Below are 55,267 nucleotides of genomic sequence, written 5' to 3' on the forward strand. Positions count from 1 at the left end.
GAGACGGATTCTTTTTATTTAATGTGCTGATGTTTTTCCAGAGAATTCCAAATTCCAAAAAAAGCTTTGTTTCCTTCCTTGTCAGAAAAATTGGTGTTGAAGATCATAATTCTGCCTAAACTGGTTTTAGGGTCAAAGAACATTATCGACATTATTCCCGGGTCGCCGCCGGTATGTCCGATGTAACCTGTATAACCAAATCCCATAAAAATCCCTGCGTTGTAAGATTCGTTATAAGGATTTTTGGTATTTCTCTCCGTGAAATTGGATTCGATAAGCTGCGGTTTGAAATATTCCTTATAGCTTTCTTTTGAAAGAATCGTCCCTTTGCCATTATAACCTTTGATAAGTTCTGAAAGATATTTGCTGAGATCTGTAACGTTAGTTATGAAACCACCGTCCGGATATGTAATCAGTTCGTAATAGGGAAGTGGCGTTGTTGGATTTTCGTAAAGCCTGGAATATTTCTTTACATCAACATCCTTTGTTTTCCAGCCTGAATCTTTCATTTCCAATGGTTCCATAATGTATTTTCCTGTGAATTGATTGAAGGATTCTCCTGTCGCCTGTTCCACGATAAAAGCTGCAAGCGCAGTTCCTACATTGGAATATTCATAAATGGTTCCGGGCTTGTGAGATGTAAAACTGTCTTTATTCCATTTTCCTTTTGCGCTAAGAACATTTTCCAGATAAGATTGCAGAGAAATTATGGAATCAGCAGGATTAAAAGATTGCTCATCTTCAAAGGTCAGTTTAAGACCATTAAGTTTCTGATTCGGTTTTAAAATTTTTTGAGGAATAATATTCATTATCAGTAATCGATGAAGTATGGCTCGCCAATTGTCGAATCGTGAATTTATCTTTTGGAAAATTAGGGTTACAGACTTTGAATGGCAAATATTTATTAATAGAATCATCAAGATTTAGTTTTCCTAATTCCTGAGCTTTCAGCAATGCGATACCAACAAATGTCTTGGAAACTGAACCGATATTCTGAATGGTTTCCGTTGTGTATTTTTTATTGTTTTCGACATCGGAAAATCCAAATCCGTGTTTATATAAAATTCCATCCTCATCAACAATTGAAACCGTAAATCCATTGAATTTTTTCTGTTGATAAATAGTATTGATTTCATTGGTCAATGCCAATTGGTTATTCTTAGTTTCTGTGGAAACAGAACAAGACATTAGAGCAAGAGATAGTACAATGAAAGAATATATTTTTTTCATTAGCTTTTTAATTAAAACAATCGGATGAGTAAATTCATTACGTTTTGCTAAAATAAAAAAACTCCCAAATTCTGGGAGTTTAATTTTATGCAGTTGTTTCCTCTTTCGGAAGTTTAAATTTCTTAGAATAAATCATAATCAGAAAACCTGAGATCATAAACGGAATGCTGAGAACCTGACCCGTATTAAGCCCTGCAAATTGGATGAATTCATCGCCTTGTGGCTCTTTCAGAAATTCTACAAAGAATCTTACCGCCCATAGAATAATAAAGAACAATCCGAATAACCAGCCCTGCTGATATTTTTTGTCAGTTTTTCTGTAAAGAAACCATAAAAGGACGAACAAACAAAAGTAACCCACCGCCTCGAAAAGCTGGCTAGGGTAACGCGGAATAGTTACACCATATTCCGAACTCTGCTGTGGGAAAAGAATCGCAAATGGTGAACTTGGATCAACTGGTTTGCCAATGATTTCCGAATTGAAAAAATTACCTATTCTCACAAATGCACCGCCCAAAGCCACTACAATCCCGATTCTGTCATAGACCCAAAAAGGATTTTTCTTAATGATTTTAAAACTGTAATAGAGTGTTGTAAAAATCAATGCAATTGTGGCACCGTGGCTAGCCAGACCGGAAAATCCTGTAAAATGCAATCCGCCTCTTGTACTGATTGGCAGAAATACGCTCAGGAAATCTTCTCTGAACAGTTCTGGCTGATAAAAAATAACGTGACCCAACCTTGCGCCAAGAATTGTCCCGATTAAAGTCCACGTGAATAGAGGTTCAAGAAATTTCTCATCCACGTTATCAATTTTAAAAATTTTTGCCATTATCACATAGCCCAATCCAAATGCAAAAATGAACATCAAACTATAAAAATGCAACATCACAGGACCAAGAGAAATACCTTTCTTGGGATTCCAGATTTTGAATTCTGTTTCCAGTTCAGTATTATCAGTTGGTTTCAGAACTTTATCAGACTTCAGTAAATATTTGAAATTTTCTATGTTTTTCTGCTCGAAAACAGGTTCCTGCGGTTTGAAATTTTTATCCAGAAACTGGAATTTATTAACCTTAAAAGTTTCTAAAATATCCTGAATGCTAGCCAAATGTTCCGCAGATTCCGGTTTTATATTATCTTCGTTCAAGATAATTAATTCGTTTGAAATGTTTTTAAAAGCTTGATTAGCAAGTTCATCTGTTCTCTGGGATGCAAAGATTTTAACAGGTATGCTTTCACTGTTATTAACCTTTAACGTTCCCGCAGATAAATCGTTTGCACTGATTTGCGAAGAAAAAAGCTGAAAAACTCCAGCAAAAAGAATTAGAAAAAATCTAAGAAAGATATTGTTCATTGATAATTGATTTTAGTGTTTTTTAGGTGGTACAGGATCATAACCTTCACCACCCCAAGGATGGCAGCTGCCAATTCTTTTAAGGGCGAGCCAGCTTCCCTTGAAAAGGCCGTGAACTTTTAGTGCCTCCAAAGTATAATGTGAGCAGGTTGGTTCGTATCTGCAGTTTTTCCCCAGCCAAGGCGAGATGAAAAATTGATAGAACTTTATCAGTACCACAAATGGATAAGTCAGAATCCTGTTCAGCATTTTTAGATTTACTGATACAAAAATAGCAGAAAAATCAAATACCAAATCAACTTTAACCAACAATAACATTTAACTTATGTTTTGAACACCTTATCCGTCCTATGTATGCTGAGCTTGTAGCAGCGATTCCACTTTTTTTCAGATGAGGAAGCTAACGTGCGCAATACTCTAAAACTTTTAAGATTTGCGCTCTGGAAAAAGAGCTCCACTCAGCCTGCGATGTGTGGAATTCATTTTTTTTGAAATGTAATGTTAATTGAATTTAAACAAAAGTTTAATTTAGTCTTACCTTAAAGCCAGAAATTTGAATTTCTAAGTGAAAATCAGGAATTTTGCAAAATGGATAGGAGGATTTTTCCGCTGGCTTTGGGCGCGTTAGGTATTGGAACTACGGAATTTGTGATAATGGGATTATTGCCAGATGTTGCAAAATCACTGAATATATCAATTCCACAAGCCGGACATTTGATATCATCCTATGCTTTCGGCGTTGTTGTTGGAGCACCGATTTTAATTGCCTTTGCTGCGAAATATCCGCCGAAGAAAATTCTGTCTTACCTAATGATTGCCTTTGTGATTTTCAACGGATTATCCGCATTGGTCAATGATTATTACACAATGATGATTGTCAGATTTCTTTCGGGACTGCCGCATGGTGCATTTTTCGGCGTAGGGACTGTAGTGGCAACTAGACTGGCAAAACCAGGAAAACAGGCACAAAGTATCGCAATGATGTTTACCGGACTTACACTAGCCAATCTCGCAATGGTTCCATTTGTCACCTGGTTGGGGCATCAGATGAGCTGGCGTTATGCATTTGGCGTCGTTTCTGTTTTAGGACTATTGACGCTGATTAGTCTGAAATTCCTTTTACCTTATATGGACAGCCTTAGAACTACCACACTGAAGGACGAACTGGAATTTTTTAAATCTGCAAAAGCGTGGCATATCATCGCCATTACCGGAATTGGTTTTGGAGGTTTATTTGCGTGGTTCAGTTATATCACACCATTGATGACCACTGTTTCCAGATTCGATAAAGATTTTATTGCGTACATTATGGTTTTAGCTGGTGCTGGGATGGTAATCGGAAATTTCCTTGGAGGTGTAATGGCTGACAAAATGCGACCGGCATTGGCTGCGGCAATTTTGCTCACTGCAATGATTCTGGCCTTGATTGGTGTTTTCTTCTTTTCTGAAAACCAGTCCGTGTCACTAGTTCTGACTTTTGTCTGTGGTGCTTTGTCTATGGCTGTGGGAACGCCGGTCAATATTATGATGTTGCGTTCTGCCAAAAACTCGGAAATGATGGCTGCTGCTTTTATGCAGGCGGCATTCAACATCGGGAATTCGCTTGGAGCCTTTTTTGGAGGTTTGCCTTTGGAATTTGGTTTGTCTTATAGTTATCCTTCTTTGGTTGGTGCAGGTTTGGCAGGGATTGGATTATTTCTATGTCTGGCTTTTATGAAAAAATATAAACCGGTTATTTAGATTTATCAATTGTGCGAAAAGTCAGACTAATTCTTGGTTTGATGATTTTTGTGGTAGTTGGTAATCTGTGAAGCCAGAATTTTTGAGTGACATCTTTCATCATCAGCAGGCTTCCGTTTTCAAGAATCAGTGAAACCAATTCCTTCGTAGTTTTATGTTTGAAATTAAATTTTCGTTCCGCACCAAAACTCAACGAACTGATGGCACCATTATCTTTCAGATCCTTTTCGCCATCGCTGTGATATGCCATTCCTTCGGAACCATTGTGATAAAGATTTAATAAGCAAGAATTAAATGTTTCGCCGCTGATACTTTCAATTTTTCCTTTGATTTCCAATAGTGTTTTGTTCCACGGCAAAGCAGTTTTTGTTCTTCCGGAATAGGTATAGCTGAAAGATTCACTTCCGTACCAGGCTACTTTCCGTTTGGTTTCAATCAGTTTTCCAAAGATGACCGCTTCATCACTTTTCCATTCAACTTCGGTCATTAATTTGTCAAAATAACCGTTCGCTTCCTCTTCAGAAAAGATTTTTCCGTAGTAGGAAGTCACGCCATCGTAAGGCAGAATATTTTCAATGATATCGAAATGGTCGTCAAAAAGGCTCATAATATCTTTTTGTCTAATTATTTATGGTTCTAAAATACAACTAAGTTCATAAATAGTAATCATCACAATAGTTTTTAGTCTTAGGATCCTTATTTCTTATCGTTTAATTCTTATTTTTGCAATCGATTTATTATTCAATCACCAATTATCGTTTTACATAATGAAGCCGAGCTTAGCAAAAGGAACAAGAGATTTTACATCGAAAGAAGTTTCGAGAAGAAAATATATCATCAATACTTTACAAAAGAATTTTGAATTATTTGGTTTCCAGCCGTTGGAAACACCTAGTTTTGAAAATCTTTCAACTTTGACTGGAAAATACGGCGAAGAAGGTGATCGGTTGATTTTTAAAATTCTCAATTCAGGCGATTACGCTTCAAAAACTAATGAAGATGACTGGACTAATAAAAATTCTCAAAAACTGATTTCCCAAATTTCCGAAAAAGCACTTCGATACGATTTGACTGTTCCATTTGCTCGCTTTGTCGCAATGAATCACGGACAATTGGCTTTTCCTTTTAAGCGCTACCAGATTCAGCCAGTTTGGAGAGCAGACAGACCTCAGAAAGGAAGGTTCCGAGAGTTTTACCAATGTGATGCAGATGTGGTGGGAAGTACAAGCCTTTGGCAAGAGGTGGAATTGTTACAGTTATATTTTAAATCATTTCAGGACTTAAAATTATCGGTTTCGATTCACATCAACAACAGAAAAATTCTTTCGGGATTAGCCGAATATGCAGGAATTGCAAACCAATTGATTGATTTTACCGTTGCTCTTGATAAATTAGATAAAATCGGAAAAGATGGAGTCACCAAAGAAATGCTGGAAAAAGGTATTTCTGAGGAAGCGATCTCCAAATTGGATTTTCTTTTCAGTCAATCAGACGACGCATTGGAAAACCTTCTTAATCTAAAAGAAAAATTCGTAGGCAACGAAATCGGCTTGAAAGGTGTAGAAGAACTGGAATTCGTGATTAGCAATGCTCTGAATCTCGGAATTGACGCTCAAAACTTAGTTTTTGATATCACTTTAGCTAGAGGTCTAGATTATTACACAGGTGCTATTTTTGAGGTTAAGGCTGATGAAGTTGCTATGGGTTCCATTGGTGGTGGTGGCCGTTATGATAATCTGACGGAAGTTTTCGGCGTTAAGGATATTCCTGGAATCGGGATTTCTTTCGGACTGGACAGGATTTATCTTGTTATGGAAGAGTTAGGCATTTTTCCAGAAGATTCTGAAAAGAATGTCAAATATCTTTTTGCCAACTATGGCGAGGCAGAATCCATAGAAGCTTTGAAGCTGATTTCTAAACTGAGACAGAGGAATATCGCTGCAGAATTATATCCAGAATCTTCCAAACTAAAAAAGCAATTTAGTTATGCCGAGAAAAAAGGCATCGAAAATCTAGTTTTTATGGGGTTGGAAGAGATTAACAATCAAAGTGTGACGGTGAAAAATCTTTTATCAGGCGAACAAAAAACAATGAAGATTGAGGCGTTTCTGGATTAATAACTAGAAAACGGTTTAGTTTGCTGATAGCACTTTATCTTATCAATTTCGAGCAAGTTGATACGTCCTACTCTAACTTATAAGTCGTAATAACTTTTTCATTTTAATAAATTTCTGATAGGATGTTTTTTTGAGTATTTTGATTTTTTTTCCTGGAAATTTCCGGTTTTTTGAGATGTTTTTCTTTTAAGTAACCACAAAATATTCTGTAGAAATTACTTTGTAGCATCGTTCTTCAAAAGAATCTTTAGAAATAGCAATTTTAAAAAAAAATTAAATTTTATATCTAGATTTTTTAGTTATGTTTTAGAAAAGGATTTTAGCAATAGAATCTTCCATAAAAAATTCAATTACCAAAAAAGTTTATCTACTTTTGCAGGAAATAAAACTGTATGAAGCCAGGACAAACTCAGAGACTCAAAATATCAGAAAAAATCTCTTCAGGATTCATTTTAAAAGATGAACAGGGCGAAAAAGCTTTTATTCAGAAAATTTTTGCAGATGACTCCTGGGATATAGACCGAGAAGTGGATGTTTTTGTATATCAGGAAGAAGGAAACCTGAAAGCTACCACAGAAAAAGCCAATGCAGAGATTGGCGAATTCGCTGTAATGACATGTGTCCAAAGTCTTCCTAGCGGTGCTTTTATGGATTGGGGAATTATAAAAGATCTATTTATCCCATACAAACAGCAAAAGTCTAAAATTGTAGAAGGTAAACGATATCTTGTCTATGTGTATATAGATGAAGCAAGCGGACTTATTACAGGAACTACAAAATTTAAAAGGAATCCGCAGTACGATCATTTACCTTTCCAAAAAGGTGATAAAGTTGATCTTATTATGATGAATGAATCCGAGTTAGGGTGGAATGTTGTTATTGATAAAAAATACATCGGACTGATCTACACATCAGATATTTTTAAAAAACTTTATCCACTTTCCGAAGAGTACGGATACATCAAAGCTATTCGGGAAGATGGTAAAATAGATGTCACCTTGCAGCCGGAAGGCTTTGAAAATGTAGATGAGTTCAAACAAAAAATCATTGATAAGCTTAATGACAGTTACGGTTTACTTTATCTTTCCGATAAATCTTCTCCAGATGAGATAAAGGATGAATTGCAGATGAGTAAAAAGAATTTCAAAAAAGCTATCGGAAGTCTTTATAAAGATAAAGCGATAGAAATTCTGGAAGACAGAATCAGATTGCTATAATATCTATGCAAAATATCACCTTTTCTGATGTCGTGTTGGAATCGTTTTTGAATTTGAAAAATGAAATCAGAATCGATGAAAAAAATTCTTATCAGTGGTGCAACCGGACTCGTTGGAAAAAAACTGTCACAAAAACTGTATGAACGTGGCTATAATGTAGAGATCTTAGTACGGTCTAAAAAGGAAAATACTAATTTTAAATCCTATCTCTGGGACTATAAAAATAATTTTCTGGAGGAGGGTGCTTTGGAACAAACATATATTTTTATTCATCTAGCTGGTGCTTCCATTAGCAACAGATGGACAGATTCCTATAAAAAAGAGATCTATGCCAGCAGAATAGATTCTGCTCAATTTATCTTTGATCAGATGAAGGCAAAAAATATTCATCCAGAGGCTGTCATTTCATCATCTGCAGTCGGATTTTACGGACAAATTACATCAGACCATATTTTTTCTGAAAATGATATCCCCGGTGAAGATTTTCTAGGCAATGTTTGTAGAGACTGGGAAATGAAAGCAATTCAGTTTCAAAATCTCGGTAGCAGAGTAGTTCAGGTTCGTACGGCCACTGTACTTTCGGAAAAAGGTGGCGCTTTAGAAGTTCTAAGAAAACCGGTGGATTATAACATAGGAGCAGTATTAGGAAATGGCAAACAGTATTTTCCCTGGATTCATATTGATGACCTTGTGAATATGTACCTAAAAGCTGTAGAAGATGCTTCTATGACTGGCGCTTATAACGCTTCTGCACCGGAATTTGTAAACAATGAAATCTTTACAAAAAAACTAGCTTCACACCTCGGGAAAAAAATAATTTTACCCAATGTTCCAAAATTTATCATAAGAACTATGCTTGGTGAGATGTCCGTGATTGCTTTGGAAGGTAGCCGTATTTCAGCTGATAAAATACAAAATTCAGGTTTCAAGTTTGCGTACAAAACACTGGAAGAAGCTCTTTCGGACGTCTTATAAATTTACGGATTGTTCATTTTTTCATTGACAGATTTTCTGAAATCAATATCATCTAAAACCCATTTAAGAATTTTATCTTCGGAAGATCTGATGTTAGCAAAGTCAGGATCAACATAAAAATTAGGTATTACACCCAATCCTTTATTTTCAAATTGAATATTGGGACGTATAAGAAATAGCCCGATTGGTAATGTTAATTTTGAGTTAGGCAAAGTTACGGTATTATTCACACCTGAGACTGTACCATCATTGGCACCGCCGGTTTCTTCGCCCACTATTGTGGCTCTTTTCTCGTATTTTAACTTTGCCGAAATGATGGATGATGCAGAAAAGCTGGCACCATTTACCAACACATAGATTTTTCCTTGGAAAGCATTTGTTTTTGGTCTTGTTGGTCTTGATACAAACTCTCTGAAATAATAATGATGCTCTTTTTTAGATGACATAAGATAATTCCCAGCCAGAAAAAACGGGTAGCCAATTGCCGTAAAGATGGATGAAAAAACAGTTTGTCCCCGGAAATAATTCTGATGCATTCCAGATGTTTTGGAAGTCATCTCAGGAACTTTTATCAAGGTGAATTTTTTATCTGAGAGGTATGAATACAGTGTGTTGATTTCGGAAAGCGACCCTCCAAGATTATCCCGAATATCCAGAATTAGATATGCCGAACCTGCTTTTTTGATCTTTGAAAATGACTCTGAATAAAATGCTTTGGAAAGTGTTGCAGAAAATGTTTTTATTTTGATATAGGCAATACTGCTGTCACTTGATAGGAATTTCAGACTTCTGTTATAGCTTTTGGAGTCAAAATCATAATCCTGTATTTTCTGAAAAGAGGTTACCTTGGGTTGTACTTTTTCCTTTGTAAGTTCCTGCTCCGTTTTTTTCTGCCTCCTTATAATAATCTCAGATACTTTATTATCCAATTTGGTAAGAAGTTTTGCACTGTCTAGAAACCCGTTTTCCAGCGTATAATAATTGAAAAATGTTAGATTTATAAAATATTTCTGAAAGGTTTTGTTGTAACCGTCCGAGCTAAAAAGTCTTCTGTAGCGTTCCGTAAGATCAGAAATATTTTCGTTGTTGATTGTAAGGATTTCGGTGCCAGGTTTTATATTTCCAAAATTCTGTTTGTTATCAGTCACAAACATTCTGTTGTCAATAATTTTATAGTCCATCATTGCGAAAAGAGGTTTTTTTGTCTTCAGTTCTTTTTGCTCAGACTTTGAATATTGTCTTGGCACAGGTCTCAGCTGGAGATGTCCTTCCTTAATGCTTGCAATTGCAGGAGATAATTTTAGGTAAAATTGATTAGGAGTCAGTGGTTCGGTTATGATTTGTTTCAGGCTGTCAAATTTTTTGTCCAGCTGTGGCTTGGAAATGTACCAATAAAGATTAGGGTGAAATCTCTTAAGCTTTTTGTACGTAAAGTCTACATCTTCTCTTAGTTCGGAAGCTGGTATTTTCTTTTGTAAAAACAAATTATTTTGCCTTACAGAATTGCAGGAGAGTACAAACAACAATAAAAAAAACAATAAAACAGATTTCATACTTTCAAAAAATTAGCTTTTTTCGGAAAGTTAAGTATCCTATAATGCCGTATTAAAAAGAATATAATATTTACAGCTGATCAATATTAATTATAAAATCATCTACGATTTGATCCGGCGTTGCCCAGGATGTAATGATTCGAATAGCAGAACGCTCTTCATTTACTTTTTTCCAGATGTAAAAATCAAAATTTTCAGCTAACTTTTCGATTTGGGAGTTGCTGAGAATCGGGAAAATCTGATTGGTAAATGTTTCTGACAAGAATTGAAAACCTTTTTTCTGAAATGCAGATTTGATTTTCATTGCCTGAACGTTGGAATGTTTTGCTAGGTCAAAATACAGTTCATTCTTCATCAGTTCCGAAAACTGAATGCCCAGCAGTCTTCCTTTTGCCAGCATTGCGCCTTTCTGCTTGATATGAAATCCAAATTCTTCTTTGAGTTTTTTATTGGTAATGATAATCGCTTCGCCCAAAAGTGCTCCATTCTTTGTGCCTCCGAGGTAAAAAACGTCCGTCAAGTTGGCGATATCTTCCAAAGTCAAATCATTGATTTCTGAAGTCAGAGCTTGTCCTAATCTCGCACCGTCCATAAAAAGATACAAATCATTGGTTTTGCAAAATTCAGACAGTTCTTGTAATTCTTTCTTTTTGTAAATGGTTCCTATTTCGGTAGAATTGGAGATGTAAACCAATTTTTGTTTGACTTGATGTGGTTTATTGGTATGCAAGTCCAAAACGGACTGGATATGTTCTGGTTTTAGTTTTCCATCCGAAGTTGCCAATCCGTGAACTTTATGTCCTGTAGCTTCGATAGCGCCGGTTTCATTGGTGAAAATATGACCTGTTTCCGCAGAAATAACACTTTCGTGTGGTCTGAGAATAGAAGAAATAACAAGCAAGTTGGCTTGAGTTCCTCCGCTTACAAAATGAATATCGGCATCGTAATGATTCATTTTTTTTTGGATTAATTCTCTGGCCTCTTCTGAATATTCATCGTAACCATAGCCGTTTTGCTGACTAAGATTTGTTTTGATTAATGCTTCTAAAATATTAAGATGACAACCTTCCGAATAATCGTTTTTGAAAGAATATTTCTTCATTATTTCTGCTTTTTTAATCGTAATGAAACCTGCACTTGGCAATTTGGATTTCATTATCTTCATATTTATAAATCAGTCGATGTTCGTCATCAATTCTTCTTGACCAAAAACCCGAATATTTATGTTTTAAAGGTTCAGGTTTTCCCGTGCCATCAAAAGGATTTCTGGCGATATCTTTCAGCAATTCATTAATTTTTCTGAGTTTTTTCTTATCTGTATTTTGCCAATAGAGATAATCTTCCCAAGATTCATCCACAAAAACATATTTCATTATCCTTCAATTAAATCTTTAGAAAATGTGTTGCCTGCCTTCAGCTTATCAATCGCTGAATCTAATCTGGTTTCATTTTTCCTAGAGGATAATTCGTGGTTAGTAGCCATCAAAGAATTGTATTCTTCCAAAGATATTACAACAATACCGTTGTCTTTCCCACGATTAATAATTAATGTTTCGAAGTTTTTGGAAACTTTGTCAAGATAAGTTTTAATGTCTTTTCGGAAATCTGATATGTTGGCAATAAGCATAATTTTGTATTTTAACTTGTACAAATATAAGTACAATATGTCAAAATTTTATAATAAATTTTGTTAGTTCAAAATTGAATTCTGTCTAACTTTTACCTATCTTTGAACTATGAATTCCCTCACCGAAGAAAATTATCTGAAAGCGCTTTATCATCTTATTAATGATAATGATGAAGTTTCTGTAAATGACCTGAGCCGACAACTTAACATCAAAATGCCGTCTGTGAATAGTATGATAAAAAAATTTGCAGATAAAAAATGGGTAAAATATGAATCTTATAAACCTATCAAACTAACTGAATCCGGAAAGAAAGAAGCGTCGCTCATCGTAAGAAAACACCGATTGACAGAGATGTTTCTGGTAGAAAAGATGGGTTTTGGTTGGGAAAATGTCCACGAAATTGCAGAACAGTTAGAACACATTCATTCCGAAGTGTTTTTTGATAAAATGGACGAAATCCTCAATTACCCGAAAGTGGATCCGCACGGTGAACCTATTCCGGACAAAGATGGTAATGTAATCCAGCCCGATTTTAAAAAACTGAGTAAATGTCAGGAAAATGAAATAGTGGAACTGGCGTCTGTAACTACTTCTTCGGAAGAATTTCTCAGCTTTCTTAATAAAAGAAATCTAAGTCTAGGAACTGAAATCAAAGTTCTGCAAAAGGAAGATTTTGACCACTCAATAAAGGTTTCATACAATGGTCAGGAAGAGAATTTTAGTAAAACGGTCTGTGACAGGTTGTTAGTAAAATAAAAAAGAGACTTAAAATCAAGTCTCTTTTGTTTATGCTTAATTGAACATATCCTTCACTTTCTCGAAGAATGTCTTTTCTTTTCCTGTTGGTTCGGCATTCATATCGCCGTTTTCCAACTGGCTCTGGAAAAATTCTTTCTGCTCTTTGGTCAGTTTTTGTGGTGTCCAGACATTGATATGAACAAACATATCACCTTTTCCACCATAACCTTCAATATTTGGAAGACCTTTGCCAGCCAATCTCAGGATTTTACCGGATTGTGTTCCTTCATCAATCTTGATTTTGACCTTTCCGCCTACTACATTAATTTCCTTTGTGGTTCCTAGAGCCGCTTCGGCAAAAGATATATACAGTTCCTGATGTAGATTATCGCCCTCGCGCTTGATTGCTTTATCTACTTCTTCCTCCACCACTACCAAAAGGTCGCCAGGTGTTCCGCCCAAAGGCGCATCATTTCCTTTTCCTCTAACATTAAGCTGGATGCCGTCTCTGGCACCTGCCGGAATATTGATGGTGATTTCTTCTTCTTCTTTCACTAAACCTTGTGCATTGGCTCCGGAAGGGATTTTGTCTGCCACTTTTCCGATACCTTGACATGTTCCACAAGTGGTTTGCGTCTGCATCTGTCCGAACATCGTATTCATAACTTTGACTTGAACACCACTTCCGCCACATGTAGGACAAGTTTTAGAAGTAACACCAGCAGCCAGTTTCATCTTCTTGACCTTAACGGTTTTCTGAGTTCCGTTGATCATCTCTTCAAGATTCAACTTGATGCGGATTCTCAGATTGGAACCACGTGCCTGCTGCTGTCTCTGACCACCGCCAAATCCGCCATTGAAATGTCCGCCGAAAATATCGCCAAACTGACTGAAAATGTCTTCCATATTCATTCCGCCGCCAAAGCCGCCAAATCCACCACCGCCAGCTGCACCGCCCATTCCGGCGTGTCCGAACTGGTCATACCTGGCTTTCTTGTTATCGTCGCTCAGCACTTCATAGGCTTCTGCCGCTTCTTTAAATTTTTCTTCTGCTTCCTTATCGCCAGGATTTTTATCCGGGTGATATTTGATTGCCATTTTTCTGTAGGCTTTCTTGATTTCTTCTACGCTGGCCGATTTGGATATTTCTAAAACTTCGTAATAATCGCGTTTTGACATAATTCGTAATTAATCATTGATAGTTGAGGAATGGTAATGAATATTTAAAATGAAAAAATCATTTAATAATTATTTCTTAACATTCATAATGTTTACTTTCCGGTTACTACTTTAGCAAAACGAATGACTTTGTCGTGAAGCTGATAACCGGTTTCTATCACATCTACAATCTTGCCCTTCAATTCTGGAGTTGGTGAAGGAATCTGCGTAATAGCCTCGTGAAAATCTACATTAAAATCGTCTCCAACATTCACATCAATTGGTTTAAGACCTTTCTCTATCAATTTGTTTCTGAATTTCTGATAAATCAACTCTACGCCTTTCAGGTCGGATTCGTTTCCGTTTTTAGCGATCTCTTTCAAAGCTCTTTCAAAATCGTCCAAAATGCCTAACATAGAAGTCATCAGATCTTTTGAAGCATAAAGGTAAAATTCATTTTTTTCTTTCAGAGTTCTTTTTTTGTAATTTTCAAACTCTGCATATAAACGGATATATCTGTCTTTTTCTTCTGCCAAAAGTTCTTCTGCAGTAGGCTTTTGTGACACATTTTCCTGATTTTCCTGTTCCGTGTTTTCAGTGTTCTGTGAGTTCGTGTCCAGATTTTCTTCGTGTATATCTTTATTTTCGTCCATTATTGATAATTTTATATCTTCTGTTTCTCAATTTTTCTGCCAATGCTTTACCATTGACAATTAGGCAGAATTTTTTATCATTAAGCGTAAATTTTGACATTTCGTATAAAAAACTGTATTTTTATCAAAATTATAGGAATGAGACTGACGAAAGAGAATGATAAAAAACTATCTGCATTAGAAAAAGTAGCCAACGGAATCATTTGGTGGGTAGGTTCTATTCAGTCGCTGGTTTTCCATACTATTTTTTTCATTATTTGCTTTGCATTGCCTATTTTCAATATTGTTGAATTTGAGCATATGTTGCTGGTTCTTACCACTGTCGTTTCTCTGGAGGCGATCTATCTGGCCATTTTTATTCAGATGTCTGTGAATAAAAGTTCTGAACATATTGAGGATTTGAAAGAAGATGTCAATGAGATCCAAGAAGATATTGATGAGATTCAGGAAGATATTGAAGAAATTCAGGAAGATGTAGAAGAAATCCAAGAAGATATTGACGAAATTCAGGAAGATGTTGAGGAAATCAGTGAAGATGAAGATGATGAAGACCACAGCGAGCGTGCCAGAACGGTAATGCTGAAAAGCAAAGTGACAAGTAATAAAAATGATATCAAAAACCTGAAAGATAAAATTGCTGAGCTGGAAAATCTAATAGAAAGCCTTAAGAAAGAAGTTGAGCAATAATTCTACAGTTCCAGTTTAAGAATTTTCTCCATTTGTTTCTGATTGACAGATTCCGGTATCCGTCTGAAAATCGTATTCCTGAAGCTTGTAAAATTCTCCCATTGCGCAATCTTTCCTAAAGTCCAGCTTGTTTTCACAATGTGATGAACTTTCTTCTTTCGGATTTTTTCAAATTGAGAAAAAACTATGTTCCAGTCTTTTTCACTTTCTGATAATTTTGCAATCACATAGGCATCTTCTACCGCTTGGCAACCGCCTTGTCCCATATTGGGCGTCATGGCGTGGGCAGCATCACCAATCAGACAAAGATTTTCTGTACACCAACTGTCCATCGGTTGGATGTCGATAATGTCATTTAGGATAATATTTTGTTTCGCAGTTTCAGCAATCATTTCCAAAATATCAGGATGAAATTCCCGAAACGTTTCCAACAAATCAATATCATCAGAATAGAATTTCTCATTCACCAAAGCGTACCAATATAAAATATTTTCAGAAAGTTTTACAAAGCCGAAACGTTTCCCTTTTCCCCACATTTCGTAAGCGTTGTGGCTGTATTTTTCTGGGATTTCGGTTTGTAGAATTCCGCGCCAGCATTTTTGACCAGCATTTCGGATTTCTCCGGATTTTAGAATTTGATTTCGAACCAAAGATTTTACGCCATCTGCTCCAAAAACAATTTCGCTTTCGATTTCTGTTTTATCTTCAAAAGTTAAATGATAGTTTTCTTTTTTCTCAATTGTCGAAAGTCGTTTATTAAGAATGATATGTTCCGAAATATTTTCACTGAGAATTTTTTGTAAATCTGCTCTGTGAATGGCAATGTTGCAAACTTTGTATTTGTTTCCCAATTTCAAAACATCCGTTTTCGAAATGGTTTTCAGTTTTTCATCAGTTATGATCAAAGCGTGCATTTTGGTTCCGGCATTCTCGATTTTTTCTTTCAATCCGAGTTTATCAAAAATTTGCATTGCATTTCCAGCCATTGCAATTCCCGCTCCAACCGTTTTTATTTCCGGCGCACTTTCATAGATTTTGAAATCGATGTTTTGTTGCTTTAGAACATTACCTAAAGTCAAACCGCCAATTCCGCCACCGATGATTGAGATTGAATTCATTATTTTCTAGTTTTCTTAAATTTGTAGTGTTGGTAGAAAAAAGAAAAACTTATCAGAATAGTAATCATTACATCAAACCAAAATACGGATTTTCTAAATTCTTTTGCATTAACAATTTCAATAAGACAAATTATTCCTGACATAATTGTTATCCATCCATAAAGCGCATAATTGTTTTTTTCTTTGTCGAAAAAAGGCATATGTCCTCCTGTAAAATGTCCTGGATTATACATATTCTTATCCCATTCTTTGTAACCTGCAATTACAGATTCGTCAACTTCGACTTCATTTTCGTCTAGATTTAAACTGTTTATAAATTCAAAAACATTTTGCTTGTCTTTTTCCTCACAATAAAGAATGTTGTTTTCCCAATCGGCTTCGAACAATATTCCTTTATCCTTTAAACTTTGGCAAACAAAATCTAAATTAGAAACAAATTTGAATTTTTTAATTTCAATCATATTCAAAAATATAAAAAAAGCAAGACCAAAAAGTCTTGCTTTCATATCATTCCAAGAATGAAAATTTTATTTACCAAGATAAGATTTCAAAATCTTACTTCTGGAGTTGTGTTTCAATCTTTTGATGGCTTTTTCCTTAATTTGTCTAACTCTTTCTCTCGTTAGGTCAAAAGTTTCCCCGATTTCCTCCAAAGTCATTGGATGTTTTCCGTTTAAACCGAAATATAATCTTACCAAATCTGCTTCTCTAGGCGTCAACGTGCAAAGTGCTCTTTCAATTTCGATTTGTAGAGATTCCAACATCAAATCTTTATCAGGACTTGGAGATTCTCCCGAACGCAAAACGTCATAAAGGTTAGAATCTTCACCTTCCACAAGCGGCGCATCCATAGAAAGGTGACGGCCACTGTTTTTCATAGATTCCTTGATGTCTTCCTCGCTCATATCCAGAACTTCTGCCAATTCTTCCGGAGAAGGTGGTCTTTCGTTTTCTTGCTCTAGGTGAGCATAAGCTTTGTTGATTTTGTTGATAGAACCAATCTTATTCAAAGGTAATCTTACAATTCTCGACTGCTCAGCCAAAGCCTGCAAAATCGATTGACGAATCCACCAAACCGCATAAGAGATAAATTTGAAACCTCTTGTTTCATCATATCTTTTCGCCGCTTTCATCAGACCAAGATTTCCTTCGTTGATCAAATCGGGAAGAGAAAGTCCTTGATTTTGATATTGCTTAGAAACCGAAACCACGAAACGTAAGTTAGCTTTGATCAGTTTTTCAAGCGCAGCTCTGTCTCCGGCACGGATTCTCTGAGCCAAATCTACCTCTTCGTCAGCGGTAATCAATTCAACTTTTCCAATCTCCTGCAGATACTTGTCTAGTGATGCGGTTTCCCTGTTGGTAACCTGTTTTGTAATTTTTAATTGTCTCATTATAAAAACCTCATTCTATTAGGTTGCATTATATTATACGATGAGAACATCAAAAAGGTTACAAATATTTTAATTTCACCAGATTAAACTTCAATTTTAACGCATTTTAAAACAGATTAAGATAATTTGACAAAGTCGAACCACTTTGTTAGGTTTGGGCAGCTTAATCCGCCTTCCGCTCCCAAACCGTTAGGTTCGACGAAGTCAATCTTTTCACTCCGCTCCGCTTCGTAAAAAGGATTTCCGCTCAAGTCGGGCTGCGTGCAATTCAATTTCAAATATTATCTTTATAAATGCACTTCGATTCTGCTCAGTGTGATATCGTTAACGCTAATTTTAATAATAAATTTTGTCAGTCTGAGCGGAGTCGAAGACTTGTCCAATTATATAAACAATAATCAGCGAAATCTCCCAAATCTACGGGAATTTAATAATCAATACAAACTTAAATCACACATTTCTCTGTAAATCAATCATTCTTAACAAAAATTTGGGAATCAAAATTCTTAGTATCAATTGTAATTGTTATTTTTGCCGGATGTTAAAAAATCTGTGCCGAATTTTAATTGGATTAACCTTGTTTTCTTGTGGTAAGGAACCTATTCCAAAGCCAAAAGGAGATCTGCGACTGGAATACCCAAACCCAAAATATCTTAGATTCGACTCACCTTGTAATTATTCTTTTGATTATTCGGATTTTTCCAGAGTAGAAAATGCTAAGGAAAATTGCTGGTATTATATCAATTATCCCAAAATGAAGGCCAAAGTTTTCATTACATATTTCCCTATAAAAAATGATTTTCAACTCCACGTGAGGGAAGTAGAAAAAATGGTTTATGAACATACTATAAAAGCAAGTTCCATTGATACCAAGTCTTTCCAATATCCGGAAAAGAAAGTTTACGGTAATTTCTATGAGCTGAAAGGTCAAACCGCATCAAATATCCAGTTTTTTGTTACAGACAGTACAAGACATTTTGTAACGGGTAACCTCTATTTCAATTCCCGTCCGCGCCCAGACTCACTTGCACCAGCTATAGATTATGTAAAAAAGGATCTTTTGCACCTTATAGATTCTTTTGAGTGGAAAAAATAAGTTAGAAGTCAGAGTTAAGAAGACTTTCACTTCGCAAAATAAAATTATAAAATATTAATACTTCCGACATCCATCATCGGACATCGGACAAAAACAAATAAAAATGAAATTATTAGCAGTAGGAACTGTAGCATTTGATGCCATTGAAACACCATTTGGAAAAACGGATAAAATTCTTGGAGGTGCAGCCACTTTTATTGGCTTGGCGGCTTCTGCTTTGGAAACTGAAGTGAGTTTAGTGTCGGTCATTGGCGGCGATTTTCCTCAGGAATATTTGGATATGATGACTTCTAAAAATATCAATGTAGATGGCGTAGAAATGGTGAAAGATGGTAAGACCTTTTTCTGGAGTGGGAAATATCATAATGATCTTAACTCCAGAGATACTTTGGTGACAGAACTAAACGTTTTGGCAGATTTTGACCCAAAAGTTCCTGAACATTCTGCTGATGCTGATGTTCTGTTATTCGGAAATCTTGATCCTGTGGTTCAGCTTTCGGTTTTGGAAAGGATGACAACGCAGCCAAAATTGGTTATTCTTGATACGATGAATTTTTGGATGGATATTGCCTGGGATAATCTGATGAAAGTTATCGCTAAAACAGACGTAATTACCATTAATGACGAAGAAGCAAGACAACTTTCCGGAGAATATTCTCTGGTAAAGGCGGCAAAGAAAATCCACGAAATGGGTCCTAAGTTTGTGATTATAAAAAAAGGAGAGCACGGAGCATTATTATTCCACGAAGGAAAAGTATTTGCAATTCCGGCATTGCCTTTAGAAGAGGTTTTTGATCCTACTGGAGCTGGCGATACTTTTGCTGGTGGATTCGCTTCCTACCTAACTAAGAAAGGTGATTTCAGCTTTGAAAGTATGAAAACTGCTATTATAGTTGGTAGCGCAATGGCTTCTTTCACTGTAGAAAAATTCGGGACCGAGAGAATTCAGCACGTTACAAAACAGGAGCTAAGTGAAAGAATCTTGCAGTTCCGTGAGCTGACTTCTTTTGAATCTGCTATATAACATTTAACCTTACAGAAATTTATCACTCAAAAAAGTGTTATAAATTAATATACAAAAAATGAAGAAGATTTTTTTTCCTGTATTGCTGGCGGTGGCTACGCAAAACCTTTTTGCTCAATATCTGATCGTTGGGAAAGATAGTATTTCGGTAAAAGATTATATCCGAGATAATAAATATGGTCTGGAAAATTCTGGAACGGAAAAATCGGTCAATGCAACAATAGATTTTCTATTGCTCCAGCAGCTCGCCAAAGAAAAAAAAGCAGATACGCTTAACTTTTTCGTCAATACTGTAAATCAAAGATTATCGGAAATAAGAGAACAAAAATTTTATCCCAAATCCGTAATCGATCCTTTACTGACTGATTTTGTAGCATCTAATCAAAAAGAAGTTCAGGTTTTGCTCTTCTTAAAGGAAAAGAACGCGGATGATAAAACGGATTATAAATCACTCTACAATCAGGTTAAAACCGGCAAAATGACGATGGAAGATTTTCTTGCGAAAAATTCAACTCCAGAAACCTCCAAAGCATTTTATGTAAAACCTGGAATGTTGGATTATGAACTCTATCAGCAGGTAAAAAATACACCTGTTAACTCATATACATCTTTTATTGACAAAGGAAACGTAGTTGGCTTTGCTAAAGTTGTCAATACCAGACCAAGCCTCGGCTATATGATTTTTGGAACTCTAGCGATTCCAAAAGATGATAACTATGAAGCTACAAAATCCAAGATCTATAAAGAGCTGGAATCTGGAAAGAAATTTCAGGCTGTGGTAAAAGATTTTGGAGCCAGTGAAGAAGAGAAAAATTCTGGTGGCGCAGTGATGGGCTCGCCAATTTTGCCAGATGAGGTTTACAATGCGCTGAAGGGTCAGACAAAAGATTTTTACACAAAAGAACCAATCTTGTTCAATGATAAATATTTCATCTTCAATATTTATAGCATTGAGCCATATACGCTTACAGATGCAAACAGAAGGTTTTTCCAGAAAGAATTGCTGGCAACAAGTTATGGAGACGAGGCTGCTAAAAGACTCGTACGCTGGCTGAAAACACAGGAGAAATTTGTAGAAACTGCCGATTTTGCAGAGATCAAAAAGTCTTATCAGAGTTATCTCAATGTCAAGAATCCAAAAGCTGTTTTATTTTCTTATGGCGCTAATAAAGTCACTTATGAAGATCTGAAAAAAGCAATAGATTCTCAATATAAAAATCTGGAGCAAATCCCTACAACACAGTGGTCCGATCTTTTAAATTTTCAGGCAGATCAATATATTATTGGGGTTTATGCGAAGAATTTTCAAAATCTTCCAGATGTGAAGCCCGAACTGAATGAACTAAAAAAGAATCTCTTCTCGGAATACATTTTCTCGGAATACCTGAAAGATGAGCTAAAGAACAATCCGCAGCTCTTTACTGATTATTATAATGAAAACAAATCCAAATTTATTTGGGAAAAAAGAGCAGAATCCAGAGCTGTAGTCATTTCTAATCCTGCACTTGTAAAAGAGATAGAAAAAGAGGTTAAAGATCCTAAAAAATGGGATGCGCTCAAAGAAAAATACAAAAATAAGGTCAACGATAAAAATCAGGTTCTTGTTCATTTTGAACAGGGGAAAATTCAGGAAAGTGCAGATATTTTCAAAAAGTATAATGTTCCTTTTAAGAAAGGTGTTTTTCTTACCAAAATTGCGGACAGAGATGTAGTGGTGGCAATAGATGAACTTCTGCCGGAACAACAGATGACATTGGAAGAATCTAAGGAAGATATGAATGATGCAGTAACAGAAAAACTTCTTCAGAAAACTATTGCCGCACAACGCGCTAAAACAAAAGTGGAGATACAGCCAGCGTTTATGGCGGAACTGAATAAAAACTTTAAGAAATAATTATAATTTAAAATTGAGCAAAATTGGCGTATAATTCTAATTTTGCACGTTAATAATTTAAAAATAATGTCAAAATACACAAAATACCTTTTTTTACTATCGGTAATCGTTTTCTTGGTAAGCGGAAAATTATCGGCACAGTTGACAAAAGGGCAGTTAATAGACGGTATCGCAGCTGTTATTGGAGATGAAATAATTCTGGAATCCGATATAGAAGATCAGGCTAATTATGCGAAGCAGCAGGGGACCAATGTTGGAAATAAATGTGAATTTATGGAAAGCATCCTTAATAACAAACTTCTCATTTATGAAGCTAAAAAAGATACGCTTATTGAAAACAGAAGTGCGGCAATCAAGGAAATGGCTGGTAATAAATATAACCAGATCTTGGCACAGTTTCCTGATGAAAAAGCGATGTTGGCAGCGTACAAATTCAGAACATCGTATGAGATGAAAAATGCAATCGAAAAAATTGATGCGGATAATTATTACGGTCAGCAGAAGTATGCGAGAATAACTGAAAAAGCAGATGTAACGCCTAACGAGGTTACAGATTTTTATAATCAGTTCAAATTTCAGTTGCCAAATGTAAAAGATGAAGTGTCTCTTTCCAAGATCAGTATGTATCCGAAACTTTCTGAATCTCACAGAAAGGAAATCATTGATAAACTGAAAAAAATCAAACAAGATATCAAAAATGGAGACAGCTTTGAAAATCTTGCCAGAATTTATTCCGAAGATGAAGGCTCTGCGGCTGTTGGTGGTCTTTATAAAAATATCAATATGGGACAGATGGTAAAACCTTTCGAGGCGGCTGCGCTTAACCTTCAGGAAGGTGATATTTCGGATCCTGTAGAATCTGAATTTGGATTTCATCTTATTCAGTTGGTTAAGAGAAATGGTAAAAAATATGATGCTAGACATATTCTTATAAAAAGTACGCCCAATGCAGAAGAACTTACAACTGCCAAAAAAGAACTTGACAGCATCAGAACTCTAATCCTGGAAAAGAAAATAACTTTCAAGGATGCTGCTTATAAATATTCCGATGATAAAAGCAATAAGTTCAGTGCGGGAATTATGACCAATAATCAGGATGGTTCGGACAAATTGGAAAAACTGAGTCTGGATCCAACAATTTCTTATCAGATTGCCGGACTTAAAAAGGGTGATATCACAGATCCTTTCCAGCAGGAAGATCAGCAGAAAAGGAAAATGATCAGCATTGTTCAGGTAAATGATATTATTGATGCACATCAGCTGGAACTAGCTACAGATTATGAAAGAATCAAAGATATGGCTCTTAATAAAAAGAAAAATGAGATTGTAGAAAAATGGGTTAATGCAAAAATTCCTTCATTGTTCATCTCATTGGATAATAAATATAAGGACTGCAACTTCCACAGTAACTGGCAGAAAAATTCTGTTGTAACTACGAAATAGATTAAACTAAATAATAAAAAGGGATGAGCAGAGATTGCTCATCCCTTTTTTATTTCCACCACTCAGAAAATGTTTGTGATTCATCATCCAAATTCAGCTTCTCACCAATCATTGGTGTACAAAGTCGGTAGTTTTTACCCAAACTGTTTTGCTTTACTTTTTCCAGAGGTTCGTTCCAGGCGTGCTGCGCAAGAGCAAACTTACCTGAATGTACCGGAAAGATATTTTTTGCATTAAGATCATTCACTACTTTTCCAAACTCTTCTGGCAAAGTGTGGATGTATTTCCATTTTTCATTGTACTGGCCATTTTCTAAAATTGCCCAGTCAAAAGGTCCAAAAGTTTCGCCAATTTTTTTAAAATGAATATCATAACCGCTGTCGCCACCGATGAAGATTTTTTTACCAGGGGATTCTAGAACATAAGAAGACCAAAGGGTGGTGTTTCTCTTAAACAGGCGGCCAGAAAAATGCCGGGCTGGAGTAGAGGTTATTTTAAAGTCATCAGCCATATTCCTGTTATCATACCAATCGAGCTCTATCATTTGATTTTCATCAAAACCCCAACGCTCAAAATGGGCGCCAACACCCAAACCGCAAATAACAGTTTTAATTTTTGGTTTCAGCTCTTTGATAGTTTTATAATCCAAATGATCGTAATGATCGTGAGAAATAATCAGAAAATCTATTTCTGGGAAATCGTCGGTAGTGTAAATATCTGTTCCTGCAAAACTTTTAGTAGTTCCGGGAATTGGAGAAGCGTTGCCACTTAGAACAGGATCAACTAAAAATCGCTTCCCCGAAAGTTGAAAGTAATAAGAAGAATGTCCCATCCAAACCAGAAAATTATCGCCCAGTTTTTGGTTTTTCAAATCGGTTTTCGTACTGGGAATTTTTTTGTTTGGAACCTTGTTCGGTGTTTTGTCTGTTAAAAACTCCCATAGAACTTTTCTCATCGTAAAACCTTCTGCCAGAGATGGCGTGAGGCTTAGATTCTGAAAAACACCATCTTTATAATTTGGAGATTTTTTGATGCGTTCCAAGCGTTTTCCTTTTATAGTTCCCCCAAAAATAGGATGGTTAGCCATAATTAAAATCAGGATAATAATCCCGGCAACAGCAAAATATTTGAACATTTATATTTTTTTGAATTAGGACGATCGACCGGCTTATTTACTTTAATTTATTTCCGGTCTACAATAAGAATCCATTCCTTATCTAAAATTTTATATCCCTTATCATAAATAAAAAAATACTGAGAACCATTTTTATAGGTAATGATTTGTGTGATATAATCGAAGTCAAATCCTGCAGCTTCCATTTTGCTTCTGGTCAGTTTTGTTTTGCCGTCTGTATTATTCTCAGAAAGAATTCGGTAATTTTTGCGAAGCTTGTTATTGATATTCCGCATCAGATTTGTAATGGTTTTATTCTGTTTATTGTTAAATGCATTTCTGCAAGCGTCTGAACAGAATTTTTTATCCGAACGCCCGATAATTTTATCGCCACATTCAAGGCATATCTGGTTTTCCATTGTGTTTTTTCTTTTTTTATTAGTCTTATACTCACATCATAGTTGTAAAGCTGGTGACATTTAGAGATTTATAAATTTATAATTTTTTAGCAGTTTTCAAAAATTTTTTTATCCGTTTACAAACGATTACAAACGGATATAAATACTTTTTAACCGAATCCTGCTTTTTTTTTGATGAAAATTTGCAACAGAAAATCGAGCGAAAGACAAAACACGACTTGGTTTTAAAAGTTTAATTCAAAAATTTAATATTATGTCTTTAAGAAACAAAGTGACGCTTATTGGTCACACAGGAAAAGAAGTAGAAGTTTTCAATTTCGAAAACGGAACTAAAAAAGCAACCGTTAGCCTTGCAACAAGTGATTATTATATCAATGCTGCGGGAGAAAGAGTAGAAGAGACGCAATGGCACAATCTCGTTGCATTTGGAAAAGTCGTAGATATTTTGGAAAAGTATGTTCCAAAAGGTAAGGAAATAGCAATAGAAGGAAAACTGACTTACAGATCGTATGATGACAAAGATGGCACAAAAAGATTTGTGACAGAAATCAAAATAGATGAACTGGTTCTTTTAGGATCAAATAAATAATATCAAATAAACCTCGGTAAGCAGAAAACTTGTCGGGGTTTTTGTATCTTAAATAGATTATGATGAAAGTAAAAGTTTTGAAAATAAGAATTGATGATCGGTTTCAAATTACAGATGAAGCCATAGTTAATGATTATTTATCCCGGTTCGAGTATGAATGCAAAACTCGTGGCTGATGAAATTACTTATTGGTCGGTTTTAATTTATTACAATAACAAAAAGAATAAGGTAATTTCTAGTAAAACTACAGTGAATTCAGAATCTGAACTTTCGGAAAAAGAAAAGATTATTTACAATAAGCTAAAAGATTGGCGTGCAGATAAGGCAAGAGAAGCCCAATTGCCAGCTTATATCATTTTTCATAATACGCATCTGATGTCTATTGCAAGACATAAACCTTGCACTTTGGACGATTTAGAAAATGTAAACGGAATCGAAAAGCGTAAGGTAGAGAAATTTGGTATAGAAATTCTCGAGGTTTTAGAAAATGCATAAATGTGAAATTTACAATAAAAATAACATGTTGAAGGATTGATTTTAAGATTTATCTCTTATTTTTGTTATATGCTAAACGATCAAAAAATTGAAAAATTCAGGCAAATTGTAGAAAATAAATTTCAAATCTACAATTCACTCTTTATGAGTTTGCCTTATGATAAAATGACCAATATTGGGATGCTTCTTCCGTTTCTTTACGAAGAAAGCAAAGAAGGTTATCAGCTGGGAAAATCTCCCGAAGAAATTGTGGAAGAGTTTTTCCAGAAACATACCGAGTTACAGACAGAAGATCAGAAACTGGAATTGCTATTCAAAATTATCCAATATATAGAAAGGCAAGTTGTACTTTTTGACAGTATAGAAGATGCAGCTTTCCAACAATTGCATTCTGAGAGTGACTCCGGAACGGTTCTTAATCTTTATGAAAGAGCATCGCAGGAACATCATCTTAATGCTATCCGCCAAAAAATGGATGACTTTGCTATTAAAATAGTGTTTACGGCTCACCCAACACAATTTTATCCTAATGCTGTACAAAGGATTATTCACGATTTGAGGGATGCTATCATCAATGATTCTGTAACTCAAATTGATATGTTACTTCAGCAGCTTGGGAAAACACCTTTTGTTAATAAGGAAAGACCAACACCTTTGGATGAGGCCATGAGCATTATTTATTATCTTAGGTATGTTTATTACCAAAGTATTGGAGAGCTTTATAAAAAGATAAAGCAGATTTTCGGGACTTCCAACTTCACGCCAAGTCCGGACATCATTCAGCTCGGTTTTTGGCCTGGCGGGGACAGAGATGGTAATCCTTTCGTAACAGCGGATATAACGCTTAAAGTAGCTGAGGAACTCAGAATATCAATCCTGAAAGATTATTACGGTCACTTGAAAATTGTGAGCAGACGGCTAAGTTTCCTGGGGGTTTCCGACGTTTTGGAAAAACTTAGTAAACAATTATATGCATCTATTTTTCAGAAAGATGCCATGATTTCTGCACAGGAGATCATTTCACAATTGGACGAAGCAGAAAAAATTCTAGTTGAGCAACATAACGGCCTTTTCAGAGATATTCTTGATGATTATAGAGATAGAGTGAAAATTTTTGGAACTCATTTTGCGACTTTAGATATACGCCAAGACAGCAGAATTCATCAGAAGGTAATGGATGATATTTTTTCCAAAGTTTCCGGCAATTCTGCAGATTCTAAAACAGCAGATGAAAAAATAAATTACTTACTAGATTCTGATGCTGTTCTTAATCCTGATGATTTTGAGGATGAAATGACCTGCGAAACACTGAAGAGTATATACAATATCAAGACAATTCAAGAAAATAATGGTGAACGAGGAATGCATCGTTACATTATTTCCAACTCGGATGAGGTAAAAGATGTGATGAATGTCTATGCTATGATGAAACTTTGTGGTTATGCAGATGATGAAATCAATATCGATATTGTTCCGTTGTTTGAAACGATGGAAGGTCTTGACAAATCTGAGGAAGTGATGAGAACTTTGTACAGCCATCCTGTTTATAAGAAACATCTGCAAAAACGAAACAACAAACAAATCATTATGCTTGGCTTTTCAGACGGAACCAAAGATGGTGGTTACTTGAAAGCGAATTGGCAAATCTATACTTCGAAAGAGAAGCTTACTAAAATCTCTGAGGAAAACGGAGTGAAAGTTGTTTTCTTCGATGGAAGAGGTGGCCCACCAGCCCGAGGCGGTGGAAAGACACATGATTTTTATGCCTCACAAGGTAATACGATTGCCAATAATCAAATTGAGCTAACAATACAAGGTCAGACCATTACTAGTGTGTTTGGAAATAAAGATCAAGCTAAGTTCAATTTTGAGCAGTTGCTTACAGCTGGAGTAGAGAATGATGTTTTCAAAAGCGTTAAAAAAGACCTGGACGAAAAAGAAAGATCTTTGATCTCGGAACTTGCAGATATCAGTTATAAAAAATATTCTGACCTGAAAGCGCACCCCATGTTTGTACCCTATTTACAAGAGATGAGCACTTTAGAGTATTATGGAAGAACCAATATCGGAAGCCGTCCCAGCAAGAGAGGCGCTGGATCTGAACTGAAATTTGAGGATTTGCGAGCCATTCCTTTTGTAGGTTCTTGGTCACAGTTGAAACAGAATGTTCCTGGATTTTTCGGTTTCGGCTTTGCCTTGAAAGCCCTAAAAGCGCAAGGCAGATTCGATGAAATCATAGCTCTTTACAAAGGTTCTGATTTTTTCAAAACCCTAGTTCTTAATTCTATGATGAGTATGAACAAAACTTATTTTCCGCTAACTTACTATATGCGTAATAATCCAAAATTCGGTGAGTTTTGGAATATACTCTTTGCCGAATTCGAATTATCCAAAGCGATGATGCTGGAACTCACGGGCTACAAAATCCTGATGCAAGAAGAACCAATTAACCGAAAATCTATTAAAATCAGGGAAAAAATCGTACTTCCATTACTTAGCATTCAGCAGTACGCACTAATGAAAATCCAAAAAAATGAAGGTGACAGGGAAACTTATGAAAAACTAGTCATGCGTTCATTATTTGGAAATATCAACGCAAGTAGAAATTCTGCATAGATTCCCTTAAATAGACATCAAAAAAAAAGGTAATGTACTGAAAAATAGTTGGTGGATTTTAGAAAATTAATGTTTAGATTCCGCCTGTTAATCCGAAGAGGAAAAAGGCAATGGTGGAGACCAACCTTTCAGCAATAGGATTAATGTTCAAAACGATAGTTTGAGGGTGAGATTTTCTCACCCTTTTTAAACCCAGATTCCGCATTAGAAAATAAACAGTCCCAAAGGGACGATTTAATAAAGGATAGGATGAAATCCTATTAATAAAAAATAAAATTAATTTTTTGCAGCAGGGAAACTCCTTTGGAGTTTTATCTGTGTAGAAAAATATCCAAAACCAATCTGCGTTCTATAGGAACGCTATCAGTAGTGTTTTATTTGTTTGTTATTATAGCGCACCGGGCTTAATTTCTTATTGTGTTTACACAGATTCTGCTCCTAAAGGAGCAATTTTATCATTTTCGGAGATTTAATACAACCGGCTATTGCGTAATTTGGGTTAAATTATCGGATGAACCTTATTGCTAAAAAAACTCTATTTTTCGTTAGAAAAATAAATGTACCATTTGATGAAGTTAATTCTGTTTTTCAGCGTTAATCCTCTGTGCAGATCCAGGTGGTTTTTCAGATGACTGAAGTACCCTTCGATTCCGTTGGTTGTTTTTGGAATGTTTGGATTATCCAAATAATGAAACATATTGGGAAGCGCCCTTTTTATAGTAAAATATGATCTTCTCAATAGTTTGTGGGTGTACCAATACCGTTCTGTTTCTGTATTAATAGTTTTTTCATTGATATAGTCTTTATGCCGCTCATACCACTCTTTCAACTCCTGTGTCCACCAGATTCGATCGTTATGCGTTTCGATTTTCAGCAATAAAAGAACGTGTTTTCTCAACTCTTGACCTGCAATATGTTTAGGGAATTTGGTTAGCCAAATCAGGCACATTCTCTGGATATGGACCAAACATCTTTGGATGATGATGTTCCTGTCGGTTTTTTTGATCGCCTTCAAAATACTTTTATCACCATCAGAAGTGATGCTTTCAAGCCTCACTCCCAACAACAAAAGATTGGCCAGGTCTTCTTTGATCTCCTCGTAATGTTCTCCGTCTGTGAAGCGGATTAATTGAGTGTAACCGTCGAGATCGTCCTGATAAGCCACCAAACAAAACTGTGCAAAGTAAGTGGCATCCATTCTTAAGTTGACTTTTTCCCGTTTGATGATTTTTAGTACTGGAGAGCTTTCCAGAATTTGATAAAAAGTCCTTTGTAGCGTATCCTTGGAGTATCCACTGTCTCGGCAAAGAGTCTTATAAGTCTGTCTTTCCAGCACCCATTTCCTAAACCACACAAACCTGTTTCTTAATCTTTGTTCTGGACGATTATTTGTGAAAAAAATTCCGCAGCTTTTGCATTTAAACCTCTGTTTTCCCGCTTGACTTCCCCAACGGATAACATCCAAACTTTTGCAAGCCCAGCATCGCTTTTTTTAGTCATTTTTCACACAAAGAAAAAGTTTTATGAAACACGTTTCATAAAACTTTCTTCTATGCCTTTATCCATCGTTGATATAATGAATTTTACCAACTATTTTTCAGTATTAAGCCAAAAAAAACCTCATTCATTGCAAATGAGGTTTTTATATTTATAAGCGAAATAATACCAGTTGGTATTAAACTTTCAAGATTTCTGCTTCCTTCACTTTCAGATGTTCGTCAGCTTTTTTCACATAAGCATCGGTAAGTTCCTGTATGTCTTTTTCCACACCTTTTATAAGATCCTCTGCTACGCCGTCCAGCCTTTTCAATTCTTTATTTCCTTCTTGCCTTGCATTTCGAATTACCACTTTTGTTTGCTCTGTTTCGGCTTTTGCTTGTTTTGCGAGGTCACGTCTTCTTTCTTCTGTAAGAGGTGGAACGTTTAAAATAATAACATCGCCATTGTTAGAAGGTGCAAAACCCAGATTAGAATTAATAATTGCTTTTTCAATAGGGCCAATTGCGGATCTGTCCCAAGGCTGGATAGAAATAGTCATAGCATCTGGCACAGATACATTGGCTACCTGATTGATTGGGGTCATTGCACCATAATATTCTACCATTACATCCTGAACCATTGAAGTTGATGCCCGTCCTGCTCTGATTTTCTGAAAAGCGTGATCCAAATGCTTGATTGCAGCATCCATCTCTTGCTTTACCGATGCTACAATGAGTTCTAATTCTTCCATTGTATATTTAAAATTTGATAATTGACACATATTCTATTCATAAAAGATAATTTATAAACGATAAATGATTGGATGTATGTATATCATTTACCACTCATTTATTATAATTTACATATTCACTAGGGTTCCAACATTTTCACCGTCTATCAATCGCTCCAGATTACCCTCTTTGTTCATATCAAAAACAATAATTGGGAGTTTGTTTTCGTGGCTAAGCGTAAAAGCAGTCATATCCATCACTTTTAGGTTTTTTTCAAAAACCTCGTCGAAAGAAAGACTGCTGAATTTTACAGCATCTGCATTTTTTTCTGGATCACTGTCATAGATTCCGTCCACTCTTGTTCCTTTCAGGATTACATCCGCATCTATCTCAATTGCTCTTAGAGTTGCAGCAGTATCCGTTGTAAAATAAGGATTTCCTGTTCCAGCTCCAAAAATTACCACTCTTCCTTTTTCCAAATGTCGAACAGCTTTTCTTTTAATAAAAGGTTCAGCTACTTTGTCCATTTCTATTGCAGACTGAAGTCTGGTCATAATCCCTGCATCTTCCAAAGCGTCCTGTAGAGCCATTCCGTTGATAACTGTTGCCAGCATTCCCATATAGTCGCCCTGCACTCTGTCCATTCCCGTTGCAGCGCCAGCTAATCCTCTGAAAATATTTCCACCACCAATTACGATGGCCACCTCACAGCCTTTTTCTACTACTTTTTTAATTTCGGTCGCATATTCTTTCAGCCTATCGTTGTCGATGCCGTATTGTCGGTTTCCCATCAATGCTTCACCACTCAATTTCAAAAGGATTCTTTTATATTTCATCTTTAGATTATTATATTTTTTTCGATTTTAACTGTGCAAATATAATGAAAGCAAAAGAATTACGTTCATTAAAAAGATAGTGTTATAAAAATTTTGATAAGTTACAAAATAGATTATTTTTGCAGATCCAAGACATAGTGTTGAATAAGTTTTACAAGCTTTTTTTTCTGTCCTTTTTTCAGGTGGTTTTTTCTCAGACAGGAACCACTGTTTATCAGTTTCTTAATATTCCGATGTCACCAAGGCAGGCTGTATTAGGAGATGCTGTTTCTGTACGTGATTCTGATGTCAATTTTACAAACGCAAATCCTGCACTTATGAACCTGGAAATGGATAAAATGTTATCCGTAAACTATTCAAGTTTTTTGGCAGGGACAAAAATAGGAAGCATTAGCTATGTAAGAGATCTGGCAAACGGTCATCTTATATCTTTTAATGCTAAATATATGGACTATGGAAGCATGCCAAGAACGGATGAAAATTCAATCATAACCGGTGATTTTTCAGCGATGGATGCTTCTGCAGGTGTTGGGTATGCTTATCAGTTTGAAGATGATTGGACTATTGGTGCCAACGTTAATTATGTCACGTCAAAAATTGATACCTACACGTCTTCTGCCATCACTGCAACTGCTGGTGTTACTTATTATTTTGATAAAACAAACGAGACGCTTGCACTGGTTTTTAGGAATTTTGGTTATCAGATCAAACCGTATAATGGTGTTAGAGAAAAATTGCCTTTCCGTGTAGATCTTGGTTATACTAAAATTCTGGATCAGTTTCCTGCAGCTATTACTATCACTGCACACGATCTTCAGCAATTTAATATTTCTGCAGAAACAGATATCAATGGTCAGCCAGTAAAATTTGGGAGAAAAGTTCTGGATCACTTGTCCCTTGGTGCAGAATTATTTCCTGGTCAGGCTTTTAACATCAGGTTTGGCTATAATGTAAAAAGAGGAGGTGATCTTGCTGTACTGGATCAAAGGAATTTCACTGGTTTATCGGCCGGATTCAGTCTGAAAATTTCTTCCTTACGTTTTGATTATTCTCATCTGCGATACCATAATTCTTCTAACGTCAATATGCTCGGTCTAACAATAGATCTTGTTGAACTAGGAGGAAACAGAAGATAACCGTTCTCATTTAAGCTCTATTTAATTTTTATTTTTTTGTCATACTTATTACATTTGCACTATGACAAAAAAACCGGTAATCGCCATAGACGGATTTTCTTCCACAGGAAAAAGTTCTATTTCTAAAATTATTGCAAAAAAGCTTGGTCTCATTCATATGGATACAGGCGCACTTTACAGAGGTATAACGTTTTATGCCATACAAAACTGCTTGAACCCGGATAAAACAATTGATATTTCAAAACTCATTTCGTCACTTACTGATATGAAGCTCGAGTTTCAGAATGTTGATGGAGAACTACAACTTTTTCTTAATGGAAAAAATATTGATAAGGAAATTAGATTTCCACAGGTTTCTGATTATGTAAGTCAGGTAGCAAAGGAAGCAGATGTTCGGAATTTTCTATTGAAGACGCAGCGTGACATTGCTAATAAAGGTGGAATCATAATGGATGGGCGTGATATAGGAACTGTGGTTCTTCCAGATGCGGATTATAAATTTTTTATGACAGCAAGTCAGGATGAGCGTGCCAGAAGACGTTTTCTTGAGCTTGAAGTGGCTGGTGAGAAAACAGATATCGAAACTGTAAAACAAAATCTGATTTCGAGAGATAAAATTGATAGTGAGCGCGAGTTGTCTCCACTCAAACAGGCTGATGATGCCGTCCTTATCGACAATACAAATATAAATAAGGAAGAAACAATAGCTCTTATTTTGTCCTATATCAAAAAGTTTTAACAAAAATTTAAGACACTTATTTTTTCTTTGGCATTTTAGTTGTAAATTTATAACTATAAAATAAATGGTTTAAAATAAACTTAAAAATTATAAATAATGTCAAAAAAATCAAATTCAGCAGTATTAGCTGCATTGCTAGCAGGGGCTGCTACAGGTGTTATTCTTGGCTTGCTTTATGCACCGGAAGAAGGTAAAGAAACCAGAAGAAAAATAAAAGATAAAGCAAACGACTTAAAGGACAAAGCTGCAGATGAATATAGTAAAACTTCTGAAAAAGTAAAAGATAAATATTCTGAAGTGTCTTCAACAGTGAAAGATAAGTACGATAATTTATCTTCACAGTTTAAAGAAACAGCACAAAACGTAGCTCAAACAGTAAAGGAGAGTTACGACAAATATAAAGATCAGGTGGTTTCAAAAACATCTGATGTTGTAAAAGATGTTGAATCTGAGCTTGATGGGTTGAAATAATCAGGCGGTTCATTAATCAAAAAGGAACTTAGTTTCTAAGTTCCTTTTTTTATAAATAAAGGTATAATTATGCTAAAAAGATTCCTATGGTAGAGATTTTAAAAGAATATGTGTCAAAACGTGTTGATCTTCTCAAAATTCAGTTCACAGAGAAATCTTCTTTGTCTGCTGGATTCGTTTCGTTCCTCTGCATCTTACTGATTGCATTTTCATTTTTTATTATTCTTCTCAATTTTGGAATTGCTTTTCTTATTGGTGAATCACTTGGTACTATATCTTATGGTTTTCTGATTGTTTCTGGCTTTTACTTTCTAATCGTTCTGATCGTCATTGCCCTAAAGAAAAAAATAGTCAACGCCATTGCCAATATGGTAATCGAATTTTTAAAACATTAATATCATGTCTCCAAATTATACTGATTTAAATGAGCTTAGAAGTCAAAAGAAACTTCTAAAAAATGAAATAAGCGAGTTGGAGGATATTCTAACCTTCAAAAATAAAAAAGAGAGTCTTAGTATTATGACTAATGGTCTTACTGACAGATTTCTGAAGGAAAAAGAAGATTCTGATGGAAGTACTTCACTTACAATTGATACCCAGAATATTATGAAAGAAATTTCTTCAGGTATGAAGGAAGCAGCTTCTAAAAAAAATATAGTTAGTCTTGCCGGAGATACGGTCAAGTCAGGTCTTCTGGAGAACACTCTAAGAATGGGAGCCGTTGCTTTAGTGGGCAATTATGCTAAAAAAAGCGTGATGAATAAAAGTTGGAAAAAGAAAATTATCGGCTTAGCTCTAATATATGTGGCGCCTTATGCCTTGAGATATTTAAGTGAAAAACTAGATGACTATCAAAAAAATAAAACAACTTCCAGCTTGGGCAAAATTATTTAATTTTATTTATTAGAAAATATCTGTCCTAGGATAATTCCTGCTGACATAGATACATTAAGGCTTTCTGTAGACTTATTTTTCCCAAACCTTGGGACTGTGATCATTTGTGAAATCAGTTCTTCAGTAGAAGGTCTTATTCCGTTTCCCTCATTCCCGAATATGATTGAAAATTTTGCCGGGAATTCAGTCTTATAAATATTTTTTCCGTCCATATCCGTTCCGAAAACTGGATATTTATAATTGGTCAAATAACTTTCTAAATTGGTATAAACTACGTTTACGCGTAGAAAAGATCCCATTGTAGCTTGTATAACTTTTGGATTGTAAACGTCTACAGTATCATTACTACAGATGATCTGTTCTATTCCGAACCAGTCTGCAAGCCTTATAATTGTACCCAGGTTCCCAGGATCCTGAATGCCATCTAAGATAATCTGGATATTGGTTTCGATAATTTTTTCGTTCTCACGAATCCTGCAAACCGCTACGGAATCCTTTGGTGTTTGCAAAAAACTGATTTTCTTCAGCTCCGCAGGCTGAATTTTGTGAACTTTAGAGTTTTCTAAATTGAGTGTGTCAGGATCTGTAGAATATAATTCTGTAATCTCATAATCCGAATTTGGAAGTTCTTTTATGATTTTATTACCTTCAACTAAAAACAAATTGTATTTTTGCCTGTATTTCTTTTTGTCCAGAGACTGTATTATCTTTATAGTATGAGCCGTAAGCATATCAACAAATATTTTCAAAAATATCATATATTTTATTACGCCGCAATTTTAAGTGTGTTTTTGTACGCTTGTAATGTGACAAAAAAAGTTCCCGACGGCGAATATCTCCTTACAGATAATAAGTTTAAATATACAGACGGGAAAATATTTTCCGATGAGATTCCGGATCTAGTAGCCCAAAAACCAAATAAGAAAGCGCTTTTTATACTGCCAATTGTTCTTGGTTTTTATAATATGGCCAATCCAAAGTATGATACGATACTAAAGGAATATATGACTTATCCAAATGAAATGAGAAATCAAAAACTTAGAGATTCTCTTTTCGTAAAGTACGGACATCCCGAATATGTAGGCAAAAATCTGTTTTGGAACCGTTTTTTTCATACCGTAGGTCAGGCGCCGGTTATCTATAGTGATTCTAAAACAAAGCAAAGTACCAAGAGTATTAACAACAGATTGATTAACAGGGGTTATTGGGATTCTGATGTGAAAACGGACGTTAAGCGAGATTCTGCAGCAAAAAAAGCGGAGGTAGAGTATATAATCACTCATAAAGATCCTACCTACATCAAAGAATATTTTTATAATATTCCAGATGGCAGTGTAAGAAGCATCTACGAAAATAATATTAGTAAAAGTCTTGTTAAAAGAGGTGGAATTTTGGACGAAACTGTTCTGGAAAAAGAGATTGTAAGAATCAACGATCTGATGCGGGAACAAGGTTATTATAAATTCAATAATGACAATCAGGATATTTATTTTGTGGCAGATTCTTTACAAAGCCGAAAAAATGTTCCTGTGACGATGAACATTATTAAGGATTCCATTGGTACACCTTACAGAAAAGCGACCATTGGGAAAATAAAAGTGTCGGTAACTAACAATAATTCTGCTGAAAATCTGCCGATTCACGATAGTCTTAGAGGAATCAATTTTTACAGAGCAGACAGTACTTATAAGGTTAATTCGCTTTGGCTTCCAATTATTGTAAAAACAGGGGAGGTTTACAAGCAATCACAATTGGATCTTACAAGAAGAAACCTGATATCGATGAATAATTTCACGATAATAAAAGCGTCAGACGAACTAAGGAAAGAAGGAACACCAGCTGAAAGAGACAGTATTATAGATGTGGAATATGTTCTGAGACCGCTTCCAAAATATGAATTTAATATTGCTACGGATATTCATTACTCCCAAATCCTGAACTTCGGTTTTTCACCTTCTGTAGATTTAACCACCAGGAATCTCTTTGGAGGTGCGGAAAACCTTATTACCAGTTTTTCAGGTGTGATAGGGACTACAAAAGATCCTAAAAATCCAGGGGCTATTTTCAATGCATACGAATTATCTGCTCAGGCATCTTTACTTTTTCCGAGATTATTAGTCCCGTTCCGGAATTATTATAAACTCATCCCAAAAAGATATTCTCCCACTACGAGCATTTCTTTAGGAACATCTATCCAGAATAACATTGGACTTGGAAGGATTAACTTCAATGCAGGTTTGAATTACAATGCCAATATAGAAGATGGAAAGATCCAACATAGGCTTACTTTGTTTAATACACAGCTCAGTCTCACCCAAAATAAAGATAAATATTATGACTTTTTTCCCGGCGATAATGATATAAGAAGAGATGTTTATAATCTTTACGAGATAGATCATCCGGGAACAGTTAATTCTGGAGCATCTTATGACGATATCTCTTCCACAATTCTTTCAGATGAAGCATTTATCACCAAATTGACTAATAATGACAGGAATCTGCTATACAACTTTTTGCAGTCCTTGTATAATAAAGAACGGCAGACACAGGATGTGATTATATCTTCTATCATTTACAATTTTGCTTATAATGAAATCGGGAAAAAAGATTACAGAAATCCTTTTGCATTCAACGGGAAAGTTGAAATTGCAGGAAATGTTCTTAATCTTCTTACAAAAAAGGAAGAAAATTACCTGATTACTGGTAATACGAAGACTATTTTCAAAATACCATTTTCACAGTTTATAAAATTTGACCTCGATTTCAAAAAATATTATACATTTTTTAATGATCAGGCAAAGCCTCATACATTAGCCTTTAGGCAGTTTGTAGGCATAGGAATTCCTTATGGTAACTCAAGTGAGATGCCTTTTATCAGATCTTACTTCAATGGTGGTGCGTACGATATCCGTGCTTGGCTGGCTTTTGGAGGTCTGGGACCTGCAGATTCTCAGCTGGATGAGCGCGTAAGATCTTATGCTATGGACAATGTTAAACTTACAACAAGTGTGGAATATAGAGTGCCACTGAATAATATGTTTGAAGCTGCTGTTTTTACAGATGCCGGTAACATTTGGGGTTTAAAAGATAATGGTTTTGGAGATCAGTTCAAGTTTAAAAAATTTATCGGCCAGATGGGAGTAGGAAGCGGTTTTGGATTAAGGGTTAATGTTGCTTATGTTACACTTCGTCTTGATATGGCTTATAAAATGTATGATCCTAATCAGCCAGAAGGAAGCAGATGGGTTGCCAATAAAATAAAACTGCTGAAGCCTACTTTTAATTTCGCAATCGGTTATCCATTCTAATTATTGTTTTAAAAATGCGTTGGTTCAAATTTATCATCATTATAGTACTTTGTCTTTTCGGACTCTATTCATTGTCTATGAATTTTGTTGATGAAAGCAAAAGTTTTACCCACCAGTCAGAAATCAATTATCCCATAGAAAAAGTATTTCCACAGTTTAATAACTTACAGAATTTCTCTTCGTGGAATGATTTTTTTACCGAAAAAAAAGCCCTGAGTTATTCTTTTTTTACACCTTACGAAGGCAAAGGCAGTTCTATGAAATATTCTGATAAATCGAGTAGCGAGTCAGGAGATTTTTTTATACGATATTCCAATCCCGGCAAAACAATACGTTATCAGCTTTTCGAAGGGAAAAATAATAATCCTTATCTGATCGATGTGAAATTCAGACCAGAAGGAACAAAAACAAAAATATTCTGGAACATCCATACACCAAAACGAAGTTATCTAGAACGTTCAATTAACCTTCTGGCGGAAGACTTTTTCGTAGAGAATATTGATAAGAGTATGAAGAATCTTTATCAGTTATTAGGGAACAAAGTTGATAGAGATCAAAAATTAGCCTCAATCAAATACGATAGTATTATGGTTGAAAATAGAGAGGGAGAATTGCTTTTAGGCGTCAATGTCAGCACCAGAAATACCAAAGATATTCTTTTCAAAAACGTTATAATGAATCACGGAAAAGTGGTTAATTATGTGAAATCTGATTTAGGAAAAAAAGATGATGAATTTGGGATGCCTGTGATGCTTACTAATCCAGCTAACCTGAAAGATAAAGAAGTGTCTTATTTCTATGGTGTTCCATTGTCGAAAAGGATTTCTGTGAGCGATAACAATTTCAGTTTCCAAACACTCAACGCTTCTAAAGTTTATTACATCTATTATCAGGGGAATTATAACAACCGTGTGAAAAATATTCAGGAACTCCTTAAAAAAGCAAAGAGAGACACACTCAGAAACGGACAGCTTATGGAAGAGTTTTTAGAAGAACCAACAGAAAATCAGGACGTAAAACTTAAACTTTCCCTACCGGTTTATAGGTAATAGAATCTGATAAATATCATGTATATTTACGGGAATAAAACATCACTTTAGCCAAAGATCTACAAAAATTTAGTAAATTTGTTGGCAATTATTTAAAATTAAAATTTTAACAGATAATCTGTAATAATGGATAAATTTTCATTTCTAAATGCCGTACATGCTCAGTTAGTAGATGATATGTACGAGCAGTACAAAAAATACCCAGATGCTCTAGAACCTTCTTGGAAAGCTTTTTTCCAAGGTTTTGATTTTGCATTGGAAAATTACAGCGATGAAGATGAGACATCACAGTCCGTTTCTCAATCCGCTCCAGTTCAATATGCTCAGCAAGCAGTTACAAACAATGCTGTTTCAGAAGATATTTCAAAAGAATTCAAAGTAGTGAACCTAATCGAAGCTTACAGGTCGAGAGGTCACCTTTTTACAAAAACCAATCCAGTAAGAGAAAGAAGACATTACTTTCCAACACTTGATATAGAAAATTTCGGATTGTCTAAGGAAGATTTGAATAGAAAATTCAATTCTGCTACACAAACTGGGATGCCTGGTCCTGCGACTTTGCAAGAAATTATTACACATTTAGAAAACATTTATTGTGATTCTATCGGTGTAGAGTATATGCATATCCAAAATGTTGAGGAGAAAAAATGGATTATGGAATGGGTGAATGTGAATGAAAACCATCCTACATTATCCGCTGAGGAAAAAACTGAAATCCTTTTCAAATTAAACCAAGCGGTGGCGTTTGAAAATTATCTTCATACAAAATTCGTTGGACAAAAACGTTTCTCTCTGGAAGGTGGTGAATCTTTGATTCCTGCGCTTGACCAATTGATTACGCGTTCTTCGCAATTAGGTGTTGACGAAGTTGTGCTTGGTATGGCTCACAGAGGGCGTCTAAATGTTTTGACTAATATTTTCCAGAAGTCTTACAAGCAGATTTTCTCAGAATTCGAAGGGAAAGAATTTGAAGAAGATGTTTTCTCAGGTGATGTTAAGTATCACTTAGGTTCTTCGAAGAAAATTACAACTGCAAATGGTGAAGAAGTAAGAATTAACCTTACTCCGAATCCATCTCACTTAGAGACTGTTGCTGCGCTTGTAGAAGGAATTTGTAGAGCAAAAGTGGATAACGTTTACAAAGATGATTATTCTAAAGTTTTACCAATAGTGATCCACGGGGACGGGGCTATTGCTGGTCAAGGTATCGTTTACGAAATCGCTCAGATGATGAATCTGGAAGGTTACAGAACGGGTGGAACTGTTCATATCGTTGTGAATAATCAGGTTTCTTTCACTACCAATTATATGGATGCAAGATCGTCTGTTTATTGTACAGATATTGCAAAAGTGACAGATTCTCCAGTAATGCACATCAATGCTGATGATGTAGAAGCTGTAGTTCACGCCATTAGATTTGCTGCTGATTTCCGTGCGAAGTTTGGTAAAGATGTTTATATAGATCTTTTAGGTTACAGAAAATATGGTCACAACGAAGGTGATGAGCCAAGATTTACTCAACCAAATCTTTATAAATTAATTTCAAAACACCAAAATCCAAGAGAAATCTACAAAGAACTTTTGATTAAAGAAAATGTGGTTTCTGATGAAGTTTTGAAAAAAATGGAACAGGAGTTCAAAGCTTTGCTTGATGAAAACTTTGATGCTTCCAAAGAAATCGAAAGAAATACAATGGACATCTTTATGCAGGATGACTGGACAGATTTCCCACTTGGAGGTAAAGGTTGTGTTTCTAAATCTAATGTTGATACAAAATACGATTTAGAAAAACTTAAAGAATTAGCTATTAAGATTTCTACGCTTCCGGCTGATAAGAAATTCATTAACAAAATCACCCGTCTTTTCGAAAACCGAATCAAAATGGTGGAAAGCAATTCACTAGATTGGGCTGTTGCAGAATTGTTGGCGTATGCTACACTTTTGACAGAAGGTTACAATGTGAGAATCTCTGGTGAGGATGTGGAAAGAGGAACATTCTCTCACCGTCACGCTGTGGTAAAAACAGAAGATACAGAAGAAGAATACATTCCGCTTCGTCACATCAACGAACAAAGATTTGATGTTTACAACTCACATTTGTCAGAATACGGTGTTTTAGGATTTGATTATGGTTATGCAATGGCTGCACCAAAAACTTTGACCATTTGGGAAGCTCAGTTTGGAGATTTTACAAACGGTGCTCAGATTATTGTTGACCAATATTTGGTTGCTGCTGAAGAAAAATGGAAAATCCAAAACGGATTGGTAATGATGTTGCCTCACGGGTCAGAAGGTCAAGGTGCAGAACACTCTTCTGCAAGACTAGAAAGATTCTTGACACTTTGTGCTAACGAAAATATCATTGTTGCAAACATTACTTCTCCAGCCAACTATTTCCACTTGTTGAGAAGACAGATGAAATTCGGATTCAGAAAACCATTGGTTATTATGACACCAAAATCTCTATTAAGACATCCGAAAGTGGTTTCTCCATTGGAAGATTTAGCAAATGGAAGTTTCCAAACTGTATTAGATGACCCAACTGCTGATGCTGCAAAAGTGGAAAGATTAGTGCTTTGTACAGGTAAATTGTACTACGATTTATTGGCTAAAAAAGAAGAGCTTAATGATGATAAAGTCGCTTTGGTAAGATTGGAGCAAGTTTATCCATTGGATTTTGAAAAAATCAATTCAATCTTTGATAAGTATAAAAACAGAAAAGATTTAATTTGGGCTCAGGAAGAACCGGAAAACATGGGTGGTTGGAGTTTCATTTTAAGAAATTTCAGAGATACAGGTATCCAAGTGATTTCTCCTGTTGCTAGTGGAGCGCCTGCTCCAGGAAGTTATAAGATGTTTGAGAAAAATCAAACTAAAATCATCAATGATGTTTTCCAGACCGAAGATGCGCCTGCAAAAAGACCAGTAACGGCTTAATAAAATTAATAAACTATAAAGAATAACAGTTTCGGCTGTTCTGAAATTAAAAACAATTATTAGTATGTCAATATTAGAAATGAAAGTTCCTTCACCGGGAGAATCAATCACAGAAGTAGAAATTGCAACGTGGTTAGTCCAAGACGGTGATTATGTAGAAAAAGACCAGCCGATTGCAGAAGTAGATTCTGACAAGGCAACTTTGGAACTTCCTGCTGAGCAAAGTGGAATCATTACTTTGAAAGCTGAAGAAGGAGAAGTAGTGCAAGTTGGTCAAGTGGTTTGTTTGATCGATATGGATGCTGTAAAACCAGCAGGAAGCACTGCTGAAGCTCCGAAAGAAGAACCAAAAGCAGAAGTTAAAAAAGAAGAGCCTGCTCCAGTAAAAGCAGAAGCTCCAAAAGTTGAAACTTATGCGGCTCAAACACCTTCTCCTGCGGCTAAGAAAATCCTTGACGAAAAAGGAATTGCTCCAAGCCAAGTAACGGGGTCTGGTAGAGATGGCAGAATCACAAAAGATGATGCTGTAACGGCTTCTGTTCCTGCAATGGGAAGTGCTCCAGCTGGCGGAAGTAGATCTCAATCAACTACAAAACTTTCAGTTCTTAGAAGAAAAATTGCTGCAAGATTAGTTTCAGTTAAAAATGAAACAGCTATGTTGACGACTTTCAACGAGGTTGATATGTCAGAAATCTTCAGAATCAGAAAGCAATACAAAGAAGAATTCGCTGCAAAACACGGGATTGGACTTGGATTTATGTCTTTCTTTACAAAAGCTGTAACGAGAGCATTGAAACTTTATCCAGACGTTAATGCTTCTATCGATGGAGATTTCAAAATCAATTATGACTTTGCAGATATTTCTATCGCGGTTTCCGGACCAAAAGGTTTGATGGTTCCTGTTCTTAGAAATGCTGAAAATATGACATTGAGAGGTGTTGAAGCTAACATCAAAGATTTGGCAACTAAAGTTAGAGATGGTAAAATCAGTGTTGACGAAATGACTGGCGGAACATTCACAATTACTAATGGTGGAACGTTCGGATCGATGCTGTCCACGCCAATTATTAACCCGCCACAATCTGCAATCTTAGGAATGCACAACATTATCCAAAGACCAGTTGCTGTTGACGGACAAGTCGTAATCAGACCAATGATGTATGTTGCAATGTCTTATGACCACAGAATTATCGACGGAAAAGAATCCGTAGGTTTCTTGGTTGCTGTGAAAGAAGCTATCGACAATCCGGTAGAATTCTTAATGGATGGCGATGAAAGAAAAGCATTGGAATTGTAAGAAATTAAATTCAGTATAAAACTAAAAGAGAGCAGATTTTTGCTCTCTTTTTTATTATATTTAATTTCAAAATTTTATTCTGATGGAATGCTTTGAATTACCGATTTATAAAAAATCTCAAGAAATTTTTGATGTCCTTGAAACGATTACAAGTTTGTTTCCCGATGATAATGATTATTTACAATCAATTAAACAAAATTTATTAAGTGATATTATGACCATTCAAGCAAAAATTTGTGGAGCAGAAGCAGTAAAATTGTATGACATTAAAATGGAAAATGCCACCATCATCAGAAAAACGGCAAGAGATATTTTTGTTGGAGGGAACTCGTTGGAATATTTTGGTTTTTCTGATTCCAAATATTATCATTTAGTAAGAGATTTGATAGAGGAATTCAGAATTTTATTTATCGATTGGATTTCTGGGTTTAATCCCAAACATTACATTGTTGATAATTGGGGTTTGTTTAATCCTCAAGGAATTTCTCCAGACCATATTCAAAGTGATGATGAACTTGACTTTTTAGACGAAGATGAATAATTCTTTCATTCTTTGCTAAGTTTTAAGGCTTTGCGAAACTTAAAAATATTTTCAATAATTGATAAAATCATTGTGTTCTTTGCGTTCGAAAAATATTCTCACAAATACAAAAACCATTTCCAAAATTCACAATTAATCCTTACTTTTGAACAATGGAAAATTTCATCGTATCCGCTCGCAAGTACCGTCCGCAAGAGTTTGATACTGTTGTTGGACAATCTCACGTTACCGATACTTTGGAACACGCTATTGATGAAAGTCAATTAGCCCAGGCTCTGTTATTCTGTGGGCCAAGAGGAGTTGGTAAAACAACTTGTGCCAGAATCCTTGCAAGAAAAATCAATGAAAAATCTGGAGCTGCGGATGATGATGGATTTGCATTTAATATTTATGAATTAGATGCGGCTTCCAACAATTCTGTGGATGACATCAGAGATTTGATTGACCAAGTAAGATTTGCACCTCAAGTTGGTAAATTTAAAGTTTATATCATTGATGAGGTTCACATGTTGTCTCCAGCGGCTTTCAATGCATTCCTGAAAACTTTGGAAGAACCGCCTGCTCACGCGATTTTTATCTTGGCAACAACCGAAAAACACAAGATTATTCCAACGATTCTTTCAAGATGTCAAATTTATGATTTCAAGAGAATCACAATTGAAGATATTCAGGAGCATCTGAGAAAAATTGCAGAGAAAGAAAGTATCACTTATGAAGATGATGCGCTTTATCTGATTGCTCAAAAAGCAGATGGCGCTTTGAGAGATGCTTTGTCTATTTTTGATAGATTAAGCACCTTTTCCCAGAAAAATATTACACTCGAAAAAGCAGCTGAAGTTCTCAATATTCTCGATTACGATCAATATCTGAAAATTGTAGATTTAGCTAAGGAAAATGACATTCCAAGTGTTTTGACTGCTTTTGATGAGATTGTGAAAAAAGGATTTGATCCACATATTTTCATTGCTGGATTAGGAAATCATTTCCGTGACCTGATGATGGCTCAAAATCCTAAAACTCTGAATCTAATTGAAGTCGGGGAGAAAACGAAGTCCAAATTCGCTGAACAATCTCAGAAATGGTCTGCACAACAATTAATTGATGGAATCGAGATTTGTAACTTCGCAGACATCAATTATAAAAACTCCAAAAACCCGAGATTGACAGTAGAAATTGCTCTTATGCAATTGTCAAGTCTGACTGCAGGTTTGGAAGCTAAAAAAAAAAGTTTTTAATATTAGCGCCACTTCTTGAGGCTAACCTTATTCAAGAGCCAAGCATCAAGACAGAAGAGTCAAGATCAGAAGTTAAAGAACAGACAACCCACAAACAGCAACCAACCACTAAAGTTTCCTTTGAAGAACCAAAAAAAGTAATTCAGAAAGCATCGGAACCAATTGCAAGAAAATCTTCCAGTTCTCCATTCAGTATCAAAGCGGCTTTAGAAAAAAAAGAAGAAGTCAAAAAAGATGAATTTTCAGATGTCAAAGATGAAAATCTACCATCAAATCATTTTTCTCAAACGGATTTGGACAGAGAATGGGAAATTTTCCTAAAAAATACTTTAAAAACCAACACATTTCTTTACAATGCCATCAGCAGTTTTAAGATGGAAAAATCTGATGAGAATCTTGTGATAGTAAAGTATTCGTCTGAATTTGCTAAAGCAGAGTTTGATAGAGTCAGCCCAGAGTTTTTTAATCATTTAAGGCATAAAGTCAATAATTTTAAGTTTGAAATTGATTATCAAACAGACTTAACCATCAAAAAGGAAGTGATGACCAAACGAAAAATCTTTGATAAATTTGTGAAGATTAATCCTTTATTGAAAGATTTAGATGATTTGATGAAGTTTGATTTGACATAAATTTATATATTTGTTAAAGATTTCTTCAACGAAAGAAGGAAAAATATCAACCAAAATAAGCTAATAGTCCTTTAATGAGGGATTTATAAAATGGAATCAAACCAATTTCCATATTTTACAACTTCAGAATCTGTCAGTTCTTTTGACAGATTATTTAGCTTTTTTGGATTTTATTACGGGAATTTCAGAACCTATTATCGATTTTATTGGTATAGCTAACTGAATTTCTTTCTCAAAAACGCGCGGAAAAATTTCAAATTCCGTAACACATTAAAATTTTTTTAACGGCACTTTTTGAAAGGGAATTATAAATCAAAATTTATAACAGATACACTATTGCATTAATTTAAAAATATATAAAATTTAAAAATATGAACTTAAACGATTTAAAGAACGAGTGGATACAAGACTTCGCAAGCCCAATGATTATTGCTGGTCCTTGTAGTGCAGAAAGCGAATCTCAAATGTTGGAAACGGCAAAAAGACTGAAAGAAAGTGGTGCAGAAATCTCAGCCTTCCGTGCAGGAATTTGGAAGCCTAGAACAAAACCAAACGGTTTCGAAGGCGTTGGCGTAATCGGTCTTAACTGGCTGAAAAAAGTAAAGGAAGAATTCGGTTTCAAAACAGCGACAGAAGTTGCGAATGCGCACCACGTTTTTGCAGCATTGGAAGCTGATGTAGATATTCTTTGGATTGGAGCACGTTCTACGGTTAATCCATTCACGGTTCAAGAGATTGCTCAAGCATTGAGAGGAACCAACAAACCTGTTTTGGTAAAAAATCCAGTTAATCCAGATTTAGCACTTTGGATTGGTGCTTTAGAAAGACTTTTGGGTCAAGGTGTGGAAAATATCGGCGCCATCCACAGAGGTTTTTCAACTTATCAAAAGACTAAATACAGAAACATTCCGAACTGGCAGATTGCTTTAGACTTCAAAAATCAATTCCCAAATATTCCTTTGTTCATCGATCCTTCACATATTTGTGGGAACAGAACTGGTTTGGCAGGCATTGCGCAGGAAGCTTTCAATGTTGGTTACCAAGGTGCGATTATCGAAAGCCACTGCGACCCAGATAACGCTTGGAGCGATGCCGCTCAGCAAATCACACCAGAAGTTTTGGCAGAAATGATTAGCAATCTTCAGGTTCGTAATTCCGACATTTCTGGATATGAGGACGAAATGGGAAAACACAGAACTTTAATCAGTGATATGGATTTTCAATTGATTGAGTTATTATCTCAAAGAATGAAGATTTCTGAAAAAATCGGAACTCTTAAAAAAGAAAATAACATTGCTATTTTTCAGCCAGAACGTTGGAAAGTCATTACAGAATATGCAACTCAAAAAGCCTTTGAAACAGGAATGTCTCAGGAATTCATAGAGAAAGTTTTCAAAGCCATCCACGAAGAAAGTATCGAAGTCCAGAATAACATTATGATTGATAAATAATGTCAGTCTGAGGTTCTCGAAGTCAATTATTTGGGCAGCTTATTCCGCCTTCCACTCAAACCTAACGTAGTGGTTCATCGATTCAAATTGAAATAAATAAGAAATCTGAGATAAGTCGGGCTGCACAAGATTCTCTGTTTTAATAATAGAAACCAAAAGAAGCTAAATTATTAGCTTCTTTTTTGATTAAGGCTAACTTTAAATTTCTAAATTTGCCAATACAAAAATTCTACTGTTTGAAAGGAATCATCATCAAATCTACCGGAAGCTGGTATCAGGTTTTGGAATCTGAAACAAAACAAATCTTTGAGGCCAGAATCCGTGGGAAATTCAAATTAATCAAAACACGTCTTACCAATCCATTGGCGGTAGGAGACGAGGTCGAATTTTCTTTGGAGCAAGATGATGTCGCTTGGATTACCAAAATTTTTCCGAGAAAAAATTATCTCATCAGAAAATCGGTTAATCTTTCCAAAGAAGCCCATATCATTGCTTCTAATGTCGATATTGCTTGTTTCATTTACACTTTAAAATTTCCTGAAACTTCACTAGGATTTCTGGATCGTTTTCTGGCTTGTTGTGAGGCTTATAACATTTCCCCTTTGATTTTATTCAACAAAATGGATACACTGAACGATGATGAAAAGGAAATAGTAGAAAATATTGAAACAATGTATCAAAATATTGGTTATGATACACTTCAGATTTCATCTTATTCAAAACTGAATCTTGACCTTTTGATTGAAAAAATTAGAGATAAAACTTCGGTTTTCTTTGGACATTCTGGTTGTGGAAAATCAACATTAGTTAACGCGATGCAACCTAGCCTTGATCTCAGAACTGGCGAGATTTCCGACACGCATCTCAAAGGAAAACATACCACCACATTTGCACAAATGCATTTTTGGGATTTTGGAGGTTCGGTTATCGATACGCCTGGTGTGCGCGAATTTGCGATGATTGATGTTGAGAAAGAAGAAATTCAACATTATTTTCCTGAGATTTTTCAAAAAGGTAGAGATTGCAAATATCATAATTGTATGCATATCAATGAACCGAAATGTGCCGTTTTGCAAAGTTTAGAGTCCGGAGATATTGAAGAAACAAGATATATTACTTATCTCAAACTGATGGAAGAAGCCGAAGAAATTAATCAGAAATAAAAAAATCCTGCAAATTTGCAGGATTCTTTTTATAATTTAAAACCGCCAACCCAGTGTTACAAAGAAATTATTTCTGTTGTTTTTGACTTTAGAAACGGCATACGCATCGCTATTTACATCATAGCCACCATTGAAATAGCCTGAATTGAAATCAGCACTACCTTGTAAAAAGGGGCTAGAATATTCTGAGGAGATATTCTGATAAGAAGCGTCGATATAAAATGCTTTAAAATCATACCCAATTCCCGCACCTATGATATTCCTTTTTCCTACGAAAAGATTGGAGTAATTTTGATTAGATGTAGATCCATTATCATTGTAGGTCAAAATTGAAATGTTATCAAAGTTATTGCCTTGATAAGCATATCCTCCTCTCAAACGGAAATCTGAGATCCTGTATTCTGCGCCTACACGTATTTCTGATGAATTTTTATAAGCATCATTAAAAAAGTCATTGAGTTCCTGTTCAGCCACACCATATTCTTTATACTTAGGCTTTGTAATCCCCTGAATATAGTCAACATTTAAGGAGAAATTTTTGCTTGGAACAAAAGCTGCACTAAGTGTAGCTTTCATCGGTGTTGTTAATTTTCTGTCTTCACCGTAGCTATTATCTTGAGTGTAGGTATATTCATTAAAAACACGGTCAATGGTCCACCACGTTGGAGTTTCTATCGCAGCACCTAATCTAAACTGATTATTCACTTTCGCAATAATACCAATATTGGCCGAAAATCCGTTGGATTGCTCATCATAAGGTGTGTATTGTTTATTGTAATCCAACGACGTATTATCCAGATCTGAGTGAAAATTAGCAGTATCATACTGGGTTATTGAAGCATTATGAAAATTAAGTCCTGCTCCAAGATATATTTTGTTGTCATAGTTAGCGCCTAGCACAAAATTAGATTTAGCAAGATTACCATAACGATTGTAAGCATGGCCCTGATATTTGTAATTGATAGGCTTCAAAGGATCAGTATTATCAATCATTTTAATATTTGCATTGCCAGCTGATTGCGAGTAATCTTCAATAGATTGATTACTGTAATTGAAACCAATATTGATAAACTTCCATTTTGATGACATATCGCCAAGATTTAATGAAATTACACCACCAGCATTATTAATATCAGTTTTGTTAATAGTATAGTTTAAAGCTGTCCCAGCAAAATTAGTTGTATTTTTTGAGCTGTTGACACCAAGCGTTAGGTTGACATCATTAGCGATAAATACCCCAATGCCAGCAGGATTTACAAAAGATGAAGAAATATCTCCACCTAAAGCACCCATAGAGCCCGCCATCGCATTGAATTTTGATGTCCCGTTAATTGAACTGTTCGAATAAACATCTATGGTGTTTCTAATTACTGAAGCGTCTTGCCCCTTAAGGTATAAGAAGGAAACAGGCACAGAAATCAATAATAAAGTCTTTCTTAACATTATATATAATTGTTGTTTTTAATTAAAATTATCTTCTTCCTCCGCCTGATCTCATTCCACCTCCTCCGCTAGATGATCCGCCTCGGAAGCTACCGCCAGAGTTAAATCCTCCACCAGAACTTCCGGATCTTGGAGAGGAAAAGCTGTCATTCCTGAAACCTCCGTTTTGATTGGATCGAATGCCAGAATTATTCGGGTAATTTCTTGTACCTCCGTCATTTGGATTTGTTCTGATTCCAGTGTTATTTGGGTAGTTTCGCATAATACCATTTTGGTTGCTTCTGATGCCTCCATTGTTTGGAAAGTTTCTGACACCATTAGTGTTATTATTTCTGATACCATTATTCACAGAAGATCTGGTATTGCTGGACATCATATCTCTATTTCTGAAACCGCTTGAGTTAATCCCACGGAAACCATTTGTAGTTCTTGAGTTAGAAATCATTCCAGTCAGCCTGCCATTTGCTCCCGACCTATTATAATAAACAGGTCTGTAGTAAGCTCCTCCGTAGTAGCCGGGATAATAGCCCCCATAGTATCCACCCCAACCATAGTTCCAGAACGGGTCATAGAAGCCGCCCCATCCCCAAGGTGAGTAGAAAGAGCTTCCCCATCCCCAGCCAAAGCCAAGACCCCAGCCATAGCCGTAGTAAGGATAACCCCATCCAAAGCCGTAGTAAGGATAACCCCATCCAAAGCCGTAGTAAGGATAACCCCATCCAAAGCCTCCGCCCCAGCCCCAATTATTAAAGCTGGAATAATTGGTTTCTGTTCCTGTAAAAGTTCCCCAGTCGGAATCCTTAGTTAATGGTTTGGAGTATCTATTTTGCTGCTCCTGAAGATTTTGCTGGTTATTATCATAAATACTTGGGTAAGTGTCCTGATAATTATAATAATCATCTACCTGATTTCCAAAATTACCACCGTAAGTGCCTGCAGGTAAAGTATCTTTATTCGGGTCATAATAAACTCCATCTGTTTCAGAGTATCCTCCTGTATATACAATGCATGAAGTTAGAAGAGAACTGCCGGCAATCAATAACAAACCTTTTGATTTGATAAGATTGAATAAGCTTTTATTGTTGAAATTTTTCATTTTATGAGAAGTATTAAGTTTCCTATATTTGCATTTGTTAAAAGTGACCAAATTTTATACCATTCGAATTTAGTAAAATACGTGTAAAATTAGGCTTTTTATTTAGATTAAAAAGTTTAAAAAAAGTTAAAAACATATCAAAAAAATTATGGCAAAATTGACATCAAGAGCAGAAGATTATAGCAAGTGGTATAATGAGCTGGTCGTAAAAGCTGATTTGGCGGAGAATTCAGGAGTGAGAGGTTGTATGGTAATCAAACCGTATGGCTATGCGATCTGGGAAAAGATGCGAGATGAAATGGACAGAAAATTCAAAGAAACGGGGCATCAAAATGCTTATTTTCCTCTTTTCGTTCCAAAAAGCCTGTTCGAAGCCGAAGAAAAAAATGCTGAAGGTTTTGCCAAAGAATGTGCTGTGGTTACACATTACAGACTAAAAAATGATCCAGATAATCCGGGAAAACTGATGGTAGATCCAGAAGCCAAACTGGAAGAAGAATTAATAGTCCGCCCAACTTCGGAAGCTATTATCTGGAATACTTATAGAAACTGGATCCAGTCTTACAGGGATTTACCAATTCTTATCAATCAATGGGCAAATGTGGTAAGGTGGGAAATGAGAACAAGATTATTTCTGAGAACTGCTGAATTTCTTTGGCAAGAAGGGCACACTGCGCACGCCACGAAAGATGAAGCAGTAGAAGAAACTGAAAAAATGCTTGAAGTCTATGCAAAATTTGCAGAAGATTTTATGGCAATCCCTGTGATCCGAGGAATTAAATCACCTTCAGAAAGGTTTGCCGGAGCAGATGAGACCTATTGTATAGAGGCTATGATGCAGGATGGGAAAGCTTTACAGGCAGGTACATCACATTTCTTAGGTCAAAATTTCGGAAAAGCGTTTGATGTGAAGTTTACGACCAAAGAAGGGAAAATCGAACATGCTTGGGGAACCTCTTGGGGAACCTCTACAAGATTGATGGGTGCTTTAATCATGACGCATTCTGATGATCTTGGTTTGGTTTTACCGCCTACTTTAGCACCGATTCAAGTTGTAATTGTTCCAATTTTCAAAGGAGAGGAACAACTGGCGCAGATCAGTGAAGTAGCGTTGGAAATACAGGCAAAACTTAGAGCTAAAGGTATATCTGTTAAATTTGATGATGATACTCAAAACAAACCGGGCTGGAAATTTGCGGAATACGAACTGAAAGGTGTTCCACTAAGAATGGCAATGGGACCAAGAGACCTCGAAAATAAAACAGTCGAATTGGCAAGACGTGATAACCTTACCAAAGAATCTGTTTCTATAGAAGGATTGGATAATTATATTGAAGAATTATTACAAACCATTCAAAAGGATATTTACAATAAAGCCCTTAAGTTCCGTGAGGAGAATATCACAAAAGTTGATACCTATGAAGAGTTCAAAAATGTTTTAGAGGAAAAAGGCGGATTTATTTTGGCACATTGGGATGGAACAGAAGAAGAAGAAGAAAAAATAAAGCAAGAAACCAAAGCAACTATCAGATGTATTCCTCTCGCTAACGAAATGGAAGACGGAGTTTCTCTTATCTCAGGGAAACCTTCGAAACAAAGAGTTGTATTCGCAAAATCATATTAGCATTAAACCGTTTATCCTTGATAAACGGTTATTTTTTATCAATTATTAAGTTAAATTTATATTAAAATCAACGAGGATTCAAAGGATGGATTAAAATTTGGTACTTTCATAATATTAATCACAAAATAAACTATTATGTCAACTACTAATTTAATCGATCTTATAAAAGGTCAATTCGGTTCGTCTACAATTTCACAGACAGCGACACAGCTTGGTGAGAGCGAATCTGGTATTTCCAAAGCTATTTCGGCTCTATTACCAGCGATTATCGGAGGACTTGTAAATAGCAATGCGAGATCAGAATTATTTACCACGGTAAAAGAAGCTTCCAATTCTGGCATTTTATCTAATCTTTTAAATGATAACAGCGGAAATCAATCTATTATCACGAGAATTCTTCATTTAATCTTCGGAAGCGGTGATAGACTTGAGGCGATTACTTCAGCAGTTTCAGAATATTCCGGCATAAGAAAAGAGTCAACCAATTCATTAATGAATATTGTTGCGGCCTCTACAGTCGGTACAGTCGGAAGATATGTTACAGAAAATAATCTGGATTCTTCATCTTTTGATTCTTTGCTTAATGACCAAAAAAACAATTTATCCCATTTATTGCCTGCAGGATTTAGTTTTGCATCATTAGGCTTAGGAAACTGGTTTGGAAATGTAGACGCACAACCCCTCAATGTTATTCCTGAACCTGCTCAAACGCCTGTTAATAATATTAACCCAAGTACTCCGGTAATAGAAAAAGACGTCACCGCGTCTGGTCCTGCAAAAATAGATGTCGCAAGAAGTGGGCAAACGCACGAAATCGTTTCTGAAAGAGATTCTGGAGGAAGTATTTGGAAATGGCTGCTTCCATTATTGCTGTTATTGCTTTTAGGATGGTTCTTTTGGAAACAATGCAATAAAAAAGCTGAAGCCGTACCTGTGTCAACTACAGATTCTACTAGTACTGAGGTAAATTCTGCCGATTACAATGGAGACACTGTAATAGTAAAAAGAGAAACGATGGTGGTAATTCTGCCTAGCGGACAAACCTTGCAAGCTTACAAAGGTGGTATCGAGGACCAGATTGTTACATTCCTGAAATCTGATGATTACAAGAATGCAACTGAAGATCAATTGAAAGATAAGTGGTTCAACTTTGATAATCTTAATTTTGAATTTGGAAAAGCGGTTCTGACTCCCGACTCAAAAGTTCAGTTGGAAAATCTGAAATTGATTTTGGCAGAATTTCCGGATGCAAAAATCAAAATCGGTGCGTATACTGATAAAAAAGGAGATGCTAATACCAATCTTAAACTTTCTAATGAAAGAGCAAACACTGTAAAATCATCTTTAAACTCTGCCCAAGTTCTAGAAGCAGAAGGCTACGGATCCAAATTTGCAAAAATCCCAGCGGAAGCATCTGACAAAGAAAGAGAATCTGATAGGAAAACAGCCATACGGTTTGTAAAGTAAAATCATTATTTATAAAAAAACTGTCAATTGATTGACAGTTTTTTTTATTGTCTTATTGTAGGTTAAGAAATGTATTACTAACTTTGTTAGAATAATCTAACTTTATTTTGAGTAATTCAGATATCAATAAAGGCTGGCGAAAGGAAAAAGCGGCCAATTCGCTTAATGAAGTTTTTTCTTCGATAAAAGTTCCAGCGAACGCAAGTTCATGGAAAAAATTTATGGCTTACGTAGGCCCGGGGCTTTTAGTTGCCGTGGGTTATATGGATCCGGGTAATTGGGCTACCGATATTGCCGGAGGTGCTCAGTTTGGTTATACTTTGCTATCTGTAATTTTGATTTCTAACCTATTTGCCATTGTTTTGCAACATTTGTCCGTGAAACTCGGTATTGTTGCAGAACGCGATCTAGCGCAGGCTTGTAAAGACCATTTTCATCCTTCTGTTAATTTTATTTTGTGGATTTTTTGTGAGATTGCGATAGCAGCCTGTGATCTGGCAGAAGTTATTGGCTCTGCTATTGCTCTGAATCTTTTATTCGGGATTCCGCTTAGTGTAGGCGTTATCATAACTGTGATTGATGTTTTCCTGATTTTATTTTTGCAATCCAGAGGATTCCGATATATAGAAAGTATCGTTGGTGGACTTATTTTTGTAATTTTTGCGTCTTTTTTATATGAAATATTTCTAAGTAAACCGGATATCTTCCCATTGCTTGAAGGATTAATCCCTAAAAAAGAGATCATTACGAATCCTTCTATGCTTTACATTGCCATAGGGATTCTTGGTGCTACCGTAATGCCACATAATCTTTATCTTCACAGCAGTATCGTGCAGACAAGAGATTATCCTAGAACAGCAGAAGGAAAAAAAGAAGCGCTCAAGTTTGCAAGTTTGGACAGCAGTCTTTCTCTGATGCTGGCGTTTTTTATCAATGCTGCCATTCTGATAATTTCAGCTGCAACTTTCCATACATCCGGAAATAAAGATGTCGCTGATATCAATGACGCTTATAAACTGCTTTCGCCAATTTTGGGAACAACTTTAGCGAGCATTTTTTTCGGAGTAGCATTATTGGCATCCGGACAAAATTCCACAGTTACAGGAACTCTTGCAGGACAAATCGTGATGGAGGGTTTTCTGAATATCCGCCTGAAACCGTGGGTTAGAAGATTAATTACAAGATTAATTGCCATTATTCCGGCGCTTATTATTTCGATTCTTTACGGTGAGAGAGGAACTGCAGATTTACTTGTGTTCAGTCAGGTTATACTTTCTATGCAACTTAGTTTTGCAGTGGTTCCTTTGGTGATGTTTACAGGAAACAAAACGAAAATGGGTCAATTTGTCAATAAGCCTTGGCTTAAAATTCTTGCCTGGATTATTAGTGGAATTATTATTGTTCTGAATCTATATCTCTTAAAAGAAACTATTTTTCCATAAATAAAAAAGGCCGAATCATTGAGAGGCCACTGAAAAACTAA

The 55,267-nt window shown here is 35.7% G+C and carries 52 protein-coding genes; 30 read left to right on the forward strand and 22 right to left on the reverse strand.

Going from position 1 to position 55,267, the window contains the following annotated elements; all coding sequences use genetic code 11:
* Positions 1-14: 14 nt before the first annotated feature.
* The 4 genes from EGH73_RS00935 to yidD all read right to left on the reverse strand — a co-directional run bounded on the left by EGH73_RS00935 (position 15) and on the right by yidD (position 2,836).
* A complete protein-coding gene (locus tag EGH73_RS00935) occupies positions 15-809 on the reverse strand; it encodes a serine hydrolase domain-containing protein (RefSeq protein ID WP_089771099.1) in 795 nt (264 codons plus the stop codon).
* On the reverse strand, positions 763-1,230 hold the full coding sequence (locus EGH73_RS00940) for a serine hydrolase domain-containing protein (RefSeq protein ID WP_089771098.1): 468 nt from the start codon (positions 1,228-1,230) through the stop codon (positions 763-765). The genes EGH73_RS00935 and EGH73_RS00940 overlap by 47 nt, the downstream gene beginning before the upstream one ends.
* Before the next feature lie 85 nt (positions 1,231-1,315).
* Complete coding sequence (lgt, locus tag EGH73_RS00945) at positions 1,316-2,158, reverse strand: prolipoprotein diacylglyceryl transferase (RefSeq protein WP_317124628.1); 843 nt, start codon at positions 2,156-2,158, stop codon at positions 1,316-1,318.
* A gap of 441 nt (positions 2,159-2,599) precedes the next feature.
* The gene (gene yidD, locus EGH73_RS00950) at positions 2,600-2,836 is read right to left on the reverse strand and encodes a membrane protein insertion efficiency factor YidD (protein ID WP_123280309.1); all 237 of its coding nucleotides are present in this window, start codon (positions 2,834-2,836) and stop codon (positions 2,600-2,602) included.
* Positions 2,837-3,175: 339 nt separating this feature from the next.
* On the opposite strand from yidD, the gene EGH73_RS00955 reads away from it, so the two are divergent.
* Positions 3,176-4,327: an MFS transporter gene (locus EGH73_RS00955; RefSeq protein ID WP_123280268.1), complete on the forward strand. Its 1,152-nt coding sequence runs from the start codon at positions 3,176-3,178 to the stop codon at positions 4,325-4,327.
* Here EGH73_RS00955 and EGH73_RS00960 read toward each other — a convergent pair.
* Entirely contained in the window at positions 4,320-4,934 is a 615-nt protein-coding gene (locus EGH73_RS00960; RefSeq protein ID WP_123280269.1) for an alpha-ketoglutarate-dependent dioxygenase AlkB family protein, read from the reverse strand. The two genes, EGH73_RS00955 and EGH73_RS00960, sit on opposite strands and share 8 nt — an antisense overlap.
* A 160-nt stretch (positions 4,935-5,094) precedes the next feature.
* Between EGH73_RS00960 and hisS the strand changes: the two genes are divergently transcribed.
* The 3 genes from hisS to EGH73_RS00975 all read left to right on the forward strand — a co-directional run bounded on the left by hisS (position 5,095) and on the right by EGH73_RS00975 (position 8,636).
* A complete protein-coding gene (gene hisS / locus EGH73_RS00965) occupies positions 5,095-6,444 on the forward strand; it encodes a histidine--tRNA ligase (protein WP_123280270.1) in 1,350 nt (449 codons plus the stop codon).
* A 392-nt stretch (positions 6,445-6,836) separates the two neighbouring features.
* Positions 6,837-7,661 carry a CvfB family protein gene (locus EGH73_RS00970; RefSeq protein ID WP_123280271.1) on the forward strand — a complete coding sequence of 275 codons (825 nt, stop codon included), beginning with the start codon at positions 6,837-6,839 and terminating at the stop codon, positions 7,659-7,661.
* A gap of 75 nt (positions 7,662-7,736) precedes the next feature.
* On the forward strand, positions 7,737-8,636 hold the full coding sequence (locus EGH73_RS00975; RefSeq protein ID WP_184808045.1) for a TIGR01777 family oxidoreductase: 900 nt from the start codon (positions 7,737-7,739) through the stop codon (positions 8,634-8,636).
* Between the two features lie 2 nt (positions 8,637-8,638).
* On the opposite strand, the gene EGH73_RS00980 is transcribed toward EGH73_RS00975, so the two are convergent.
* The 4 genes from EGH73_RS00980 to EGH73_RS00995 all read right to left on the reverse strand — a co-directional run bounded on the left by EGH73_RS00980 (position 8,639) and on the right by EGH73_RS00995 (position 11,816).
* On the reverse strand, positions 8,639-10,120 hold the full coding sequence (locus EGH73_RS00980) for a S41 family peptidase (protein WP_184808046.1): 1,482 nt from the start codon (positions 10,118-10,120) through the stop codon (positions 8,639-8,641).
* A 139-nt stretch (positions 10,121-10,259) separates the two neighbouring features.
* The gene (locus EGH73_RS00985) at positions 10,260-11,291 is read right to left on the reverse strand and encodes a threonine aldolase family protein (RefSeq protein WP_123280310.1); all 1,032 of its coding nucleotides are present in this window, start codon (positions 11,289-11,291) and stop codon (positions 10,260-10,262) included.
* Positions 11,292-11,304: 13 nt separating this feature from the next.
* A complete protein-coding gene (locus EGH73_RS00990; protein ID WP_123280274.1) occupies positions 11,305-11,562 on the reverse strand; it encodes a Txe/YoeB family addiction module toxin in 258 nt (85 codons plus the stop codon).
* The gene (locus EGH73_RS00995) at positions 11,562-11,816 is read right to left on the reverse strand and encodes a type II toxin-antitoxin system Phd/YefM family antitoxin (protein WP_123280275.1); all 255 of its coding nucleotides are present in this window, start codon (positions 11,814-11,816) and stop codon (positions 11,562-11,564) included. The genes EGH73_RS00990 and EGH73_RS00995 overlap by 1 nt, the downstream gene beginning before the upstream one ends.
* Before the next feature lie 109 nt (positions 11,817-11,925).
* Here EGH73_RS00995 and EGH73_RS01000 point away from each other — a divergent pair, with 109 nt between their 5' ends.
* Positions 11,926-12,573, forward strand: a complete 648-nt coding sequence (locus EGH73_RS01000; RefSeq protein ID WP_123280276.1) for a metal-dependent transcriptional regulator — start codon at positions 11,926-11,928, stop codon at positions 12,571-12,573.
* Positions 12,574-12,609: 36 nt separating this feature from the next.
* On the opposite strand, the gene dnaJ is transcribed toward EGH73_RS01000, so the two are convergent.
* On the reverse strand, positions 12,610-13,734 hold the full coding sequence (gene dnaJ / locus EGH73_RS01005) for a molecular chaperone DnaJ (RefSeq protein ID WP_123280277.1): 1,125 nt from the start codon (positions 13,732-13,734) through the stop codon (positions 12,610-12,612).
* Positions 13,735-13,826: 92 nt separating this feature from the next.
* Complete coding sequence (locus EGH73_RS01010) at positions 13,827-14,366, reverse strand: nucleotide exchange factor GrpE (protein WP_123280278.1); 540 nt, start codon at positions 14,364-14,366, stop codon at positions 13,827-13,829.
* Positions 14,367-14,504: 138 nt separating this feature from the next.
* On the opposite strand from EGH73_RS01010, the gene EGH73_RS01015 reads away from it, so the two are divergent.
* Positions 14,505-15,053 carry a DUF1003 domain-containing protein gene (locus tag EGH73_RS01015; RefSeq protein WP_123280279.1) on the forward strand — a complete coding sequence of 183 codons (549 nt, stop codon included), beginning with the start codon at positions 14,505-14,507 and terminating at the stop codon, positions 15,051-15,053.
* A 2-nt stretch (positions 15,054-15,055) separates the two neighbouring features.
* On the opposite strand, the gene EGH73_RS01020 is transcribed toward EGH73_RS01015, so the two are convergent.
* The 3 genes from EGH73_RS01020 to EGH73_RS01030 all read right to left on the reverse strand — a co-directional run bounded on the left by EGH73_RS01020 (position 15,056) and on the right by EGH73_RS01030 (position 17,565).
* On the reverse strand, positions 15,056-16,171 hold the full coding sequence (locus tag EGH73_RS01020; RefSeq protein WP_123280280.1) for an FAD-dependent monooxygenase: 1,116 nt from the start codon (positions 16,169-16,171) through the stop codon (positions 15,056-15,058).
* Entirely contained in the window at positions 16,171-16,632 is a 462-nt protein-coding gene (locus EGH73_RS01025; RefSeq protein WP_148041666.1) for a hypothetical protein, read from the reverse strand. Before EGH73_RS01025 ends, EGH73_RS01020 begins: the two co-directional genes overlap by 1 nt.
* A gap of 66 nt (positions 16,633-16,698) precedes the next feature.
* Complete coding sequence (locus tag EGH73_RS01030; RefSeq protein ID WP_089770826.1) at positions 16,699-17,565, reverse strand: sigma-70 family RNA polymerase sigma factor; 867 nt, start codon at positions 17,563-17,565, stop codon at positions 16,699-16,701.
* 538 nt (positions 17,566-18,103) lie between these two features.
* On the opposite strand from EGH73_RS01030, the gene gldD reads away from it, so the two are divergent.
* The 4 genes from gldD (at position 18,104) to EGH73_RS01050 (ending at position 23,022) form a co-directional block, all read left to right on the forward strand.
* On the forward strand, positions 18,104-18,661 hold the full coding sequence (gene gldD, locus EGH73_RS01035) for a gliding motility lipoprotein GldD (RefSeq protein ID WP_123280282.1): 558 nt from the start codon (positions 18,104-18,106) through the stop codon (positions 18,659-18,661).
* A gap of 103 nt (positions 18,662-18,764) precedes the next feature.
* Positions 18,765-19,685, forward strand: coding sequence for a PfkB family carbohydrate kinase (locus EGH73_RS01040; RefSeq protein ID WP_123280283.1), 921 nt, complete (start codon positions 18,765-18,767; stop codon positions 19,683-19,685).
* 58 nt (positions 19,686-19,743) lie between these two features.
* Positions 19,744-21,579 carry a hypothetical protein gene (locus EGH73_RS01045; protein WP_123280284.1) on the forward strand — a complete coding sequence of 612 codons (1,836 nt, stop codon included), beginning with the start codon at positions 19,744-19,746 and terminating at the stop codon, positions 21,577-21,579.
* Between the two features lie 66 nt (positions 21,580-21,645).
* On the forward strand, positions 21,646-23,022 hold the full coding sequence (locus EGH73_RS01050) for a peptidylprolyl isomerase (protein WP_123280285.1): 1,377 nt from the start codon (positions 21,646-21,648) through the stop codon (positions 23,020-23,022).
* 49 nt (positions 23,023-23,071) lie between these two features.
* On the opposite strand, the gene EGH73_RS01055 is transcribed toward EGH73_RS01050, so the two are convergent.
* Positions 23,072-24,157, reverse strand: a complete 1,086-nt coding sequence (locus EGH73_RS01055) for an MBL fold metallo-hydrolase (protein WP_123280286.1) — start codon at positions 24,155-24,157, stop codon at positions 23,072-23,074.
* A 47-nt stretch (positions 24,158-24,204) separates the two neighbouring features.
* A complete protein-coding gene (locus tag EGH73_RS01060) occupies positions 24,205-24,555 on the reverse strand; it encodes a DUF2116 family Zn-ribbon domain-containing protein (protein ID WP_089770820.1) in 351 nt (116 codons plus the stop codon).
* Positions 24,556-24,808: 253 nt separating this feature from the next.
* Here EGH73_RS01060 and EGH73_RS01065 point away from each other — a divergent pair, with 253 nt between their 5' ends.
* The 3 genes from EGH73_RS01065 (at position 24,809) to EGH73_RS01075 (ending at position 28,255) form a co-directional block, all read left to right on the forward strand.
* The gene (locus tag EGH73_RS01065) at positions 24,809-25,144 is read left to right on the forward strand and encodes a single-stranded DNA-binding protein (RefSeq protein WP_089770819.1); all 336 of its coding nucleotides are present in this window, start codon (positions 24,809-24,811) and stop codon (positions 25,142-25,144) included.
* A 153-nt stretch (positions 25,145-25,297) separates the two neighbouring features.
* Positions 25,298-25,639 (forward strand): HRDC domain-containing protein, encoded by a 342-nt coding sequence (locus EGH73_RS01070; RefSeq protein ID WP_184808047.1) that lies wholly within the window; start codon positions 25,298-25,300, stop codon positions 25,637-25,639.
* A gap of 69 nt (positions 25,640-25,708) precedes the next feature.
* On the forward strand, positions 25,709-28,255 hold the full coding sequence (locus tag EGH73_RS01075; protein WP_123280288.1) for a phosphoenolpyruvate carboxylase: 2,547 nt from the start codon (positions 25,709-25,711) through the stop codon (positions 28,253-28,255).
* 535 nt (positions 28,256-28,790) lie between these two features.
* Here the strand turns inward: EGH73_RS01075 and EGH73_RS01080 are convergent.
* From EGH73_RS01080 to pyrH, 3 genes are all read right to left on the reverse strand, one after another.
* Positions 28,791-29,720 carry an IS256 family transposase, variant Zn-binding type gene (locus EGH73_RS01080; protein ID WP_123280289.1) on the reverse strand — a complete coding sequence of 310 codons (930 nt, stop codon included), beginning with the start codon at positions 29,718-29,720 and terminating at the stop codon, positions 28,791-28,793.
* Between the two features lie 210 nt (positions 29,721-29,930).
* The gene (frr, locus tag EGH73_RS01085; RefSeq protein ID WP_123280290.1) at positions 29,931-30,485 is read right to left on the reverse strand and encodes a ribosome recycling factor; all 555 of its coding nucleotides are present in this window, start codon (positions 30,483-30,485) and stop codon (positions 29,931-29,933) included.
* A 108-nt stretch (positions 30,486-30,593) separates the two neighbouring features.
* The gene (gene pyrH, locus EGH73_RS01090; RefSeq protein WP_123280291.1) at positions 30,594-31,301 is read right to left on the reverse strand and encodes a UMP kinase; all 708 of its coding nucleotides are present in this window, start codon (positions 31,299-31,301) and stop codon (positions 30,594-30,596) included.
* Between the two features lie 119 nt (positions 31,302-31,420).
* On the opposite strand from pyrH, the gene porQ reads away from it, so the two are divergent.
* The 5 genes from porQ to EGH73_RS01115 all read left to right on the forward strand — a co-directional run bounded on the left by porQ (position 31,421) and on the right by EGH73_RS01115 (position 34,541).
* A complete protein-coding gene (gene porQ, locus EGH73_RS01095) occupies positions 31,421-32,437 on the forward strand; it encodes a type IX secretion system protein PorQ (RefSeq protein ID WP_245985355.1) in 1,017 nt (338 codons plus the stop codon).
* Positions 32,438-32,498: 61 nt separating this feature from the next.
* Positions 32,499-33,176, forward strand: a complete 678-nt coding sequence (gene cmk / locus EGH73_RS01100; protein WP_123280292.1) for a (d)CMP kinase — start codon at positions 32,499-32,501, stop codon at positions 33,174-33,176.
* A gap of 96 nt (positions 33,177-33,272) precedes the next feature.
* Positions 33,273-33,647 (forward strand): YtxH domain-containing protein, encoded by a 375-nt coding sequence (locus EGH73_RS01105; RefSeq protein ID WP_123280293.1) that lies wholly within the window; start codon positions 33,273-33,275, stop codon positions 33,645-33,647.
* Between the two features lie 86 nt (positions 33,648-33,733).
* Positions 33,734-34,042, forward strand: coding sequence for a hypothetical protein (locus EGH73_RS01110; protein ID WP_123280294.1), 309 nt, complete (start codon positions 33,734-33,736; stop codon positions 34,040-34,042).
* A gap of 4 nt (positions 34,043-34,046) precedes the next feature.
* On the forward strand, positions 34,047-34,541 hold the full coding sequence (locus tag EGH73_RS01115) for a phosphoribosyl-ATP pyrophosphatase (RefSeq protein ID WP_123280295.1): 495 nt from the start codon (positions 34,047-34,049) through the stop codon (positions 34,539-34,541).
* A 2-nt stretch (positions 34,542-34,543) separates the two neighbouring features.
* Here EGH73_RS01115 and EGH73_RS01120 read toward each other — a convergent pair whose 3' ends face one another.
* On the reverse strand, positions 34,544-35,272 hold the full coding sequence (locus EGH73_RS01120; RefSeq protein WP_123280296.1) for a TrmH family RNA methyltransferase: 729 nt from the start codon (positions 35,270-35,272) through the stop codon (positions 34,544-34,546).
* On the opposite strand from EGH73_RS01120, the gene tamL reads away from it, so the two are divergent.
* The 9 genes from tamL to rsgA all read left to right on the forward strand — a co-directional run bounded on the left by tamL (position 35,258) and on the right by rsgA (position 48,154).
* Positions 35,258-37,849, forward strand: a complete 2,592-nt coding sequence (gene tamL, locus EGH73_RS01125) for a translocation and assembly module lipoprotein TamL (RefSeq protein WP_123280297.1) — start codon at positions 35,258-35,260, stop codon at positions 37,847-37,849. The genes EGH73_RS01120 and tamL overlap by 15 nt on opposite strands.
* A 14-nt stretch (positions 37,850-37,863) precedes the next feature.
* The gene (locus EGH73_RS01130) at positions 37,864-38,898 is read left to right on the forward strand and encodes an SRPBCC family protein (RefSeq protein WP_123280298.1); all 1,035 of its coding nucleotides are present in this window, start codon (positions 37,864-37,866) and stop codon (positions 38,896-38,898) included.
* A 126-nt stretch (positions 38,899-39,024) separates the two neighbouring features.
* Positions 39,025-41,835, forward strand: coding sequence for a 2-oxoglutarate dehydrogenase E1 component (locus tag EGH73_RS01135; RefSeq protein WP_123280299.1), 2,811 nt, complete (start codon positions 39,025-39,027; stop codon positions 41,833-41,835).
* A gap of 64 nt (positions 41,836-41,899) precedes the next feature.
* Positions 41,900-43,132, forward strand: coding sequence for a 2-oxoglutarate dehydrogenase complex dihydrolipoyllysine-residue succinyltransferase (odhB, locus tag EGH73_RS01140; RefSeq protein ID WP_123280300.1), 1,233 nt, complete (start codon positions 41,900-41,902; stop codon positions 43,130-43,132).
* A gap of 82 nt (positions 43,133-43,214) precedes the next feature.
* Positions 43,215-43,673 carry a hypothetical protein gene (locus tag EGH73_RS01145; protein WP_184808049.1) on the forward strand — a complete coding sequence of 153 codons (459 nt, stop codon included), beginning with the start codon at positions 43,215-43,217 and terminating at the stop codon, positions 43,671-43,673.
* Between the two features lie 152 nt (positions 43,674-43,825).
* The gene (gene dnaX, locus EGH73_RS01150) at positions 43,826-44,908 is read left to right on the forward strand and encodes a DNA polymerase III subunit gamma/tau (RefSeq protein ID WP_123280301.1); all 1,083 of its coding nucleotides are present in this window, start codon (positions 43,826-43,828) and stop codon (positions 44,906-44,908) included.
* Positions 44,909-45,282: 374 nt separating this feature from the next.
* Entirely contained in the window at positions 45,283-45,540 is a 258-nt protein-coding gene (locus EGH73_RS01155; protein ID WP_124802665.1) for a hypothetical protein, read from the forward strand.
* A 371-nt stretch (positions 45,541-45,911) separates the two neighbouring features.
* Complete coding sequence (locus EGH73_RS01160) at positions 45,912-46,991, forward strand: chorismate mutase (RefSeq protein ID WP_123280303.1); 1,080 nt, start codon at positions 45,912-45,914, stop codon at positions 46,989-46,991.
* A 236-nt stretch (positions 46,992-47,227) separates the two neighbouring features.
* A complete protein-coding gene (rsgA, locus tag EGH73_RS01165; protein ID WP_123280304.1) occupies positions 47,228-48,154 on the forward strand; it encodes a ribosome small subunit-dependent GTPase A in 927 nt (308 codons plus the stop codon).
* A gap of 36 nt (positions 48,155-48,190) precedes the next feature.
* Here the strand turns inward: rsgA and EGH73_RS01170 are convergent, their stop codons facing one another.
* Entirely contained in the window at positions 48,191-49,597 is a 1,407-nt protein-coding gene (locus EGH73_RS01170; protein WP_184808050.1) for an OmpP1/FadL family transporter, read from the reverse strand.
* Positions 49,598-49,625: 28 nt separating this feature from the next.
* Positions 49,626-50,693 (reverse strand): prolyl-tRNA synthetase, encoded by a 1,068-nt coding sequence (locus EGH73_RS01175; protein WP_123280305.1) that lies wholly within the window; start codon positions 50,691-50,693, stop codon positions 49,626-49,628.
* Positions 50,694-50,841: 148 nt separating this feature from the next.
* On the opposite strand from EGH73_RS01175, the gene proS reads away from it, so the two are divergent.
* The 3 genes from proS to EGH73_RS01190 all read left to right on the forward strand — a co-directional run bounded on the left by proS (position 50,842) and on the right by EGH73_RS01190 (position 55,226).
* Positions 50,842-52,317 (forward strand): proline--tRNA ligase, encoded by a 1,476-nt coding sequence (proS, locus tag EGH73_RS01180; protein ID WP_123280306.1) that lies wholly within the window; start codon positions 50,842-50,844, stop codon positions 52,315-52,317.
* A 135-nt stretch (positions 52,318-52,452) separates the two neighbouring features.
* Positions 52,453-53,784: a DUF937 domain-containing protein gene (locus tag EGH73_RS01185; protein WP_123280307.1), complete on the forward strand. Its 1,332-nt coding sequence runs from the start codon at positions 52,453-52,455 to the stop codon at positions 53,782-53,784.
* 104 nt (positions 53,785-53,888) lie between these two features.
* Positions 53,889-55,226 (forward strand): Nramp family divalent metal transporter, encoded by a 1,338-nt coding sequence (locus tag EGH73_RS01190; protein WP_394338729.1) that lies wholly within the window; start codon positions 53,889-53,891, stop codon positions 55,224-55,226.
* Positions 55,227-55,267 lie beyond the last annotated feature (41 nt).

The organism is Epilithonimonas hominis (genome assembly GCF_003730015.1).
Classification (GTDB): Bacteria; Bacteroidota; Bacteroidia; order Flavobacteriales; family Weeksellaceae; genus Epilithonimonas; species Epilithonimonas hominis.

Bases quoted from the DNA above. Each gene is read 5' to 3' on its own strand.
- EGH73_RS01010 (WP_123280278.1), bottom strand. From the start codon at position 14,366: ATGGACGAAAATAAAGATATACACGAAGAAAATCTGGACACGAACTCA.
- EGH73_RS01110 (WP_123280294.1), top strand. From the start codon at position 33,734: ATGGTAGAGATTTTAAAAGAATATGTGTCAAAACGTGTTGATCTTCTC.
- EGH73_RS00935 (WP_089771099.1), bottom strand. From the start codon at position 809: ATGAATATTATTCCTCAAAAAATTTTAAAACCGAATCAGAAACTTAAT.
- EGH73_RS01050 (WP_123280285.1), top strand. From the start codon at position 21,646: ATGTCAAAATACACAAAATACCTTTTTTTACTATCGGTAATCGTTTTC.
- EGH73_RS01170 (WP_184808050.1), bottom strand. From the start codon at position 49,597: ATGTTAAGAAAGACTTTATTATTGATTTCTGTGCCTGTTTCCTTCTTA.
- EGH73_RS01130 (WP_123280298.1), top strand. From the start codon at position 37,864: ATGCGTTGGTTCAAATTTATCATCATTATAGTACTTTGTCTTTTCGGA.
- EGH73_RS01145 (WP_184808049.1), top strand. From the start codon at position 43,215: ATGGAATGCTTTGAATTACCGATTTATAAAAAATCTCAAGAAATTTTT.
- proS (WP_123280306.1), top strand. From the start codon at position 50,842: ATGGCAAAATTGACATCAAGAGCAGAAGATTATAGCAAGTGGTATAAT.
- tamL (WP_123280297.1), top strand. From the start codon at position 35,258: ATGAGCCGTAAGCATATCAACAAATATTTTCAAAAATATCATATATTT.
- pyrH (WP_123280291.1), bottom strand. From the start codon at position 31,301: ATGAAATATAAAAGAATCCTTTTGAAATTGAGTGGTGAAGCATTGATG.
- frr (WP_123280290.1), bottom strand. From the start codon at position 30,485: ATGGAAGAATTAGAACTCATTGTAGCATCGGTAAAGCAAGAGATGGAT.
- EGH73_RS00955 (WP_123280268.1), top strand. From the start codon at position 3,176: ATGGATAGGAGGATTTTTCCGCTGGCTTTGGGCGCGTTAGGTATTGGA.
- EGH73_RS01045 (WP_123280284.1), top strand. From the start codon at position 19,744: ATGAAGAAGATTTTTTTTCCTGTATTGCTGGCGGTGGCTACGCAAAAC.
- dnaX (WP_123280301.1), top strand. From the start codon at position 43,826: ATGGAAAATTTCATCGTATCCGCTCGCAAGTACCGTCCGCAAGAGTTT.
- yidD (WP_123280309.1), bottom strand. From the start codon at position 2,836: ATGCTGAACAGGATTCTGACTTATCCATTTGTGGTACTGATAAAGTTC.
- EGH73_RS01070 (WP_184808047.1), top strand. From the start codon at position 25,298: ATGAATGCAAAACTCGTGGCTGATGAAATTACTTATTGGTCGGTTTTA.
- dnaJ (WP_123280277.1), bottom strand. From the start codon at position 13,734: ATGTCAAAACGCGATTATTACGAAGTTTTAGAAATATCCAAATCGGCC.
- EGH73_RS01075 (WP_123280288.1), top strand. From the start codon at position 25,709: ATGCTAAACGATCAAAAAATTGAAAAATTCAGGCAAATTGTAGAAAAT.
- gldD (WP_123280282.1), top strand. From the start codon at position 18,104: ATGTTAAAAAATCTGTGCCGAATTTTAATTGGATTAACCTTGTTTTCT.
- EGH73_RS01020 (WP_123280280.1), bottom strand. From the start codon at position 16,171: ATGAATTCAATCTCAATCATCGGTGGCGGAATTGGCGGTTTGACTTTA.
- odhB (WP_123280300.1), top strand. From the start codon at position 41,900: ATGTCAATATTAGAAATGAAAGTTCCTTCACCGGGAGAATCAATCACA.
- EGH73_RS01015 (WP_123280279.1), top strand. From the start codon at position 14,505: ATGAGACTGACGAAAGAGAATGATAAAAAACTATCTGCATTAGAAAAA.
- EGH73_RS00990 (WP_123280274.1), bottom strand. From the start codon at position 11,562: ATGAAATATGTTTTTGTGGATGAATCTTGGGAAGATTATCTCTATTGG.
- EGH73_RS01155 (WP_124802665.1), top strand. From the start codon at position 45,283: ATGGAAAAATCTGATGAGAATCTTGTGATAGTAAAGTATTCGTCTGAA.
- EGH73_RS00995 (WP_123280275.1), bottom strand. From the start codon at position 11,816: ATGCTTATTGCCAACATATCAGATTTCCGAAAAGACATTAAAACTTAT.
- EGH73_RS01000 (WP_123280276.1), top strand. From the start codon at position 11,926: ATGAATTCCCTCACCGAAGAAAATTATCTGAAAGCGCTTTATCATCTT.
- EGH73_RS00975 (WP_184808045.1), top strand. From the start codon at position 7,737: ATGAAAAAAATTCTTATCAGTGGTGCAACCGGACTCGTTGGAAAAAAA.
- EGH73_RS01185 (WP_123280307.1), top strand. From the start codon at position 52,453: ATGTCAACTACTAATTTAATCGATCTTATAAAAGGTCAATTCGGTTCG.
- hisS (WP_123280270.1), top strand. From the start codon at position 5,095: ATGAAGCCGAGCTTAGCAAAAGGAACAAGAGATTTTACATCGAAAGAA.
- EGH73_RS01025 (WP_148041666.1), bottom strand. From the start codon at position 16,632: ATGATTGAAATTAAAAAATTCAAATTTGTTTCTAATTTAGATTTTGTT.
- EGH73_RS01120 (WP_123280296.1), bottom strand. From the start codon at position 35,272: ATGCTTACGGCTCATACTATAAAGATAATACAGTCTCTGGACAAAAAG.
- EGH73_RS00970 (WP_123280271.1), top strand. From the start codon at position 6,837: ATGAAGCCAGGACAAACTCAGAGACTCAAAATATCAGAAAAAATCTCT.
- cmk (WP_123280292.1), top strand. From the start codon at position 32,499: ATGACAAAAAAACCGGTAATCGCCATAGACGGATTTTCTTCCACAGGA.
- EGH73_RS01040 (WP_123280283.1), top strand. From the start codon at position 18,765: ATGAAATTATTAGCAGTAGGAACTGTAGCATTTGATGCCATTGAAACA.
- EGH73_RS01160 (WP_123280303.1), top strand. From the start codon at position 45,912: ATGAACTTAAACGATTTAAAGAACGAGTGGATACAAGACTTCGCAAGC.
- EGH73_RS01055 (WP_123280286.1), bottom strand. From the start codon at position 24,157: ATGTTCAAATATTTTGCTGTTGCCGGGATTATTATCCTGATTTTAATT.
- EGH73_RS00940 (WP_089771098.1), bottom strand. From the start codon at position 1,230: ATGAAAAAAATATATTCTTTCATTGTACTATCTCTTGCTCTAATGTCT.
- EGH73_RS01030 (WP_089770826.1), bottom strand. From the start codon at position 17,565: ATGAGACAATTAAAAATTACAAAACAGGTTACCAACAGGGAAACCGCA.
- EGH73_RS01175 (WP_123280305.1), bottom strand. From the start codon at position 50,693: ATGAAAAATTTCAACAATAAAAGCTTATTCAATCTTATCAAATCAAAA.
- EGH73_RS01135 (WP_123280299.1), top strand. From the start codon at position 39,025: ATGGATAAATTTTCATTTCTAAATGCCGTACATGCTCAGTTAGTAGAT.
- EGH73_RS01115 (WP_123280295.1), top strand. From the start codon at position 34,047: ATGTCTCCAAATTATACTGATTTAAATGAGCTTAGAAGTCAAAAGAAA.
- EGH73_RS00985 (WP_123280310.1), bottom strand. From the start codon at position 11,291: ATGAAGAAATATTCTTTCAAAAACGATTATTCGGAAGGTTGTCATCTT.
- EGH73_RS01105 (WP_123280293.1), top strand. From the start codon at position 33,273: ATGTCAAAAAAATCAAATTCAGCAGTATTAGCTGCATTGCTAGCAGGG.
- EGH73_RS00960 (WP_123280269.1), bottom strand. From the start codon at position 4,934: ATGAGCCTTTTTGACGACCATTTCGATATCATTGAAAATATTCTGCCT.
- EGH73_RS01065 (WP_089770819.1), top strand. From the start codon at position 24,809: ATGTCTTTAAGAAACAAAGTGACGCTTATTGGTCACACAGGAAAAGAA.
- EGH73_RS01060 (WP_089770820.1), bottom strand. From the start codon at position 24,555: ATGGAAAACCAGATATGCCTTGAATGTGGCGATAAAATTATCGGGCGT.